Origin of the sequence: Thermococcus camini (genome assembly GCF_904067545.1) — an archaeon.
Lineage (GTDB): Archaea > Methanobacteriota_B > Thermococci > Thermococcales > Thermococcaceae > Thermococcus > Thermococcus camini.
In genome coordinates this window covers 1,857,985-1,912,671 of sequence record NZ_LR881183.1, presented here as the reverse complement: position 1 = coordinate 1,912,671, position 54,687 = coordinate 1,857,985, and the positions used below count along the sequence as shown (strand labels likewise).

Annotated in this window: 57 protein-coding genes and 2 tRNA genes (2 of these 59 cut by a window edge); 32 read left to right on the top strand and 27 right to left on the bottom strand. The window is 52.7% G+C overall.

Annotated features, from left to right (window positions below; translation table 11 throughout):
• The 12 genes in view from TIRI35C_RS10475 to TIRI35C_RS10420 are tightly spaced (at most 13 nt apart) and all read right to left on the bottom strand, a layout consistent with a single transcriptional unit that may run on beyond the window.
• A protein-coding gene (locus TIRI35C_RS10475) for a hydrogenase large subunit (protein ID WP_188202784.1) crosses the window boundary here: on the bottom strand, positions 1-174 show its 5' portion. It extends 1,122 nt beyond the left edge of the window; 174 of the gene's 1,296 nt are visible here — the first part of the coding sequence; the start codon lies at positions 172-174; its stop codon lies beyond the left edge, outside the window.
• Positions 171-695: an NADH-quinone oxidoreductase subunit C gene (locus TIRI35C_RS10470; RefSeq protein WP_188202783.1), complete on the bottom strand. Its 525-nt coding sequence runs from the start codon at positions 693-695 to the stop codon at positions 171-173. The genes TIRI35C_RS10475 and TIRI35C_RS10470 overlap by 4 nt, the downstream gene beginning before the upstream one ends.
• Complete coding sequence (locus tag TIRI35C_RS10465) at positions 692-1,213, bottom strand: NADH-quinone oxidoreductase subunit B family protein (RefSeq protein WP_188202782.1); 522 nt, start codon at positions 1,211-1,213, stop codon at positions 692-694. Before TIRI35C_RS10465 ends, TIRI35C_RS10470 begins: the two co-directional genes overlap by 4 nt.
• 13 nt (positions 1,214-1,226) lie before the next feature.
• Complete coding sequence (locus TIRI35C_RS10460) at positions 1,227-1,574, bottom strand: hydrogenase (protein ID WP_188202781.1); 348 nt, start codon at positions 1,572-1,574, stop codon at positions 1,227-1,229.
• Between the two features lies 1 nt (position 1,575).
• Entirely contained in the window at positions 1,576-3,117 is a 1,542-nt protein-coding gene (locus tag TIRI35C_RS10455; RefSeq protein WP_188202780.1) for a proton-conducting transporter transmembrane domain-containing protein, read from the bottom strand.
• Positions 3,114-3,473 (bottom strand): NADH-quinone oxidoreductase subunit K, encoded by a 360-nt coding sequence (locus tag TIRI35C_RS10450; protein ID WP_167892824.1) that lies wholly within the window; start codon positions 3,471-3,473, stop codon positions 3,114-3,116. The genes TIRI35C_RS10455 and TIRI35C_RS10450 overlap by 4 nt, the downstream gene beginning before the upstream one ends.
• Positions 3,470-3,931 (bottom strand): Na(+)/H(+) antiporter subunit B, encoded by a 462-nt coding sequence (locus tag TIRI35C_RS10445; RefSeq protein ID WP_246454772.1) that lies wholly within the window; start codon positions 3,929-3,931, stop codon positions 3,470-3,472. Before TIRI35C_RS10445 ends, TIRI35C_RS10450 begins: the two co-directional genes overlap by 4 nt.
• A complete protein-coding gene (gene mbhE, locus TIRI35C_RS10440; RefSeq protein WP_188202779.1) occupies positions 3,928-4,224 on the bottom strand; it encodes a hydrogen gas-evolving membrane-bound hydrogenase subunit E in 297 nt (98 codons plus the stop codon). The genes TIRI35C_RS10445 and mbhE overlap by 4 nt, the downstream gene beginning before the upstream one ends.
• Positions 4,221-4,487, bottom strand: a complete 267-nt coding sequence (locus tag TIRI35C_RS10435) for a DUF4040 domain-containing protein (RefSeq protein WP_058938999.1) — start codon at positions 4,485-4,487, stop codon at positions 4,221-4,223. The genes mbhE and TIRI35C_RS10435 overlap by 4 nt, the downstream gene beginning before the upstream one ends.
• Entirely contained in the window at positions 4,484-4,855 is a 372-nt protein-coding gene (gene mnhG / locus TIRI35C_RS10430) for a monovalent cation/H(+) antiporter subunit G (RefSeq protein WP_058938998.1), read from the bottom strand. The genes TIRI35C_RS10435 and mnhG overlap by 4 nt, the downstream gene beginning before the upstream one ends.
• On the bottom strand, positions 4,852-5,115 hold the full coding sequence (locus tag TIRI35C_RS10425) for a cation:proton antiporter (protein ID WP_048056655.1): 264 nt from the start codon (positions 5,113-5,115) through the stop codon (positions 4,852-4,854). Before TIRI35C_RS10425 ends, mnhG begins: the two co-directional genes overlap by 4 nt.
• Positions 5,112-5,612, bottom strand: a complete 501-nt coding sequence (locus TIRI35C_RS10420; RefSeq protein WP_188202778.1) for a monovalent cation/H+ antiporter subunit E — start codon at positions 5,610-5,612, stop codon at positions 5,112-5,114. Before TIRI35C_RS10420 ends, TIRI35C_RS10425 begins: the two co-directional genes overlap by 4 nt.
• A gap of 385 nt (positions 5,613-5,997) precedes the next feature.
• On the opposite strand from TIRI35C_RS10420, the gene TIRI35C_RS10415 reads away from it, so the two are divergent.
• From TIRI35C_RS10415 to TIRI35C_RS10390, 6 genes are all read left to right on the top strand, one after another.
• On the top strand, positions 5,998-6,210 hold the full coding sequence (locus TIRI35C_RS10415; protein WP_014013099.1) for a TRAM domain-containing protein: 213 nt from the start codon (positions 5,998-6,000) through the stop codon (positions 6,208-6,210).
• A 479-nt stretch (positions 6,211-6,689) separates the two neighbouring features.
• Positions 6,690-7,169, top strand: a complete 480-nt coding sequence (locus tag TIRI35C_RS10410; protein WP_188202777.1) for a hypothetical protein — start codon at positions 6,690-6,692, stop codon at positions 7,167-7,169.
• 8 nt (positions 7,170-7,177) lie between these two features.
• On the top strand, positions 7,178-8,200 hold the full coding sequence (locus TIRI35C_RS10405; protein WP_188202776.1) for a hypothetical protein: 1,023 nt from the start codon (positions 7,178-7,180) through the stop codon (positions 8,198-8,200).
• Between the two features lie 51 nt (positions 8,201-8,251).
• On the top strand, positions 8,252-9,529 hold the full coding sequence (locus TIRI35C_RS10400; protein ID WP_188202775.1) for a tRNA (N(6)-L-threonylcarbamoyladenosine(37)-C(2))-methylthiotransferase: 1,278 nt from the start codon (positions 8,252-8,254) through the stop codon (positions 9,527-9,529).
• 173 nt (positions 9,530-9,702) lie between these two features.
• Complete coding sequence (locus TIRI35C_RS10395) at positions 9,703-10,155, top strand: hypothetical protein (protein ID WP_188202774.1); 453 nt, start codon at positions 9,703-9,705, stop codon at positions 10,153-10,155.
• A gap of 14 nt (positions 10,156-10,169) precedes the next feature.
• Positions 10,170-10,739, top strand: a complete 570-nt coding sequence (locus TIRI35C_RS10390; RefSeq protein ID WP_188202773.1) for a signal peptidase I — start codon at positions 10,170-10,172, stop codon at positions 10,737-10,739.
• On the opposite strand, the gene TIRI35C_RS10385 is transcribed toward TIRI35C_RS10390, so the two are convergent.
• On the bottom strand, positions 10,736-11,092 hold the full coding sequence (locus TIRI35C_RS10385) for a cupin domain-containing protein (protein WP_188202772.1): 357 nt from the start codon (positions 11,090-11,092) through the stop codon (positions 10,736-10,738). The two genes, TIRI35C_RS10390 and TIRI35C_RS10385, sit on opposite strands and share 4 nt — an antisense overlap.
• Positions 11,093-11,202: 110 nt before the next feature.
• Here TIRI35C_RS10385 and TIRI35C_RS10380 point away from each other — a divergent pair, with 110 nt between their 5' ends.
• The 9 genes from TIRI35C_RS10380 to TIRI35C_RS10340 all read left to right on the top strand — a co-directional run bounded on the left by TIRI35C_RS10380 (position 11,203) and on the right by TIRI35C_RS10340 (position 21,807).
• Positions 11,203-12,825 (top strand): metallophosphoesterase family protein, encoded by a 1,623-nt coding sequence (locus tag TIRI35C_RS10380; protein WP_188203237.1) that lies wholly within the window; start codon positions 11,203-11,205, stop codon positions 12,823-12,825.
• Positions 12,826-12,984: 159 nt separating this feature from the next.
• Positions 12,985-14,154, top strand: a complete 1,170-nt coding sequence (locus tag TIRI35C_RS10375) for an inorganic phosphate transporter (RefSeq protein WP_394354779.1) — start codon at positions 12,985-12,987, stop codon at positions 14,152-14,154.
• A gap of 4 nt (positions 14,155-14,158) precedes the next feature.
• Complete coding sequence (locus tag TIRI35C_RS10370) at positions 14,159-14,833, top strand: TIGR00153 family protein (protein ID WP_188202770.1); 675 nt, start codon at positions 14,159-14,161, stop codon at positions 14,831-14,833.
• Positions 14,834-14,969: 136 nt separating this feature from the next.
• Complete coding sequence (locus tag TIRI35C_RS10365) at positions 14,970-16,211, top strand: hypothetical protein (protein WP_188202769.1); 1,242 nt, start codon at positions 14,970-14,972, stop codon at positions 16,209-16,211.
• Entirely contained in the window at positions 16,201-17,727 is a 1,527-nt protein-coding gene (locus tag TIRI35C_RS10360) for an ABC transporter permease subunit (RefSeq protein WP_188202768.1), read from the top strand. The genes TIRI35C_RS10365 and TIRI35C_RS10360 overlap by 11 nt, the downstream gene beginning before the upstream one ends.
• A 1-nt stretch (position 17,728) precedes the next feature.
• Entirely contained in the window at positions 17,729-18,649 is a 921-nt protein-coding gene (locus TIRI35C_RS10355) for an ABC transporter permease (RefSeq protein WP_188202767.1), read from the top strand.
• Positions 18,650-18,654: 5 nt separating this feature from the next.
• Positions 18,655-19,572: an ABC transporter ATP-binding protein gene (locus TIRI35C_RS10350; RefSeq protein ID WP_188203236.1), complete on the top strand. Its 918-nt coding sequence runs from the start codon at positions 18,655-18,657 to the stop codon at positions 19,570-19,572.
• A gap of 17 nt (positions 19,573-19,589) precedes the next feature.
• Positions 19,590-20,588, top strand: coding sequence for an ABC transporter permease subunit (locus tag TIRI35C_RS10345; RefSeq protein WP_188202766.1), 999 nt, complete (start codon positions 19,590-19,592; stop codon positions 20,586-20,588).
• Positions 20,578-21,807 carry an ABC transporter permease gene (locus TIRI35C_RS10340; RefSeq protein WP_188202765.1) on the top strand — a complete coding sequence of 410 codons (1,230 nt, stop codon included), beginning with the start codon at positions 20,578-20,580 and terminating at the stop codon, positions 21,805-21,807. Before TIRI35C_RS10345 ends, TIRI35C_RS10340 begins: the two co-directional genes overlap by 11 nt.
• 30 nt (positions 21,808-21,837) lie before the next feature.
• Here the strand turns inward: TIRI35C_RS10340 and TIRI35C_RS10335 are convergent, their stop codons facing one another.
• On the bottom strand, positions 21,838-22,065 hold the full coding sequence (locus TIRI35C_RS10335) for an Lrp/AsnC family transcriptional regulator (RefSeq protein WP_014013114.1): 228 nt from the start codon (positions 22,063-22,065) through the stop codon (positions 21,838-21,840).
• A gap of 52 nt (positions 22,066-22,117) precedes the next feature.
• Between TIRI35C_RS10335 and TIRI35C_RS10330 the strand changes: the two genes are divergently transcribed.
• Positions 22,118-22,765, top strand: a complete 648-nt coding sequence (locus TIRI35C_RS10330; RefSeq protein ID WP_188202764.1) for a serine/threonine protein kinase — start codon at positions 22,118-22,120, stop codon at positions 22,763-22,765.
• Here TIRI35C_RS10330 and TIRI35C_RS10325 read toward each other — a convergent pair.
• Positions 22,733-23,059, bottom strand: a complete 327-nt coding sequence (locus TIRI35C_RS10325; RefSeq protein WP_188203235.1) for a hypothetical protein — start codon at positions 23,057-23,059, stop codon at positions 22,733-22,735. The genes TIRI35C_RS10330 and TIRI35C_RS10325 overlap by 33 nt on opposite strands.
• 68 nt (positions 23,060-23,127) lie before the next feature.
• Here TIRI35C_RS10325 and TIRI35C_RS10320 point away from each other — a divergent pair, with 68 nt between their 5' ends.
• Positions 23,128-24,999, top strand: coding sequence for an alpha/beta hydrolase family protein (locus tag TIRI35C_RS10320; protein ID WP_188202763.1), 1,872 nt, complete (start codon positions 23,128-23,130; stop codon positions 24,997-24,999).
• Here the strand turns inward: TIRI35C_RS10320 and TIRI35C_RS10315 are convergent.
• Positions 24,980-25,684 carry a hypothetical protein gene (locus TIRI35C_RS10315; RefSeq protein ID WP_188202762.1) on the bottom strand — a complete coding sequence of 235 codons (705 nt, stop codon included), beginning with the start codon at positions 25,682-25,684 and terminating at the stop codon, positions 24,980-24,982. The two genes, TIRI35C_RS10320 and TIRI35C_RS10315, sit on opposite strands and share 20 nt — an antisense overlap.
• Positions 25,685-25,839: 155 nt before the next feature.
• Between TIRI35C_RS10315 and TIRI35C_RS10310 the strand changes: the two genes are divergently transcribed.
• From TIRI35C_RS10310 to TIRI35C_RS10295, 4 genes are read left to right on the top strand one after another with little or no spacing between them, the layout of a single operon-like run.
• The gene (locus TIRI35C_RS10310; protein WP_188202761.1) at positions 25,840-28,809 is read left to right on the top strand and encodes an OB-fold nucleic acid binding domain-containing protein; all 2,970 of its coding nucleotides are present in this window, start codon (positions 25,840-25,842) and stop codon (positions 28,807-28,809) included.
• Positions 28,810-28,814: 5 nt separating this feature from the next.
• Positions 28,815-30,137, top strand: a complete 1,323-nt coding sequence (locus TIRI35C_RS10305) for a tripartite tricarboxylate transporter permease (RefSeq protein WP_188203234.1) — start codon at positions 28,815-28,817, stop codon at positions 30,135-30,137.
• Positions 30,138-30,143: 6 nt separating this feature from the next.
• Positions 30,144-31,544 (top strand): metal-dependent hydrolase, encoded by a 1,401-nt coding sequence (locus TIRI35C_RS10300; RefSeq protein ID WP_188202760.1) that lies wholly within the window; start codon positions 30,144-30,146, stop codon positions 31,542-31,544.
• Between the two features lie 54 nt (positions 31,545-31,598).
• Positions 31,599-32,663, top strand: a complete 1,065-nt coding sequence (locus TIRI35C_RS10295; RefSeq protein WP_188202759.1) for an AAA family ATPase — start codon at positions 31,599-31,601, stop codon at positions 32,661-32,663.
• Here the strand turns inward: TIRI35C_RS10295 and TIRI35C_RS10290 are convergent.
• From TIRI35C_RS10290 to TIRI35C_RS10280, 3 genes are all read right to left on the bottom strand, one after another.
• Complete coding sequence (locus tag TIRI35C_RS10290; protein WP_188202758.1) at positions 32,658-33,506, bottom strand: class I SAM-dependent methyltransferase; 849 nt, start codon at positions 33,504-33,506, stop codon at positions 32,658-32,660. The two genes, TIRI35C_RS10295 and TIRI35C_RS10290, sit on opposite strands and share 6 nt — an antisense overlap.
• 176 nt (positions 33,507-33,682) lie before the next feature.
• A complete protein-coding gene (locus tag TIRI35C_RS10285) occupies positions 33,683-34,618 on the bottom strand; it encodes a dipeptidase (protein WP_188202757.1) in 936 nt (311 codons plus the stop codon).
• A gap of 9 nt (positions 34,619-34,627) precedes the next feature.
• Entirely contained in the window at positions 34,628-35,707 is a 1,080-nt protein-coding gene (locus TIRI35C_RS10280) for a hypothetical protein (RefSeq protein ID WP_246454768.1), read from the bottom strand.
• Positions 35,708-35,768: 61 nt separating this feature from the next.
• Between TIRI35C_RS10280 and TIRI35C_RS10275 the strand changes: the two genes are divergently transcribed.
• From TIRI35C_RS10275 to TIRI35C_RS10265, 3 genes are all read left to right on the top strand, one after another.
• Positions 35,769-36,320, top strand: coding sequence for a DUF531 domain-containing protein (locus TIRI35C_RS10275; protein WP_188203232.1), 552 nt, complete (start codon positions 35,769-35,771; stop codon positions 36,318-36,320).
• Positions 36,293-36,769, top strand: coding sequence for a signal peptidase I (locus tag TIRI35C_RS10270; RefSeq protein ID WP_188202756.1), 477 nt, complete (start codon positions 36,293-36,295; stop codon positions 36,767-36,769). The genes TIRI35C_RS10275 and TIRI35C_RS10270 overlap by 28 nt, the downstream gene beginning before the upstream one ends.
• A gap of 947 nt (positions 36,770-37,716) precedes the next feature.
• Entirely contained in the window at positions 37,717-38,466 is a 750-nt protein-coding gene (locus TIRI35C_RS10265; protein ID WP_188202755.1) for a lipoate--protein ligase family protein, read from the top strand.
• Between the two features lie 83 nt (positions 38,467-38,549).
• On the opposite strand, the gene taw3 is transcribed toward TIRI35C_RS10265, so the two are convergent.
• Positions 38,550-39,176, bottom strand: coding sequence for a tRNA(Phe) 7-((3-amino-3-carboxypropyl)-4-demethylwyosine(37)-N(4))-methyltransferase Taw3 (taw3, locus tag TIRI35C_RS10260; RefSeq protein WP_188202754.1), 627 nt, complete (start codon positions 39,174-39,176; stop codon positions 38,550-38,552).
• Between the two features lie 142 nt (positions 39,177-39,318).
• Here taw3 and TIRI35C_RS10255 point away from each other — a divergent pair.
• Positions 39,319-39,395, top strand: a tRNA-His gene (locus TIRI35C_RS10255).
• Between the two features lie 527 nt (positions 39,396-39,922).
• Positions 39,923-40,291 carry a DUF302 domain-containing protein gene (locus TIRI35C_RS10250; protein ID WP_188202753.1) on the top strand — a complete coding sequence of 123 codons (369 nt, stop codon included), beginning with the start codon at positions 39,923-39,925 and terminating at the stop codon, positions 40,289-40,291.
• 90 nt (positions 40,292-40,381) lie between these two features.
• On the opposite strand, the gene TIRI35C_RS10245 is transcribed toward TIRI35C_RS10250, so the two are convergent.
• Complete coding sequence (locus tag TIRI35C_RS10245; RefSeq protein WP_188202752.1) at positions 40,382-40,813, bottom strand: EVE domain-containing protein; 432 nt, start codon at positions 40,811-40,813, stop codon at positions 40,382-40,384.
• Positions 40,814-40,911: 98 nt separating this feature from the next.
• On the opposite strand from TIRI35C_RS10245, the gene TIRI35C_RS10240 reads away from it, so the two are divergent.
• The gene (locus TIRI35C_RS10240) at positions 40,912-41,529 is read left to right on the top strand and encodes a hypothetical protein (RefSeq protein ID WP_188202751.1); all 618 of its coding nucleotides are present in this window, start codon (positions 40,912-40,914) and stop codon (positions 41,527-41,529) included.
• A 15-nt stretch (positions 41,530-41,544) separates the two neighbouring features.
• On the opposite strand, the gene TIRI35C_RS10235 is transcribed toward TIRI35C_RS10240, so the two are convergent.
• Together TIRI35C_RS10235 and TIRI35C_RS10230 are read right to left on the bottom strand one after the other, a co-directional pair.
• Entirely contained in the window at positions 41,545-45,447 is a 3,903-nt protein-coding gene (locus TIRI35C_RS10235) for an Eco57I restriction-modification methylase domain-containing protein (RefSeq protein ID WP_246454795.1), read from the bottom strand.
• Complete coding sequence (locus TIRI35C_RS10230) at positions 45,447-49,124, bottom strand: helicase-related protein (RefSeq protein ID WP_188202749.1); 3,678 nt, start codon at positions 49,122-49,124, stop codon at positions 45,447-45,449. Before TIRI35C_RS10230 ends, TIRI35C_RS10235 begins: the two co-directional genes overlap by 1 nt.
• A 94-nt stretch (positions 49,125-49,218) precedes the next feature.
• Between TIRI35C_RS10230 and TIRI35C_RS10225 the strand changes: the two genes are divergently transcribed.
• The 3 genes from TIRI35C_RS10225 (at position 49,219) to TIRI35C_RS10215 (ending at position 52,200) form a co-directional block, all read left to right on the top strand.
• Positions 49,219-51,201 (top strand): hypothetical protein, encoded by a 1,983-nt coding sequence (locus TIRI35C_RS10225; protein WP_188202748.1) that lies wholly within the window; start codon positions 49,219-49,221, stop codon positions 51,199-51,201.
• A gap of 104 nt (positions 51,202-51,305) precedes the next feature.
• On the top strand, positions 51,306-51,833 hold the full coding sequence (cobO, locus tag TIRI35C_RS10220; RefSeq protein WP_188202747.1) for a cob(I)yrinic acid a,c-diamide adenosyltransferase: 528 nt from the start codon (positions 51,306-51,308) through the stop codon (positions 51,831-51,833).
• A gap of 115 nt (positions 51,834-51,948) precedes the next feature.
• Entirely contained in the window at positions 51,949-52,200 is a 252-nt protein-coding gene (locus TIRI35C_RS10215) for a UPF0147 family protein (protein ID WP_088853373.1), read from the top strand.
• A 53-nt stretch (positions 52,201-52,253) separates the two neighbouring features.
• On the opposite strand, the gene TIRI35C_RS10210 is transcribed toward TIRI35C_RS10215, so the two are convergent.
• From TIRI35C_RS10210 to TIRI35C_RS10200, 3 genes are read right to left on the bottom strand one after another with little or no spacing between them, the layout of a single operon-like run.
• Entirely contained in the window at positions 52,254-52,811 is a 558-nt protein-coding gene (locus TIRI35C_RS10210; RefSeq protein WP_188202746.1) for an aldolase, read from the bottom strand.
• A gap of 46 nt (positions 52,812-52,857) precedes the next feature.
• The gene (locus TIRI35C_RS10205) at positions 52,858-53,082 is read right to left on the bottom strand and encodes a type II toxin-antitoxin system HicB family antitoxin (RefSeq protein ID WP_188203231.1); all 225 of its coding nucleotides are present in this window, start codon (positions 53,080-53,082) and stop codon (positions 52,858-52,860) included.
• 34 nt (positions 53,083-53,116) lie between these two features.
• A complete protein-coding gene (locus TIRI35C_RS10200) occupies positions 53,117-53,695 on the bottom strand; it encodes an FYVE zinc finger domain-containing protein (protein ID WP_188202745.1) in 579 nt (192 codons plus the stop codon).
• 70 nt (positions 53,696-53,765) lie between these two features.
• On the opposite strand from TIRI35C_RS10200, the gene TIRI35C_RS10195 reads away from it, so the two are divergent.
• A tRNA-Tyr gene (locus TIRI35C_RS10195) sits at positions 53,766-53,843 on the top strand.
• A gap of 155 nt (positions 53,844-53,998) precedes the next feature.
• Positions 53,999-54,439: a Tfx family DNA-binding protein gene (locus TIRI35C_RS10190; RefSeq protein ID WP_188203230.1), complete on the top strand. Its 441-nt coding sequence runs from the start codon at positions 53,999-54,001 to the stop codon at positions 54,437-54,439.
• Here TIRI35C_RS10190 and TIRI35C_RS10185 read toward each other — a convergent pair.
• Positions 54,404-54,687: the 3' portion of a CidB/LrgB family autolysis modulator gene (locus TIRI35C_RS10185; RefSeq protein WP_188202744.1), read on the bottom strand. Its footprint extends 391 nt past the window's final position; 284 of the gene's 675 nt are visible here — the last part of the coding sequence; its start codon lies beyond the right edge, outside the window — the gene reads right to left on this strand; its stop codon occupies positions 54,404-54,406. The genes TIRI35C_RS10190 and TIRI35C_RS10185 overlap by 36 nt on opposite strands.

The window sequence follows — 54,687 nt, the reverse complement described above, 5'->3', positions numbered from 1 at the left end:
GTAGTTTCTCCTCATGGCTATCCATTCCAGGCCCCTGAGGTTGTAGCCGAGCTTGACGTCGACGTTGATTATCCTCTCTCCGTCGAGCGTGATGATGAACTTCTCGGGCTCCTCCAGTGCTGGGTGAATGGGTCCGATGGGTACCTTAACCCAGTACTCAAGCTTTCCGTTCATTTCTTTTCACCCCCCATTCTATAGGGGTGTCCTGCGTTCTTCACCATCTCCGGCTTGATGCCAGTCTCGTCGAGCCTCAGCGGGTAGATTCCCTCCGGGAAGTCGTCGGGCAGGAAAAGCCTCCTTGGGTCTGGGATTCCCTCGAAGAACAGCCCGAGGAACTCCTGGTTCTCCCTCTCGTAGGGCAGTGCGCTCGGGAAGATGTCTGTGACCGTCGGCAGTTTGGGGTCGTCCTTGGGGACGCTCGTCCCTATGACGAGCGACAGGCTCCCCCCCTCCTCCCAGAACATCTCCAGGTGGTACTTGGCGAGCAGTCTGTCGCCGGCGTCCATTCCGATTATGATGGAGAACTGGGCCTTCGGGTCGAGCTCCTTGACGAACTTCATGGCGTCGTGGAACTTCTCCCTGTCTATCTCGACCCAGACGCGCCTCTTCGGGTGGGGCTGCTTGTTCTCGCTCACCCTTATCTCGGCCTCGGGGAACCTCTCGCCAAAGGCTTTAACGAACTCGTCAACGTTCATTTCCCTACCCCCTTCCCTTCAATCTTCTCAATCAGCTTCTGCAGGCCGAGCACGACTCCGTAGAGTATCGCTTCCGGTCTAGGCGGGCAGCCGGGTACGAAGACGTCCACCGGTATGTGCCTGTCCAGCGGAGCGTTGGTGAAGGGGCTCTCGAAGAACACGCTTCCGCCGGTGGGGCACGCTCCGACGGCTATGACAACCTTCGGGTCCGGAGTCTGCTCGTAGACCAGCTTGACCCTCTCAAGGCTCTGGTCGGTCACCGGCCCGGTTACGAGCAGTATGTCGGCGTGTCTCGGCGTTCCGACGAGCTTCACACCGAAGCGCTCGGCGTCGTACCTCGGGGTTAGGGCGGCTATTATCTCTATGTCGCAGCCGTTGCAGCTGCCGCTGTTCACGTGGAACACCCAGGGTGAGCGTCCTATATACCTGCAGAGCTTTGATATCTCCCTCTCAAGCCTCTCGCGCTCCGGGAAGTTTGAGCTGACATTGGTCTCTGCCCTTGTAACCTTAATCGCCATTCATCTCACCTCCTCATCCCCACACTATCAGCGCTCCCACAATTATCGCGGTCGTGACGAGCAGGTAGCTGATGTAGTCGCTCAGCAGCCCGGTGTGCTCCCTGCGGAAGATGAGAAACATCCTGTGGATTCCCCTTATGAGGCCCCACATGACGTGCCTCCCTGTGACGTAGCCCTGGAAGTGCTCGAACTGTGGAATAACCTCGTCCTGATCCTCACCGCTGAGGAATATCTTCGTTCCATCGCCGGTTCTCCTCGTTCCCGTGCTTGACCTCTCGGCCCACTTGTAGAGGGCGTACGAGATGAGCAGGCCTATGGCAAAGACGTAAACGAAGTAGAGTGCATCCCAGTAGCCAAACATTTCACGCACCCCCCAGCACCGCCGAAACGTAGGCACCTATGTTCTCCAGAGTCTTTGCCGCCGGAAGCATGACCTTGTCGCTTATGGCCCATGGGAAGAGTCCCATGACGATTATTGCCGCCACCAGTATGAGCATCGGCACAAGCATGGCCTTCCCTGGCTCGCTGGCATTCATGACCCTCTCGCTCGGCCTTCCGAAGAACGTGAAGAGCACCCTGATGTAGGCGGCGGTACAGAAGGCCGTGCCTATGACGGCTACTGCCGCGAGGAACGGGTTGAAGAGCGCCGAGCTCTCGTAGATGAGCCACTTGCTCGCGAAGCCGTTGAGCGGCGGGAGGCCGATTATCGCGGCCGCACCGACCAGGAAGGCGAAGCTCGTGACCGGCATCTTTCTGGCTATTCCGCTCAGCTCGTTGAGGTTCTTGGTTCCGAGCCCGTGTATGACCGCTCCCGCGACGAGGAACAGGAGGGCCTTCATTATCGCGTGATTCACGGTGTGGTATATCGCTCCGGCAAGGGCAACCTGGCCGACGTCGCTTCCGTACGCGGCGAGGCCAATTCCTATGCCGAGAAGGATGTAGCCGATCTGGCCGACGCTGGAGAAGGCGAAGAGCCTCTTCATGTCGGTCTGTATCACCGCCATCGCGTTTCCGACTATGAGGGTCACGCAGGCGAAGAATATGATTATCCAGCCGACCGTTCTGGTGCTGATTCCGGCGCTGAAGACGCTGAAGGCGAGCCTCGCCAGGGCGTAGGTTCCCCCTATCTTGATGACGAGGCCAGAGAGCATCGCACTTATCGAGCTCGGGGCGGCCGGGTGTGCGTCTGCGAGCCACATGTGCACCGGAACGGCGCCGCTCTTGAAGAGCAGTCCGCCCGCGAGGAGACCGAGGGCCACCTTTGCTGTAAATGTCGGGTTCTCGGCTATCATCTTGGCCAGATATGCCATCGTCAGCGTTCCGTACTGGCCGTAGAGGAGCACTATGCCGAGGAGGATGAACGAGCTGGCGAGGGAGCCGACGAACATGTACTTTATGCCCGCCTCGATGCCCTCCCAGGTGTCGTTTCTAAACGCCACCAGCGCGTAGCTCGCTATGCTCATTATCTCCAGGAAGACGTAGAAGTTGAACAGGTCGCCGGTTACCGCTATGCCGAGCATGCCGACCTCGAGGACGAGGACCAGGGCATAGTACTTCTCAAGCCCCGTGTCGTGCTTCATGTATTCGCTGGAGTAGAGCACGGCCACGAAGGTTATGAATGCCACCATCAGGGCGAAGAGCGCGCCCAGCAGGTCGACCTCCCAGACTATCCTTATCGGGAACGGAACGCCGTTTCCAAGGGGGCTCTTCGCTCCAAGGGTGTAGACGAGTATCTCGCCGCTCTCCCAGACTTCTTTGAACAGTCCGGCCGCGACGCCGAGGGTGATGCCGGTTATGAATATCGCCCAGGCCCCCCTGGCCTTCCTTCCCGCGAGGCCCACTATGGGCAGTGCGAACGCTCCAAGGAGCGGGGCTATGATGAGGTATGGGATCAGCCCGTTCATCCTCTCAACCTCCTGAGCTTGTTAACGTCGAGGCTTCCGTAGTGCCTGTAGGCGTTCACCGTGAGGGCCATCGCCAGCGAGAGAACGCAGACTCCGATGACTATGCTGGTGAGCGTAAGCGCCTGCGGAATCGGGGCGACCATGGCGCTCTTTACGGTCTCGTAGCCCGTGTAGATTGGCGCCGTCGGTATCTGGCCAGCCTCTATGCGGTATCCGAAGCTTATGAGGAGCAGGTGGATGCCTGCATCTATGATGTTGAGGGCCAGTATGAGCTTGATGAGGTTCCTCTTGTAGAGGAGGGCGTAGATTCCCATGGCTATTAGCAGGAACGCCGTGATGAACTGGAACGGTATCATTCGTTCCACCTCCTGTACGCTGCTATAGCCACCATCGCGCTGACCAGTCCCGCGAAGACCTTCAGTCCCACGGCGAGGTTCATTACCGGCAGGTATCCGGCAGAGAGCAGCGTTCCCGGCTGGCCGTTGAAGACCGGCCCGTTGTGCCACAGCGTGTTGTAGAAGAACGCAACCCCCAGTCCGAGCATCGCCGCACCGAGGAATACCAGGCCGCCGAGACCCTCGAGGGCCGAGTAGAGGTGGTGGTTGTAGCGCCTCTTCATCTCGCCCAGCCCGAAGGCTATGAGGAACAGTATCCCGGCTCCCGCTATGGTCGCTCCACCCTGGAAGCCGCCTCCTGGCGTGAGATGACCGTGGGAAACTATGTAGGCGCCGAAGATTCCTATGAGCGGGATGGTGGCCCTCGCGGTGGTCTTAACGATCAGTCCCATGTCACTCTGCGCCGAACGGCGGTTCATTCTTCATCCCTCCTCCAGGGCCTTAGCAGAGCCACAGCTCCTGCTATTGCAGTGAAGAGAACGGTAGCCTCTCCAAGGGTATCGTAGCCACGGTAGTCGAACACTATGTCGGTGACTATGTTGGTTCCGCCGACCTCCTCAAGGCCGTGGTCTATGTAGTACTGGTCGGTGTAGCGGTACTTCGTCCACTCGTCCCCGCCGAGGCCGAACTTTATTCCTGTTGAAGGGCTCGCAACGACGAGCAGCACTCCGAGGAGGAACAGCAGTGCGAGAGCTCCGAAAGTCCTCTTCATGGTCCCTCACGCTCCCATCTCTCCGTTTTGGCAATTCCATACACGACTATGGCCGTAACGACGCCGGCTCCGACCGCGGCCTCGGCTATCGCAACATCCGGCGCGTGGAGCATGTAAAACTCCAGGCTGAGAAGCAGGCTCATGGCTGCCGAAGCGATGGCCGCGCTGAGCAGGTCGCGCATGGTTATCGTGATGTAGGCCGCTACCAGCACGCCGAGGAGTATTCCGAACTGTATGACCATGTCCATCGAAAGGGCGTTCATTCGGCACCACCCCTGAGCTTGTCCTCGTACGCGTCAATGACGGCTTTGGCCGGCTTGTAGCCGCTCAGATGGGCCGCCTTGGCTATCGCGTGCGCTCCTGTCGGGTTTGTGAGGAGGAGCGCTATCAGTGCAACGAGGCTGTGAAGCGCCATCTGAAGGTACTTGGGGTCGCCGGTGAGGTGGAGCTGGTAGGCGGCGTGAACCACCACCGCCAGAACCGCGAAGATAGTGCCAAAGGTGGTGCACTTGGTCGCTCCGTGGAGCCTTGTGTAGACGTCCGGGAACCTGTGGAGCGAGAAGCTGCCCAGCAGGTTGAAGACTATGTTTATCGTGAGGAATGCGTAGATGACGTAGGTGACCGCGCTCATTCCAATCCCCCCTGGAGGTATTTGGCTATGGCCAGGGTTCCCACGTAGCTCAGAAGGGCGTAAACGATGGCGATATCGATGTATATCGTTCTGTCGTAGGCAGCTCCGAGGAGAACCATTCCGGCAACGATCAGCGTGTTGAGGGTGTCCACTCCAACGACCCTATCAGGTACGCTCGGTCCGAAGAACACCCTGAGCAGAGCCAGGAATGCTCCAATCATGACTATGACGGCCGCATAGAAGAACTCCGGTGCTATCATCTTCCCAGCCTCCTCGCCCATTTTTCGAATGAACCCGCTATGACCTCAGAATTAGCTGGCTCCTTCTCGGTCACGTTTATCCAGTGGACGTAGAGGGCCTTCTCCTCCGGACGGGCATCTATCGTGAGCGTTCCGGGGGTGAGGGTTATCGAGTTGCTGAGGATCGTGTACTGGGCGTCGTTTTCGAGGTCAACCGGGACGCGGACTATTCCGGGCTTTATCCTGCCGGTTATGACGCGGTAGGCAACGTCGAGGTTTGCCCTGACCATGCTCCAGAAGAGCGGGCCGATGGAGTAAACCACAAAGCCGACCCACTTTGCCGGGTTGAGGAAGCGGGATGCCTTCTCACCTATGACATCCTTCGTCGTGAAAGCGATTATCCCCGAGAACACCACCCCTGCGACGAGCTCTTCTGGACTCCACAGCATACCCTTGCTGCCCGCTGTCAGTACAAGCCAGAGCACGAATGACCAAATGAATACAGGAATGAAACCCATTGTGCGTCCCCCCACTTTTGGTTTACAACCCTATATCGGCTTCATTTTCCCGGATTTCCGCTTAACATAGAAAAAATTCTCTTAAAAGGGTTTTTTGAAGCTTAGAATTGAAAACAAAGGTATCTAACGCTTTGTTGTTAACCAAAGGTTAATTACCTGCCTGTCGACATCGGCGCTGAAGCCCGCCATGGTTGCTGGTTGGAAGCGCGGGATTTCTGGAAAATCCCGCATCAGTGTCCTCCTATGGTCTGAAACGGCATTTTAATGACTTTGGGGTCTTAAAATACACCCAAAGCTTTATATACCCTCGAGATGAGTTCCCAATGGGACTCTTCTCGGAGTTTTCCCTGAAGGGCCCTGAAAGTTGAAAGAGTTGGTGTTGGATATGTATGGAGATGGATTTGGCGGTGGCTACGAAGCCCCTGTTAAGGTTGGAGAAAGGTATAGAGTTAGGATCGAGAGCCTTGGAAAGGGTGGCGATGGTATCGCCAAGATAAAGGGCTTCGTTATCTTCGTCCCGAACACTCAGGTCGGCGACGAGGTCGAGATCGTCATTAACTCGGTCAAGAGGAAGTTCGCCTTCGGCGAAGTCATCTGATTTCCTTTCCCTCTTATTCTTACCCTTGCCCGCAAGACGTTTTTAATACCTTAGCTCAAAGTCTCTTGGTGATCTCATGGACAAGAGTCTGCGATGACGTGGTTATAGTTGGGTTTCTGGTTCTTCTCTCACTTATCATGCTCTACCGGATGGTAGCCTTCTTCGACACTATCTGAGCTGACCGATATCTCCCGGACGTTGCCTTCACGGCCCTATCCTCACTCGCCCCGGCCCTAATTGTCTGTGCTCTTTCTTTCCCGGTTATGAGGCACTACAACCGGCCTTACCATTGGATAAAGAAGACGTTGCTGAGAGTTGGCGTATTCCTCTTCGTGGCGCTCTTCATGCTCTAAGTATGGTGAGCTTTGTTTGATTTTGTCTTGATACGTTGAGATAGGAGTTGGAGTCATTGGGTGATTTTTATACCTTACGAAATCTTTAAATATATTTAATACGTCATTATATCTGGTGGTTCCTAAATGGGCCACCGTGTTAAGTACATAATGTTGGGGATTGTTTTTTTTGTAGTTTTAAGTAGTAGTTTAGTCTTAGCTACTACTGAAAGTATGACAAAGATTCCAGTTCTAGCAAAGGACAAATTTATGACACCCCTTTCCACATCTACAACCGTTATATGGAAAGCCAGTGCCACTATATATATCAAGGGAATTTTCAGAAAGACTGTTTACTTCTCTGCCTATTCTGAATCCCGGACAAAAGACCGTCATCCCTTCAACATTGATCACATTGGTCTCGAGAGTACTGTAAAGGCCTATTATGACTTGGGATGGCACGTTGTCCACAGAGGTAGACATGATGATTGGAACGACTGGTACGTGAGTGATCTCTGGAGTGAAAGGGCCCATTATGAGAGATATCTTGCAACGACCCACCACTGGTTTGAAGACGCAAGATTTCAAAACTGGTATCCCACTTTAACTGTCAGCGTATCGAGGTGAAGTTGTCAATGGGACGTAATCTCCTTATTGTCATTTTTTTGATTGGGACAGTGCTGATTGGTTTTCTCGCTTATAACATGCATCATACGGAAACTGGGGATCTTCAGGAGAAAGGTTCTGAGGCAACTTCTTCTGACATATTTTCACCCCAGTCTTCCTCCTCAAATGAAATTCCTGCTGGAGGGAATTATTCTCTAGAGGAACTTATGAAGTCCAGACCGGACTATTTCGGCTTCGGTCTCTACTCCAAACCAAGCTATCCAGATGGGATTTTCAAAAAAGCAGTTCACCACATCAACGGATCATTCTCAGGGTATATTCTTCTTGCAAATGCAAAAGGGAACGACTACATTGTTTTTATCCTTCTAGACTACCGGGAGGTTCCCTTTTATCTCAACGGAACGCTTAACATTACTCACCATGTAGTTCTTGGGGACATGGAGTATAGGTTCTTTAAGTTTGAGATTCCCAATATCTCAGAAGGATGGCACGACGTTTTCGTCGGGGTTTTTCCAAGCCCGTACTCAACCGAGGAACAGGATCCTCACCTCCTCTATGGTTTCAGGCTTCAGCTCATCTCTGGAAATCCAATACTAGAGCTCCCTTCTTTTGAACATCCGTCAGTATGCACAAGAAACAATACTGGGCTAGATGCGTACCTTCTCCTAACGGAAAAACCCTGTGATAATACGGTTTGGTATAAGGCTTCTTTGAAGGCAGATTTAACCCTCCCTTACTTCGCTGTGGTGGGCAACACGCAAGATAACCTTCAAACCTTTGCTCTTGTTCAACTCTTAGATTACAAGCAGGTCCCCATTGGAAACAGAACCGTTTACTTTGGCTATCTCTACAGGAATGAGATCGTTTCAATCCCCCTGAGCATAAATGTGCCTAAAAACGGTATGCATCGGCTGGTTCTTCTCTACTTTGCTTATCCCTATGAACCTCTTGACTATCCACCAGGGGTTGAGAACGTGAACCTCCGCCTTATCAACGAGCAGAGCAATGTCCTGATTCTTTATGTCGGCTAACTTTTAGTTTCTTTCTAAACGTTTTTAAACCCCTTCCCAGAGCGCCCTCCGATGGTAAGGGTTCACGTTGAGACCTACGGATGCACGAGGAACAGGGCCGATGCTGAGATGATGGAAGCGATTCTGGTTAGCTCTGGTCATGAGTTAGCCGAGACCCCGGAAAGCGCCGACTACGTGGTCGTGAATACCTGTGCGGTGAAAGACCCCACCGAGAAGCACATGCGCGAGAGAATAAAAGAGCTCCTTGATTCCGGGAAAAAAGTCATCGCCACCGGCTGTCTCGTTCACGTCAATCCTGAGGCCATAGACCCCCGCGTCTCCGGGATTCTTGGGGTGAAGAGCATAGACAGGATAGCAGAGGCCATTGAAACCGCCGAGCGCGGCGAGAAGCTGGTGAGCGTCGAGGGCTGGCGCGAGAAGAGCATAGACAAGCTCGAACTCCCTCGCCTCTGGAAAAACGGCGTTGCCTTCGTCGTTCCGATAAGCGAGGGCTGCCTCAACGCCTGCACCTACTGCGCAACGCGCTTTGCAAGGGGTGTTCTCAGGAGCTACAAGCCCGAGCTCGTCGTCAGGTGGGTGAAAGAGGCCCTCGCCAGGGGATACAAGGAGATACAGCTGTCGAGCGAGGACACCGGATGCTACGGCTTCGACATCGGCACGAACCTCGCTAAGCTCCTCGACGAGATAACGGCTATCGAGGGCGATTTCAGGGTCAGGGTCGGCATGATGAACCCCAACCACGTCCTCAAGTTCCTCGACGAGCTCGTTGATGCCTACACCGATGAGAAGATATACCGCTTCCTCCACCTGCCCGTTCAGAGCGGCGACGATGAGGTTCTGAGGAGAATGGGGAGAACGTACACTGCGGAAGAGTTTGAAGATATAGTTCGAACATTTCGTGGGAAAGTTCGTGATTTAAACCTCAATACGGACATAATAGTTGGCTTTCCCGGGGAAACGGATGAGGCCTTCAGGAACACTGTAGAGCTTGTGAAGCGCGTTAGACCCGATAAAATCAACGTTTCACGCTACTCGCCTCGGCCCGGAACGATAGCGGCCAAGTGGAAGCAACTGCCGGGCTGGAAGGTCAAGGAGCGCTCAAGGGAGCTTCACAGGCTTCGCCTCGGGATAGCCTACGAGATTAACCGCGCCTACGTTGGGAGGACCGTTGAGGTACTCGTTCACGGCGAAGGGAAGAAGGGTGGAGTAGAGGGCAGGACGTTCAACTACAAGGATATAATCCTCGATTCCGGCGAACCCGGCGAATTCCTGGAGGTTCGGGTCGATTGGGCCGGTTCGACGTATCTTAAGGGTATATCCCTCCGCTGAGGTATCTCTCTTGAGGAGTATTCAATGATTGTTGGGGGATGTCTAACAGGTTCTAGGTTTTATTGTAGAACTTACAATATCAAAGGGTGAACCAATCCGGTTGGATTTAGAAAACTATTTATACTATCGTTTAATCATACTTTATAGCTCTCTAGCTTAGGGGGTGAATCAGAATGAGAAGGAGTAATAAGAAGAGGTTAATCCCGCTGGCGCTTGCCCTCGTTCTGGCGCTGGTTGGTGCAGCGCTGGCTGTTCCGACTATAAACATGAATATCCAATCCATTGGTGCAGGAAAGTCTAACATACCGAATCCCGTTGTGAGTGCTACTTTCAACTGGCAGGTTGATTCCACGGATCCAGATCAGCTCACACAGTTGGACGTTACGATTGACCTGAGCCAGGCCTCTCTAAACTCGGGAACTCTGTACATTAAGTTCTACAAGGGCGATACATACGTTGGGAAGATATCTTATGACCTCAGCACTACTCCTATCAATGATGGGGACACGCTTAGTATTACTGCTGCTAATCTTCAGTCTGCAGTTGGAGCGTCTGGCACGACTCTCGAGGAGTTATTCGACAAGTTTGACACTGTTGCAGTAGTTTATGTGGGTCCGCAGCAGTGATTAGGAGGCCCTGAATGAATGCTAAGCGCCCCGACCTCCTTTCTCTTTTAACCTACTTTCTTTTCTCCTTCGTAGCCCTAATCGTTATTCTCCACTTCGTCTTCGGCTTCCAGTACGTGGTCATTCTAACTGACTCGATGCAACCGGAGATAAACCCCAACGACCTCGTGGTCACGAGACCTGTTTCTCCCGATGAGCTTCACGTGGGGGACGTTATTCTATATCGCCTTGAGATTGGCAATTCTACATACAAAATCCTTCACAGAATCGTTGAAATGCGGGTGGATAATAATGGCAGTGTTTATTACCTAACTCGTGGAGATAACAGGAGGTATATTGATCCATGGAATGTTTATCCTGACCAAATAGTCGGAGAGCTCTTTCTGGTCATCCCGAAGGTTGGCGTGGTGTGGTACTACACGCCGCTGATCGTGTTCGGCCTTTTCCTTGTCGTCATAGCTTCCCTGGCCTACGACCTTGCCTGGCTCCTGCTCGAGGAAGAGCCTGTACGCCCCAAGTCCAGAAAAGCCGACCTTCTCGTTCTCAGGAGAAAGAAAATAAAGGTTTACCATTACAAGCACTAAGCCCACTCGTCCTCCGGGATTGCCTCCTTCTTGGCCGGGATTATGCATAGAAACTCCAGCGTTTCTCCGGTCGCCTTGTAGCCGTGGGGCTCGTTGGGCGGAACGTAGAGGAAGTTCCCTGCCTTGACGTGGTGCTCCTCGTTTCCGTTGGTTATGATCCCCTCTCCCTTTACGATGAATATCTCGTGCTCCCAGTCGTGGTTGTGGAGCGGTATCTCCGCACCCTTCTTGAGAACGAAGTAGCGCATCGCGTAGTTCTTTGCTCCGAGCTTTGGAGAAACGAGCCACCTGATGGTAACACCCTCAAAACCGGTGTCCTTCTCGGGGACGTCTTTGTAGTGTCCGACGAACATGGTATCACCGATCCGACTTGGATGAACGGATATTTAAACGATGTGGTGGGTGGAAAAACGAATCAAAAGGACTTTAAGCATCCCCCTCGAGGGAGTTACCGGTGAAGATCATGAGAAGGGCTGCTCTTGCCATTTTTCTGGTATTCATCGTGTTTGCCTCGGGCTGCATAAGTTCGAACACCGGCACGCCGAGCGACACGGGCACCACCGGCACCCCCGCCGGCGGAATAGACTTCGGGGCCTACGGAAAGGGTGAGGTTCTCGCGGACTGGTCCGAGCTTGCGGACGTTTCCAGGGTCTACGTCAGTGAGGGCTACGAGGATCTGGCCAAGCACTACTTCCCGGACGCGAAGATACTCCCCGCAAGCCAGTACGAGGGCGGGGTTGCAATACTGTCCCCTGCCGATGCGAGGGAGTTGCTCAGAGGAAAGCCGATACTGATAACGGTCAACGACTATTTTGGCTACATAGTTTACAAGTTCGGCGTCAAGTTCGTTGGAAAGGACAAGGGTATCTTCGCCGCCTTCAACGAGGATGGAAAGGCTCACTTCGTTTTCACGGGCACCAGCAAGGCTGGCGCTGGCGCGGCCCTTGAGTACGCTATGAACCTCAGGAACGGGGCATCCCTTAGAACGGATGACGTCGTGAGGAGCGGCGAGTTCGAGGGAATAGTGGTCAAGGTCATAGGCGACAACAACTGGAACGGAGTTCCGGACGACGGCGAGAGCTGGTACCTTGACTCCTTCAGGACCGAGGAGCCGTTCCTATACTACTGGCGCGTCGTCGATGGCGAGAACGTCACCGTAAAGGGCGGCTTTATTCGGCTCGTCAATGGCTCCACCGTTTATATCCACGCCCTCGGCTTCAACGTGAGCGTGGAGGTCAAGGACGGAACCGGGGCGGAGCTCACCTACGTTATTGAGAACACCAATCCCTCGGTGCTGAACCTGCCAGCTGGAGCAGAGACCGGCGATACGTGGGTCAGATTCACGACCTCGGAGTCTTCCTTCAGCGTGGTTCCGCTGGAGGTTGGCAATTACACCGTTTTAGCCCTCGGTGACCACAGGCCGGACGGGGGGAAGGAGCTTCCACCGGTGTTCCTCAGGATACGGGACGAGATCAACGGGGACGACGGGCTGTTCATTATCGATGGCGGTGACCTCGTTTACTCCGGCAAGGTGGACGAGTGGGGCGAGCTTCTCAAGGAGTGGAAGTGGAACAAGCCGATATTCGTCGCCCCTGGCAACCACGAGTACAGGGGTGAGGGAATAAACGTCTACCACATGGTCTTCGGTCCGGACGACTACTCCTTTGCCCTGGGCGGTTATTACTACATCATCATCAACAACATCGAGCACGACTACGGGCTGAGCGATGGGACCTTCACTTGGCTCGAGAACGAGCTCAGAAAGGCGAAGGAATCCGGCAGAAGGCCGGTTCTGGTTCTCCACGCGCCGCCGATAGACCCGAGGCCGAGCGGTGACCATGCCATGAACCCCGCGGATGGGAAGAGGCTCCTGGGGCTGATGAAGGAGTACAACGCCTTCGGAGTCTTCAGCCACATCCACATGTACTGGTACGGCGAGGAGGACGGCGTTCAGATGCTCATAACGGGCGGCGGTGGCGCTCCCCTCTACGTCTCCGCTGACCAGGGTGGCTTCTACCACTACGTCAGACTCTCGATGGGGGCCGACGGCACGATAACGGTCGAGCCCGTCAGAGTGGAGCCGTGAACTCGCACCCTGGCTCCTATTTATTCTATTTGTCTCTATATAGATACGGGTATGGAACTATATTCTACTGCGGCAAGATATTTATATGCCGCCCTCGAGCCTCTCCCGGTGGTGAGTGTGGACGTATGGCTACTGATAACCGTGATCCTTGGATTCTCCATGGCCTGGGCGATAGGTGCCAACGACGCCGCAAACTCCATGAGCACTGCCGTCGGCGCCAAGGCGATAACCCCAAAGCAGGCGGTTATAATAGCTGGCTTCCTTGAGTTCACAGGCGCGTACTTCTTCGGAAAGAGCGTCACCGAGACGATAAGGAAGGGCATTCTCGACCCGACGATGATAACCGACCCGATGGTTCTCGTGTATGGCTCCGTCGCGGCCCTGCTCGCGGCGACGATATGGCTCATCATAGCAACCAAGTTCGGCCTGCCGGTCTCGACCACCCATTCAATCATAGGCGGAATAGCCGGCTACGGCATCGTTTACGCCGGAACGGCGATAGTCAACTGGGGCAAGATGGGCCAGGTGGTTCTCAGCTGGATTCTCTCCCCTATAATCGGCGCCATAATGGCATACTTCATCTTCAAGGCCTTCACCAAGAGCATCTTCGAGAGAAAGGACCCCGTCAGGAGCGCCAGGATATGGTCCCCGTTCTGGATTGGACTTGCTTTTGTCGTCATCGGAACGATGTTCTACATCAAGGTCCTCCACGGAAAGGACCTCAAGACGGGCGTTTTCATGTACGGTATTCCCCTCGGCATAATCGTGTTCGTGATAACGTACCTTCTCATAAAGCTCCGCTTTCCGAGCAGCGACCCCTTCATCGGCGTTGAGGCGATATTCAAGAAGGCGCAGGTGGTCACTTCCGGCTACGTTGCTCTTGCCCACGGCGCCAACGACGTTGCCAACGCCATCGGCCCGGTCGCCGCTGTCTATGCGGTGGCAACGATGGGACTGAGCGGCATGCAGGTTCCCGTTCCCAGGTGGATACTCGCTATGGGCGGTCTTGGAATCGCGGTCGGTGTTGCCACATACGGTTACAAGGTTATGGAAACGGTCGGCAAGAAGATAACCGAGCTCACCAATACGAGAGGCTTCACCATCGACTTTTCAGCGGCAACCGTCGTCCTCGCCGCCAGCTGGCTTGGACTGCCCATTTCGACCACTCACACCGTCGTCGGTGCGGTCATAGGAATAGGCCTTGCAAGGGGAGTAAAGGCAATAAACAAGGACATCGTTAGGGATATAATAATCTCCTGGTTCGTTACCGTTCCGGTCGCTGGAATAATAAGCGCGGCCATATTCAAGGTTTTGATGATCGTGGGGTGATAACATGCAGGTCTGGACCAAGCTCTTCGCGAAGAGCCCCTTCAAGCCCCTGATAAAGCACGCGGATGTCGTGCTCAACACAGTTGAAACGCTCGAGAAGGCGCTTCAGGCGTGGTACGCGTGCGACTATGAGGGTATGAGGGAGTTTGCCATCGAGGTGGACAGGCTAGAGGACGTCGCTGACAGGATAAAGGAGGAGATAAGGGATTCACTCAGCTCGAAGCTCATGATGGCCGTCGCGAGGGAGGACGTGCTCATATACCTCCACATGCAAGACAAGGTGGCAGATGCCGCCGAAGACACTGCGAAGTGGTTGCTCGTCAAGAAACCCGACTGCGTCCCGACGGAGGCCAAGGATATAATTCTGGAGATGGGCATGGAGAGCATCAGGGCGGCAAAGCTAGTCCACGAGGCCATAGTCCAGATGGACCGCGTTATAGAGAGTGGTTTCACCGAGGGCGAGATAAGGCGGGAGTACGAGATAATCAGGCAGATAGAGAGCGTCGAGAAGGAGATAGACGGCCTCGACACGAAGCTCATGCAGCTCGTCTTCGAGAACGCCGACTCGATGAGCTGGGGCGACGGCTTCTACATCCTCAACATCGCCAGAACCCTCAGCAACATCTCTGACAAGGCCAAGGACGCCGCCGAGAGGATAAGGCTCATGATGAACAAGTGAGCGCTACTTTTTTAAACCTCCCTTCTAACCTTTTCTGGTGGGAATAAAGGACGGCCTTAGAATAGTCCGCGAGTTCTTCAATGTTCAGAGGGAGGTCTTCTTAGTTACTGAGGGAGAGACCGTCGGAGGGTGAGTTATGTATCCCGCGCTCAAACTCGAAGTTCAGGGGCTTAAATGGAAGCCCTTGGCCTTCTATGCCATAGGTTTGACGGCAACCCCATTCCTCGGAGAGGTTTCGCCCCTTGTCCCATATTTCTTCACAGGTTTCCTGTTCTCGGCAGTTTTCTCGGGTGGCCTCTATAAAACCTGTAGTTTTCTGCTCCCAAAACCCTACAAAAGGGCTAACCTTTTTGCCGAGGTTTTCATCTCGCACCTTTTCGTGGCCTTCCTCTTTGCGATACCATTTGCCCTCCTTGATACCATATCTTTCTTTTTCGCGCTCTTTGCCCTCCCGTTCCTTCCCCTGGGCTATTTGGTTTCCTTAACCTTCAGGAATCCCAGAAAAACTTTAATCGCCGGTGTTTTGCTCTTCCTCCTGCTCACCTTCGTTCCGCCGGGAATAGTCCAGATGAAGGCCCAGGAAAAAGCCCAGAATGACCTCGGAATAAAGAGCCTGGAGGACTACGAGGCTAAAAAAGGGGACTACCATCGTCTCGTCCTGGAGCTTGAGAAACGCTACACCACCTACGCCTTCTTCTCCCCCGGGGCACAGCTTGAGCTCTTTGCCAGGGACGTCGAAGTGAAGGATACTCGGGACGCTTACCTCAGGATTGCCCTGACGCTGGCCACCTTCCTCGCTTTCACAGTACTTAGTTTCCTTCTCTTCCTCCGCTTTGAGCCAGGAGCCTTCATCAGGCCCTCCCCTCCGGCCCTCTATATCACTTCCCTTCCGTGGTGGATTAGGGTGGAAATAGCAAACCTCTGGGCTTCCAGGGCCTTCGTGGCCTTTCTCCTCCTGATGCTCCTCCCGTTTGGTTCAGTCCTGAAGGCCTTCGGCATGCTCTTCCTCCTGCCTCTTGCTACCCTTGAGATTCTCTCCGCGAGTCCCGTCTTGATTCTCAGCAAGCCGGTTGGAAGGGGATACCTTTTGAGGCGGTTCATGGTAATCTCCGCCCTCTTTGCCGTTTCCCTGCCTATCGTTGGAGCCTCATTTGGAGTGGCTTTCTTTCTGGCCTCCTTCGTCTTTCTCTTGGGCCTCTTCACGAGGAGAGGTGCCCTTCTTGCCCTCCCTTTCTTAGCCCTCCTTTTTGCCCCTGCCATCGATTCCGGTTTGGCTTCCCTCCTCCTGATGCTCCTCTCCACGGTTCCCCTCGGAATATCCGCCTTCAGGATCTCCCGCATGGACATCAGCGCGTGGGGTGGTATGGGTGAGGACTAGGTCTCTGCTCTTCATCATCTCACTCTTCCCGGCCGTAGCGGTCGAGATAGATGTTCGCAGATTTACCGCCCACTATCAGGATATTTCAGCCCGAGAGCTTGGTCACCTGATAACCGCCGACCTGCTCACAAAGTGGCTTCCAAATTTAATCAAGCTTCTCCTGGTTCCCCTAATCCTAATCCTGCTCCTCTCGCGCTTTGGCTCGGACTTCGAGCGGGGCAACACCATCTTGATGCTATCAAAGCCCCTCACGCGGAGGCGCTACTTCCTCGGCTGGGTTCTTGAGGGGTTGAAGCTTGCCCTGGTTTCCGCACTTGGGATTGCACTCTCGGGAGCGCTCGCGATGCTGGCTCACGGTTTCGCGGTGAGGGACTACCTCATCGGTTCCTTAGCTCTTTCGCTCTCACTAATCGGTGTCCTTGGAATCGCCCTGTTCCTCCTTCCCTTCGCAACCTCCCGCGATTCCGGAGTCTTCCTCGGACTGGGAGCATTTATTGCGCTCCTTCTCCCCGGAAAATCTGACTACTCTTTCGTTCCAACGGTCTATCTTGAGAGGGCCGTTTCCATTGGTGAGAGCGTTTCCGTCTTACATGGGGCCGTTGGGCAACTTTTGGCCCTCTTCATTGTCCTATCGCTCGCTGGAATGGAGGTCTTCCGGAGGAGGGAGCTGAAAAGTCCCGGGCCATTCTCAGTTCTAGAGTTTTCATTCTCTTTCAGGGGGCTCTACGGCGTTTTCCTCGGGCTGAGCCTTGGGAGCAGGCGTTTCATAGCTTTCGTCGCCTTCACCGCCCTGATGGCGTTCCTGGGCAAGGGAACTCTCGACAAGTATTACGCTAACTACGGCGTTCCCGGCCTTCTAAATGCAGTAATCCAGACCCTGAACGGCTCTCTCCTCCCCCTCGTGGTGCTTCCGTTGGGGGCGCTTTCTATAGGCTCGGCCATCGAGAACGGCACGGTGAGGGTTCTGCTGAGCAAGCCCCTGAGAAAGAGGGACTTCTTCCTTGGAACGCTCCTGAGCGACCTCCTGGCTGTGTTGATTGGCACTGTCCTCTACGTTGCTTTCATCGTTGCCTACGCCCTGCACCTTGGCTCTCCTTCGGGCAGAACCCTCGAACTCGGCCTTGCCTTTGGTTCCTTCCTTTTCCTCTCGCTCCTCCAGTACTTGGCCCTTGGCTACCTGCTTTCGGCCTTCATAAAGGGCAGAAAGGCGCTTTTCGTCTCGTTGATTCTCGCTTTCCTCCTGGGTTTCACCGTTCCAATCGCCATCATCGCAGCTTCAAATTCGGCAGGGGGTTCCTTCGTTGATGCTCTGGCCAAAAACTCCCTTTCCGTGCCGAGTCCTTTCTTGCACTACGTAGTACTTGCGACGGCTGTCTCTCCGAAGAGGGGCCTTCCGCCGAAGTCCCTATCGGAGGTTCTAAGCTATCCTGGCAACCTGGCGATGCTCGTTGTCCCCATGCTGGTTTACCTCGCCCTCGCGTGGCTCAGGTTCAAAAAAGCCGATCTGAGGGGATAGGATGTGGGGGTTCGAGCTTGAGCTGAAGAAAAGTCTGAGGACGAAGAAGTTCTGGCTGATACTCGTTCTGATTCTGCTAATCTACGCCATGGCTTTTAGGGAGGTCAAGGATAACCTCGAAGGGGCCACGAACCCGCAGGAACTTCTCGTCACGAGCGTCGTTGGTTACATAGCCGTCAGCGCGTTCCTCTTCATCGGCCTCTACGCCCTCATGGCGGGTGCAACCTCCGTAAATTCTGACCTCGAAAACGGAACGGTTAGAATAGCCCTCAGCAAGCCGCTGGGAAGGGTTTCATACCTGCTCGGCAAGTTCCTCGGCCAGGCGCTCAGCATAGTCGTGGCGATGCTCTTCGCAACGCTGCTCTCCTTCGTGATAACGAAGTACTACGGCCTTTCCCTCACGGCTTCCCTCGTTGGGGATTTAGTCCTCTCCAATGTCCTTATTTTGGTTGCGATGCTCCAGCTTTTGGCCCTGGGCCTGCTGATTTCAACGTTTATTCGCTCCTCCAACACCGCCTTGGGTTTAGCTCTGGTTCTGTTCTTCGTTACCGGTCTCGTAATGCCCCAGATCGTGGACGGCTTTGCGGAGGACAAAGCAAAGGAGGAGTTCGGAATTAAGGGCTGGAAGGACTTCGACAAGCTTTCAAAGGACGAGCTGAGTGCCTACCGCGAGCGCCTGAACGAGCTCTACCGGGAGTACCACCTCAAATACCTCTTCTACGCCCCCCAGGTGCTCATGCTCGACGTCTTCACGGACATAGACAGAACCACCTTCAACGACGACGGCACGTACACCGTTGAGTACATCGGGGTTAAGCGGGCCATGGCTGACAATTCCGCCCAGACGGCGCTGATAGCTGGCCTTACCCCGGTTTATCTTGGATTGGCTCTCTTCAGATTCAGGAGAATGGATCTGAGGTGATGGTGATGTTGAGGGTTGAGAACCTTGTTAAGGTTTATGGGGACGTTAGGGCTTTGGACGGCCTTAACCTTGAGGTTAAGCCGGGTCAGGTTTACGGCTTCCTTGGGCCGAACGGCGCCGGCAAGAGCACGACGATTCTAAGTTTACTCGGCCTCATCTTCCCTCAGGAGGGGAGGATTGACCTTTTCGGCGAGGAAGTCTTCAGGGACGGGAAGTTTGACGAGGACAGGCTCGTCAGGGCTAAAGCCAGAATCGGCTACATGCCGGAGCACGCTACCCTCTGGGACTTTCTAACTCCAGTTCAGACGCTGGATATCATTGCTGACGCGTTTAAAATCCCCCAAGCGGAGAAGGAGAAGCGCATAGGTGAACTCCTCGACCTGGTTGGTTTGAAGGAAGCCAGGAACAGGAAGGTTGGGAAGTTCTCGAAGGGCATGCGTCAGAGGCTTCTTTTAGCGCAGGCGTTAATCAACGACCCGGAACTACTAATCCTCGACGAGCCGATGAGCGGCCTTGATCCGAAGGGTATCGCCGAGTTCAAGGACATCATCAGGGAGCAGAGGAAGGCTGGGAAGACTGTCTTCTTCTCCAGCCACATTCTGGCTCATGTTGAAGAGGTTTGCGACACAGTTGGGGTGATTGTTAAGGGTAAACTCCGGTTGGAGGACAGCATAGACGACATCAAGCGCGAGTTCCTGAGGAAGGCCGGCTACACCATCATCATCGAAACCAACAGCCCCGTGGACTTCTCTGGGGTGGAGTGGAGGGTAACTCCGCTCGGTGGGAATAAGTACCGTGTTGTTTCTCAGGAGGACGTTAGAGAGGAGTTGCACGACTTTGTAGCGAATCAGGGGGCGAAGATACTCACCATGCAGGTGAAGGAGCCAAGCCTGGAGGAGATATTCCTAAAACTCGTCGGGTAGCCTGGCGGGGTGATCTCATGGGCCGGGCTATCTCCCGCGCACTCCTCAACTACCTCCTCCTTATTCTCTTGGTGGCTCTTATCTCCGGCATCGGGATAAAGGATTACCAGTTCTACCGGGCGGACATGGAGTTCAGCCTGTTGTCCCCTGCGGAGAGGGCCGTGATAGAGGCCAACGCGAGTTCCGTCGGAATGGATCCCTACGACTACTACATGCGTTTCGTGGCCCCGAGGGACTACCCCACCCTCGTGATGAACCCCCTCCATGCGGGGCTTTACGTGCTCTACCACTCCCTCTTCGAGCCGGACTACGACTACCCAATACCCAGAAAGCTCATGGTGGCCAGAACGCTGGTGCTAATCCTCCTGGCTGAGATCACGATAATCCTCATCGGCTTCCCACTGGCGAAGCTCGCCCTCAGGAAAAGGCGCCTCCGCTCCACCGTCCGCTTTCTCGCCAGGGTCTTCAACGGCCTCCCCGTCTGGGCCGTGGCGGCGCTCTTCTCGCTCCTCGTCATAATGAGCGCGCTCCCCAACTACCTGATAAACGGCCTCGGCGCATCGACCTCCCTCACCAGGAACCTCGCATACATGGCCTTCCCGCTGATTTCCATAGTCCTCGTCGCCCTCTGGGAGTTCGTCGAGGCTTTGGTGATACTCCTCCGGGACGAGTTCGGGAAGGAGTACGTGCGCGCCAAGAGGGCGATGGGACTGCCGGAGCGCAGGGTTGAGAGGCACGTTCTCCGCGCGGTCATGCCGTCTTTCCTCGGCTTCCTCTTCCAGCACTTCGTCGAGGTCTCGACGCTCGCCCTCGTGGTCGATGCCTTCTTCGGCCTCTTCGGCCTCGGCAAGATGCTCCAGTGGGGCTTCCACATATCGGGCGACCTCTACACCCTCGACCCGGACATCTTCTTCTACCCCATAGCGGTTTTCATGGTCGTGAACTTCTTCGTCCTCCTGGCGGTGACCCTCCTGTCGGAACTCCTGACCCCCGGAGGTGGCGGCGTTGAGGCTTGACCGGAATGAAAAAGCTGGAATTACACTGATACTGCTGGTGATGCTCCTCGCGGTCGTTCCAGTGCGTTTCCTCGTGCCCCCTGAAAAGGCCGCCAACTGGAACTACCTGCCCTACTGGAACGACTATCCCAAGAACGCCAGGCCCATCTGGCTTCCCTCGGGCTTCAGAACCCTTGAATCGACTGGAACGAACTTTTCAATGACCTTCACGGTTGATGGGATCGTTCCGGGAAACGTGATGATCGAGGGCAATTCGACGGTCAGGCTTGTAATTCACCGCCCCGACGGCCTTTCCGTGGTTCTCGGTCCGGTGGAGGTGGACGGAAGGACGAGCATCAACTCCAACCCCACCCTCGCCGCGGGGGCTTACGAGTTTGCCGAGTCCCTCGGCTACGGCCTGGAGAGCAGGCCCCTCTTCACGCCCACCCAGTTCCTCTTCATGGGGTACGGCGGCGAGGTTCTGGAGGGAAGGTACACCCTTGAGTTCGAATCCTCTTCCCCCGTTGCTGTCACGGTCTTTGGCGATTCCTACGGTCTCCTCGGTACAGATTCCTACGGCCGCGACCTCTGGGTGGGCTTTGTTCTGGCCGGCAGAAGCACGCTACTCGTGTCGCTTGAGGTCTCCCTCCTTGTGATGACCATCGGCCTGCTCCTCGGTCTCTTCGCCGGCTACTACCGGAGCCGGCCCGCGATTCTTCTTGAGGGCCTGCTGAACTCTCTCGGAGCGCTCCCCGTCCTTCCCCTCGCGATGCTCATGATATTCTCATTCTCAACAACGGGCATAGCGATGACCAGGGAAATAAAAACGGAAATCCTGTCGCTGATACTCGCCCTCCTGCTCGCGGGCAAGTTCGGGAGCGCCGTGAGGGGTTTCGTCGTTCAGGAGAAGGTCAGGGAGCACGTTGCCGCTGCCAGGGCGCTCGGAGCGGGCGACCTCTACATCCTAAGGAGGCATATCCTGAAGCCTGTAATCCCCTACGCCCTGAGCCACTTCAGTTTATTGTTCCCCAAGGTGGTCGCGCTGGTGGCGATACTCGGGTTCTTCAACATGATTCCGAGCGACAACTGGGGTTCGTTCATACTGGAGGGTCTCAACCAGAATGCCCTCTACGCGGGCAGATGGTGGTGGTTTTTAGCTCCCCTCGTCACGATGGTGCTTCTGAGCGTGGGTTTTGCCCTGCTCTGGGAGGATGAGACTTCAGAGGGGGTGCTGGCATAATGGAGAACGGAAGAACGAAGAACGAGAGAATCAGATGGCTATCATCGTCGAGGTCATCTGGATCTCGGTCATCTTCCTTATCTTCTCGGTTATGAACTGGTCAAGGTCCTTGAGCGTGTCGGTTTCGACCTTTACGACGAGGTCGTATTCGCCATAGACCACGTAAGCCTCTTTGACCTCCGGCATGGCCAGAAGCTTCTCCATAACTTCCCTTTCCTTTCCAGCGGCCGTCACCATCAAAATAAAAGCCGTCACCATGGCTATCACCAAAAGTATTTTATCGGCGGAGTATTTAAGCTTATCGAGGAGTATGTTCGACCACTTGATAAGCAAAGCTCAATTGGGGCGGTTTTACTCTTACCTGAGGGGGCTTGGATTGGACGAAATATGGCCCTACGCCAAGGGCACGACTAGCTTAATCTTCAGGGCCAGATTAGATGAAAAAAACGTCATAATAAAGCTTCAACGACCGGACTCCCCGAGGCAGAACTTTGAGAGGGAGGCGAGGATAATCGAGGCGCTGGAGCCATTCAGGGTAACGCCCCCGCTCGTGGCTTACGGCGTCTTTGAGGGCCTTGAGTATCTCGTTCGGGAGTTCGCGGAGGGGGAGATAATCTTTCACGCGGACCTCGAAAAGCGACACATCTTTGAGATAGTTGAGAAAACAGCTTTACTCGACAGGCTCGGTCTCGACCACGGCCAGATTCAGGGGGGAAAGCACGTAATAGTCGGCGATCGGGTTTACCTAATCGACTTCGAAAAGTCCGGCTGGAGGAAGCCGAAGAACCTCACCTCCGCGATGGCCATGGTGTTTCTGAACGACAACCACATCTCGCGCCGGGTTCGGGAGAAATTCGGGGTGGACCGGGCATTCCTGGGGAAAATGAGGGAGGAGGTGCGGAACTACAAGAGAACCGGGAAGCTCTCAGGCCTCCTGAGCCTTCTTTCTCGCCTTTAGCCTGTCGGCGTAGAGGGCCAGGAGAGGTATCGCCACCGCCATCGCTATCAGGCCCATCCTCGGATCCCAGAAGTAGTTAAAGACCAGTATCACGGCCACGGCTATCGCCATCATTAGGAAGAGGTCCCTGTCGAAGAGCCTGGACTTTGCCAGGATGTTCTGCTGCCGGGCGACGTACGCGAGGTAGAGGGGTATCCCGACGGCGGCTATTGTCACCCCGGCGTAGGTTCTGAACGCCACGGAGATGAATATTCCCAGACCGAGTATGATTCCAACCCCGTGCTCCTCCTTCATCATCTCACCTGGCCGGGTAGTTACGCTTATATACTTTTAAGGCTCTCTACCAAATAGGTGATAGCGTTATGAGCGGTATCGAATGGAACCACGAGACCTTTTCTAAGTTTGCCTACCTGAACGACCCGAGGATAAGGGGGAATCTGGTTGCCTACACCCTCACCAAGGCCAATATGAAGGAGAACAAGTATGAGAGCACGGTGGTCGTTGAGGACCTGGGAACCGGGGTTAGGCGCTTCATCGAAAACGCCTCCATGCCAAGGCTCTCGCCAGATGGCAGAAAGCTCGCCTTCACCCGCTTTAACGAGGAAAAGAAGGAGAACGAGATATGGGTGGCCGACGTCCATACCATGAGTGCCAAGAAGGTCCTCTCAACTAAAAACGTTCGCTCGATCGAGTGGAACGACGATTCGAGGAGACTCCTTGTGATCGGCTTCAAGCGCCGCGATGATGAGGACTTCATCTTCGACGACGACGTTCCCGCCTGGTTCGACGGCATGGGTTTCTTCGACGGCGAGAAAACGACCTTCTGGGTCCTCGACACGGAGAGTGAGGAGGTAATAGATTGGTTTGAGAAGCCGAGGTTTTCGAGCGGGATATGGCACGGCGATTCCATAGTCGTCAACGTCCCGCACCGCGAGGGAAGCAAGCCAGCGCTCTTCAAGTTCTGGGACATCTACCTGTGGCGGGACGGCGAGGAGGAGAAGATCTTTGAGAGGGTCTCCTTCGAGGCCATCGACTCCGACGGAAAGGCCCTCCTCCTGAGGGGCAAGAGGGAAAAGAGGTTCATCAGCGAGCACGACTGGCTCTATCTCTGGGACGGCGAGCTTAAGCCGGTTTACGAGGGCCCGCTCGACGTCTGGAGCGCAAAGCTGACCGACGGGAAGGTTTACTTCCTGACGCCAGACGCTGGAAGCGTGAACCTGTGGCTCTGGGACGGAAAGGTGGAGAGGGTTGTGGTGGGGAACCACTGGATTTACGGCTTGGATGTCAGCGACGGAAAGGCCCTGCTCCTCGTAATGACGGCAACGAGGATAGGCGAGCTCTACCTCTACGACGGCGAGCTGAAGCAGATAACCGACTACAACGGGCCGATATTCGCCAAGCTGAAAACCTTCGAGCCCAGGCATTTCCGCTTTAAGAGCAAGGATTTGGAGATAGACGGCTGGTATCTGAAGCCTGAGCTGAAGGAGGACGAAAAAGCTCCAGTGATAGTCTTCGTCCACGGCGGGCCGAAGGGCATGTACGGTTACAGGTTCGTTTACGAGATGCAGCTGATGGTGAGCAAAGGTTACTACGTGGTTTTTGTCAACCCGCGCGGCAGCGACGGCTACAGCGAAGACTTCGCTCTAAGGGTTCTTGAGAGAACCGGTTTAGAGGACTTCGAGGACATAATGGCCGGAATCGAGGAGTTCTTCAAGCTCGAACCCCAGGCCGACAGGGAGAGGGTTGGCATAACCGGCATAAGCTACGGCGGCTTCATGACCAACTGGGCCTTAACGCAGAGCGAGCTATTCAAAGCTGGCATCAGTGAGAACGGGATAAGCTACTGGCTGACGAGCTATGCTTTCTCAGACATAGGCCTCTGGTACGACGTCGAGGTCATCGGAGCAAACCCACTCAAAAACGAGAACTTCAGGAAGCTCAGCCCGCTCTTCTACGCCGAAAACGTGAAGGCTCCAATACTGCTCATTCACTCGCTGGAGGACTACCGCTGTCCCCTCGACCAGAGCCTGATGTTCTACAACGTGCTCAGGGACATGGGCAAGGAGGCATACATAGCGGTGTTCAAGAAAGGTCCTCACGGTCACAGCATACGTGGAAGCCCGAAGCACAGGGCAAAGCGCTACAAACTCTTCATCGAGTTCTTCGAGAGGAAGCTCAAGAAGTACGAGGAGGGGTTCGAGGTCGAGAAGATACTCAAAGGGGAGGGGAGCTAATTCCCAACTCCTTCAGCTTTTCTTTCAGCATTTTCTTGCTCCCCCTGAAGTAGAAGACGCACCATCCGTTCCTGCAGGCGATTTTGAACTTTCCCTTAACGTTGTCGAGGTCTTCATCAAGGGGAATTACCCCAACGAAACAGCCACTGTCCCTCCAGATTTCTGGCTTTTCGGGCCTTAAAAGTCCGCTGTAAAGAGCCTGTCTCATTGTCCAGAACTCAAGTGCACAGCCGACGATTCCGAAGCGGTGGTTGTGCTCAAAAAGCCTGAGGAGAAAGGCTATGTAATCTTCATCGTTCAGGTCGTAGATGGGATCGGGCAATCTTTTCACGATTTTCTTTGGAACGGGCTTTCCCGCCAGGAAGAGCGTTCCTGCCAGGTAGAAGGGAACGTAGGGGTCGCCGACTTCAATGATGCGGATCCTGCCCCTCTTTGCCTCCTCTATCAGCTCCTTTGCCCCCTTGAATCCGGCAACGACACCTAGAAGAACGTACTTCCCAAGGAGCTCAAGGAGAGACTCTCCCCTGTATTCCATCAGCCCTTCCATGAAATAATTTCTCTCGAATTCCCTGAGGATGGCCTCGAATTCCCATCTGTTCCCATCAGCGAGGGCCCTGCTCGCCTTGGCGATTAGCACGGGATGGAGAAGATGTTTCTTTATCTCCTTGACCATGATAACGCGCATGATGCCATTGTGTCCCGGGAGTTTAAATTATTTTCTGAATGCGTAAGGCCCGCTCCTACTCAATAGTGCCCAGCTCTGCCGTTTCTTGTCACGAAAGCGTTAAAAGACGCATCCATCAACTAGGTTGCTACGTCAAATAAACCGGAGGTCTGCTCATGTCAGGGAAGGAGGGTGAGAAAAAACTCTACTATCATGGCCTGAAGGAGCAGAAGAAGCTCAACGTATCGAGGATCAAATACCTGTCGGTTCTACTCTCGGTCATCGGCGTTGCCCTTCTGCTCGTCGCAGCCCAGAGCGCTCAGGCACCGCTCGTCAGGGTGAGCGACGTCTACGGCAACTACCTGATGAACTACGCCGTGGTGAGGATAAACGGAACCGTCATCACGGTTCCCTACGTCTCCCAGACCGGCGGAAAGCTCGGCCTCACCTTCACTGTGGACGACGGAACTGGGCAGATAGACGTCAGGGTCTACTCCCCCCTTGCCGATGAGATGATAAGAAAGGGCCTCGTTCCCTTCCCCGGCGACGGGGTGACGGCCGAGGTTCAGCTCCGCGTGAGGGAGACCTACACCTACTCGATGCTCCAGTACCTCGGTGGCCTTCACTTCCGCTCGAAGCTCCACTCCGAAAACCCGCCCCTCTTCAAGTCGCTCAACGCCAACATGAGCAACACTTACGTGGCCGTCGAGGGGATAGTAACTAAGTTCTCCAACGTCAGCTCCGGCTATCTTTTGACGGTTGATACTGGTGATTCTCAGGTTTCGGTGCTCGTTCCGAGGGTTCTGCTCGTCTTCAGCAACCTCTCCGTCAAGGTCGGAGATACTGTTTACGCCCCGGGAATCGTCTACCTCTACAAGGGCACCTCGCCGGAGATAGTCGTCAGGAATCTTAGCCAGCTCTCCGTGACTCCGATCGAGGAAGCACCCGTAGTCCCGATAGGCGAGGCACCCAACTATCCGGGAATGGTCATGGCCGTCGAGGGCTCCATAGCTGGAATATCCTACGAGAACGGCCGCTACGTGCTGACCCTCACCGATGGAGAAGACTACCTCGACGCCCTCGTCCCGAGGGACGTTCTCGCAAGCTTAAACCCGTTCAACGCATCGAGCGAGAGTACAGTTAAAGTCGCGGGAAGAATGGGTTCAGATGGCAGGCTCGTTGCGGCCTACCTTGAGGTCGTCAAGGCGGTTAAGACGGAGTTCAGGCCGATCGGCGTCCTAACCCCAGACATGCGCGGCTCGATAGTCGCGGTAAAGGGCAACATCGAGGAGGTCGATAGAGTAGGCTCGAACCTCAAGCTCGTCATCGACGACGGAACGGGAAGGCTGGACGTCTTCGTTCCGTCAGCTACCCTCGCGGAGCTCTCCAACGAGACAAAGGCAGGGCTTAAGGTCGGCCTCGGAGTCGAGGTCGCCGGCTACCTCGAGGAGTACCGCGGAAAGCTTGAGGTGGTCGTTTACACTGGAGAGGGAATAAGGGCCCTCGGAGAGCCTCTCCCGCCGGAGGAGATAGAGCTCCCGAAGGTCACGGCTGAAGAACTGGCCGATTACGAGGGCCAGCTCGTCGATTTCGCCGGCTCCCTTGAGGGGATGACCTACACCAACGGCACCTACTACCTCACCGTGGACGGAGTTAAGGCCTCGCTCCCGAGAGAAGCTTTATTGAACCTCAACCCGCTCGAGGCTGGAACCGGAAGTCAGGTCGTGGTCAGGGGCCTGGTGGCCGGGGATAACCTTGTGAAGGGAGAGAACCTCACGGTTGAGGTGCCGATAGCTCCAATTCCGCTCAAGCCCGAAGAGGTCACCGCGGAGATGGAGGGCGGGCTGGTCGCGGTAATCGGTAAGGTCACGGACGTGGCCAACCTCAGCGGCAACCTCAAGATAGTCGTTGGCAGCCTTCCGGTTTTCGTGCCCCGCTCTACGGCCAGTGAGCTAACCTACGTCCCGGCCAAGGGCGACCTGGTGCAGGTTGGAGGATACGTTGAAATCTACCGTGACAAGCCGGAGGTGGTGCTCTTCAACCCGGCCGCGATTGAGAAGCTCCAGCAGGCCGGGCCGGTTGAGGGCACCGTCTCAGACCTAAATACAGCAATGGAACCCCTACTCCTGACGGTCACCTGGGACTCGTTTGCCTACCAGAAGCCCGACTACGCCCTGACCTTCCACGACTCCACCGGAAGCGCAACCCTGCTTGCCGAGCGTTCGCTGTTGCCCAACCCGCTTAAAGCAGGGACTGGTAGCACGCTCAGGCTTATAGCAGACCCGCTCTCCGGCAGGATAACCGCGCTGAACATCACCAGGGCTAAGCCCTCGCCTATCCTCAAGACCGGCTCAATCGGGCTTTCGATGAAGGGCAGGACCGTTGCCCTCAACGGCACCGTAACGGAAGTGAGGGTCATCGGCAAGAACCTCAAGCTGACCCTGGATGACGGAAGCGGTGGAATAGCGGTCTTCATACCTGGGGGAGCAAACCTGAGCGTCGAGAAGGGCCAGAGGGTCATCATAGCTGGCTACGTGGACGAGTACAACGGAAAACCCGAAATCATCGCCTACGACCTCGATGCGATTAAACTTGAGAAGCCCTCCGGAGGAGCCGCGGGGATCGGGGAGGTGAAGGTCTCGGAGCTCTCTAAAGCTACTGGAAGGGTGAACCTCACCGTCACCTGGGATGGGCTGAGCTACGACAATGGCTACGTCATGAAGGTCCACGACGACACCGGAAGCGCCGAGCTCTCGGTTTCGAGGGAGCTCCTTCCGGATCCAAGAGAGGCCGGAACCGGAAGCACGCTGAGGATAACCTACGACGCTGACTCTGGAGAGGTGGTTTCCATAACCGTCGTCAAGGCGATTCCGGCGGAGGAATTAAGGACGGGCGACGTTACCCTCGACCTCCTCGGAACGACTGTGGTCGTTGAGGGAACCATCAAAGATGTCTACACCGGAAAGAGCTTCACCAAGCTGACGATAGATGATGGAAGCGGGGAGCTTGTGGTATTCATTCCAAAGAGCGTGGCCCAGCTCACCTTCAGCGAGGGTCAGACGGTCAGGATTGCAGGCTACGTCGCCGAGTACAAGGGAACCGTTGAGGTCATTCCTTACAGGAGCGACTGCATCGAGGTGAGGTGATGGCCATGCTTCCCCTTTCAGACCTTTTAATCTGGTCCCTCGCGGGTGTGCTCTTTGGCTCCCTCATATCCTGGATTCCGGGCTTCCACATATTCAACATAATGGCCCTACTCGTTGCAGTCTTCGGCGTCGGCGAGCTGATGCCGGTCAGGGCCTTCCCATTCTTCGCGATAGGTGCGATAGTTGCCTACGCCTACGTGAGTGCCATTTCCAGTGTCTACTTCAGCGTTGCCGACGAGAGCGCCGTCTTCCTCCTATTCCCCACACAGCGCTACCTTCTCCTTGGTAGAGGCCACGAAGCTGTGCTCCTCTACCTCATCGGAGCGGTAGCGGGAACGCTCTTCCTCGTGCTCGGCCTGCTCTTCATCTTTCCGAAGGTTCTCCCGCCAATCTACCAGGCAACCAGCCCCTACATCACCTACTTCCTCGTCGCCATAGTGGTCTTCATGTTCATGAGCGAGTGGCCCAAGGAAGGTGATAGAGGAAGAACTCCGGGGGAGAGGCTCTGGCTGGCCTGGAGGCAGATACTCGGCGGGATATTCGTCTTCTTCCTCTCGGGAATACTGGGCTTCATAGTCATGAACACCAACCTGCTTCCCACAACCAGCGCATACACCCGCTTAACTCCGATGTTCATAGGCTTCTTCGGAATGTCCTGGGTGATACTCAACATCCTCTCCAACCCGCCCATGCTGGAGCAAAAGCCAGATGACAGGGTCGAGAGCAGCCTCTACAACACCCTCAAGGCCAGCTTTGGAGGTGCCCTCGGTGGAACCATAGCGGCGGTCTATCCAATAATCACCGGCGGAATGGGCGCGCTCGTTGCGGGTCACATGACGAGCCAGCGCGGGGACGATGCGTTCATCATAAGCCAGGGTGTGAACAGGGTCATCTACTACGTGGGAGCTTTTACACTGCTCTTCCTGCCCAACCTGAGGCTCACGAGGGGAGCGGCTGCCTGGCTCGTCAGCTCAATCTACACCCCCAAGAGCTACTCCGAGTACCTCGCCGCCATAGGGGTTATTCTGCTCAGCGCGGGGATAAGCTTCCTCTTCACCTACTACCTCTCCAGGTTCATAGCCAGGAGCTTCAACGTCGTCCACATCAAGAAGCTCTCCTACGTGGTGGCGGTGACGCTGGTGGTGATAAGCTACCTCCTCACCGGACTGATGGGACTGGCGGTGCTCTTCGTCTCAACTGCCATAGGAATGATGGCGGCTGCCTTCAACACCAGGAGGAGCTACTGCCTCGGCGGACTTATCCTGCCCGTGCTCATCAGCATGACGGGCCACACGGGCTACTTCATGTCCCTGCTCGGACTGGGGTGATGGAAGATGAGGGGATTCACCCACTACATCTCCGGTTTGGCCGCGGCGACCTTCTTTGGAGCGCTCGTCGGTGATCTAAGGCTGGGCATACTCATTCCGGTCATAGCGGCCGCTGCCGCTTACTTCCCCGACTTCGTGGACTTCAAGTTCGGAAAGTTCCTGGCTAGAAGGGACTACGAGATTGATCCAGCTCCCTGGGACGAGAAGAAGCACTACGCGCCGAAGCTCGTCAAAATCAGCGAGCTGAGCACGGAAAACCGCTACCAGTTCTTTGCCGTTGAGGGAACGGTGGAGGAGATACTGGCGAGAGGCTCCGGGAAGGTCTCCTACAAAGTTCTCCGCGAGGACGGGAGCGAGGAGACGGTAACGGAGAGCTACAACAGCATAGTCTTCACACTCGACGACGGAACCGGAAAGATAACCGTTGAGGCCTTCGGCGACGACTACGAGTTCTTCGAGGAGGAGTTCGGAAAAATCGAAGAAGGAAAGGAGATGCTCGTCTTCGGTTACATCGACCTCGAGGAGGACGGCTCGCTCAAGCTCGTCGTCAGCGACGCTCCCCACCCTCAGGGCATAGCGGACACCATAGCGAAGGCCATCGAAGAAGCATACAGCGAGGGCGAGAGGATAGTCAAGATACACAACATCCGCCTTCCCGGCGACGTTTACAGGCGCTTCATGGTTCACCTAGACCCGCCCAAGCGGGAGGTCAGGGTGGAAATGGGCCCGATAGTAACGCCAGGAGGGGTCGCGATAGGCGGCGACGTCCCCGAGTACAGGAAGTACGGGATAGCGAAAGTGAGTGTGCCCTTCATCAAGACCTACCCCAAGCCCACTAGGATAGACTCCTTCTCCGGCCCGGAGATAGCCTTCAGAAAAGCGGAGTTCAGGGGAAAAACCGTCGTCAAGGATCGCTTTTTGCCCTGGCACCACGGCTTCAGCCACTCCCTCACGATGGGCATGATAATAGGCCTGGCCGTTTTCGCTTTCTTCAAGCTGATTGGCTACAGCCATGCCACCGAGCTGGCTTTGGCTTCGATGCTCGGCCAGTGGCTCCACGTCTTCGAGGACCAGCTCGGCTTCATGGGAAGCAACCTGCTCCCGCCCCTCACGAAGGACGTCGTTCCTGGCTTCAAGCTCGGAGAAAGCGGCAGTGGGCTTACCAACTTCTCGACGGCCTGGCTGATGATAGCCTTCATGATATGGAACTTCAACCGCTTCACTGAGCCAAGGGCTATACCGATAAGCGACGCCAAGCTGCTGCTCCTCCTGGCCTGGCCGTCGATAATAGGCTTTGGAATAGCGATAGCCAAGAGCTTCAGGCTTAGAAAGGAAATCTCTGAGCTCATGGACTACTACACGAACCTGGAAGCCTTTGAGGAGATGGAAGAAGTTGGAGGGATTTAACCACCACCTTTATATACACCTTTGGACATCCCCCTTTTCGGGGTGTGTCCTTAAATGTTGTTTGATGTCCGTCCAAAGACATCAATCCGCGAGCTCTTTGGAAGAAAGGCTGAGTACCTCGTCTTTAGGGATGCCCTGAAGAGGGGGAGGAATTTCATTCTCATCACCGGCCCGAGGAGGATCGGCAAGACGAGCTTTCTCTACGCTTCTCTCAACGAGCTGGTCGGGGATGGGGTTCCCCATATCGTCATAGACACGCGGGCGGCGACTTCACTGAACTCAAGATATCCCCATAGGGTAATCGCAGAGGGAGTTTACAAGGCCCTGCTCGGAAGGAGCGTGGTCGGTAGTGTGCTCTCGAAGGTTAAGGGACTGAAGCTCGGCCCACTTGAGCTCGACCTCGGTGATAAACCTGACCTCGTTGAAGTATTTTCCCTCCTAAACCGGGCGGGAAGTCCGGTTGTGGTTGCCTTCGATGAGGCCCAGTACCTAAGATTTTCAAACGAAGACCTCACGAGGTTCTTTGCATGGGTTCTCGACGCCCTTCAGAACGTTGTTCTCGTTTTCACGGGCTCTCAGGTGGGGATTCTTGAGAGCTTCCTGAGGCTCTACGACGGGTCTTCCCCGCTGTTCGGCAGGTATGAAGTGAGGATTCGTCTCCCCCGGTTCAACCCCTCGGAGAGTCTTGAGTTTCTTGAGAGGGGATTTGAGGAAGCCGGCAGAAACCCCAACGACGAAGAACTGTTATCAACAATAAGAACCCTCGACGGTATTCCTGGCTGGCTTGTCCACTACGGCGCCTCAAGGATTGACGGCTTAACTCATGAGGAGGCAATCGAGAGGGTTCTGGAAAAGGCCATGGCCTACGTTATGTCCGAGTTCAGGGAGCTTTCCAGGCTCTCCCCCAGGTACGAGCTCGTGATGAAAGCGGTTGCAGGGCTAAGCGAGGGGATTGGCAGTGCAAGGCTTGAGGATATTAGGGAAACCGTGAGCGTGGATGACAGGTCCCTGAGGAACTACATCAACAGGCTGATTGACTACGGCTTCCTTGAACCGGCAGGTCATGGGAAGTACAGGATTCCTGACCCTGTCATGTACCGCGTTTTCAAGAGGTTATGATTTCTCCACTTTCCTCGCGACAACTCCCAGCGCTTCCTCCACCCTTCTAACCCCGACGAAGCCCGCTTTTCTTAACCTCTCCATGACACCTTTCTGGAGGTCTTTCCTCCGGTATTTCTTTCCAGGGTTTCCAACGTAGTGGAAGAGCCTTCCTCCGGGTTTAAGGACCCTGAACAGCTCGCGGTAGAACACCTCCGAGTAGAGCTGTCCAGCTAAAGAAAAGCGCGGCGGGTCGTGGATAACCACATCGAAGCTCTCATCGTTGAACTTCTTCACGACCTCGAAGGCGTCTCCCTGAATCACCTGAATTTTACCGCCGGTGAAGAGCTCCCTGCTCCAGGGATTTATCCTGGCAAGCTCAATCACGTTCGGGTCTTTCTCGATGGTTATGACGTATGCCCCTCTCTTTGAGGCTTCTATCGCCGTGTAGCCGAGTCCCATGCAGGTATCTAAGACCGTTTCGCCCTCCCTCGGCTTCACCGCGTTCACCTTGTTCCTCGTGTCCTGGAGGGGGTTCACTTCCTTCGTCCTGTGCATTCTGATGCCGTTTATCTCAATCGTCGGCGGAATCGTCGGCACGAGCTTGTAGAAGCCCTCCCCGGCGATGGCGGCTTTGTAAACCCCACCCCCTCCCACGAAGTAAACGCTTCCCTCGTCCCTTGCGATTCTCTCTATGACGTCCCTCCCAACCCGCGTTCCGTCGGGAAAGATGAACTCGTCTCCTTCCAGCTTTACCTCCAACGTCCTGTTGGTTTTTCTAAGGTCGAGGTTGAGCTTCGCCCCTCCCTTCGCGAAGAGCAGTCTTCTCGCGTCTCTCGCTGTCAGAAAGTAGAGTTCCTCCATAGTACCCGCTCCCTACCCTCTCTCAGAACTGAATCTATTGTTTCCTCTGCGTTTATGTTTTTAAAAAGCTCAATTAACTCTGATAATGACCGGGTTCTATATAGTGGTTCAGATTTTGACGATGAATTCTTACTCATTGTAGATCGTTTTTGCCTTTTAGGGTTCCCATTAAAAACCTAACCCACGACCCTCTCAAAAACGCGCTCGAAGTTCTTGAAGGTTATTGCCTCGACTTCCCTCTCGCTGAAGGTTTCAGACAGCCTCTCCACCAAGTGGGGTATCTTCGACTCGTCCTCGAAGCCTTCAACGCTCCTTCCGCTCCAGCCTGGGAGGTAGTAGACGAAGTCGAAGCCGAGGCCGACGTGCCGGTAGCCGGCTAAATCTGCCATGTACGCTATGTGCTCCACGTACCGCTCCAACGTCGGCTTTTCTCTGTGGACGAAGCTTGGAATGGCAACCGCTCCAATGACGCCATCGCGCTCCGCTATAGCCTTTATCTGCTCGTCCGTGAGGTTTCTGGGGTGGTCGCAAAGGGCTCTCGCGTTGGAGTGGGACGCTATAACCGGGAACGAAGTCACATCAAGGGCGTCCCAGAAACCGGTCTCGTTTATGTGGCTCAGGTCTATCACAATTCCCAGCTCCTCGGCCTTTCCAACGACTTCAACGCCGAAATTCGTCAATCCGCCGCCGGTTCTCTCAAAGACCCCGTCAGCTATGGCGTTTCTCAGGCTCCAGGTGAGCGTCAAAACTCTGAGGCCGAGGCGGTGGAAGACCTCGAGGAGGTCGAGGCTCTCCCCTATCGGCTCCCCGCCCTCAAGGCTGAGCCACAGGGCGACCTTTCCGTTTCCGATGGCATTTTTCATCTCATCGACGGTTGTGACCAGCTCAAAGCGCTCGCTCTCCCCGATGTCCTTCAGCAGGGAGTTCAGGACCTCAAAACCGTAGGCCGTTGCGTCTCTCCTTCTCTCCGGCCGCGTCCAGATGGCCATGACCCTGGCCCTAACCCAGGGACCGAAGAACCTCTCGGAGTTCCTCTCCAGCACGAGGCTCCTTCCGTTCAGTCTCTCGTCGTGTATGAGCGTTGGCAGGTCTGAGTGGGCGTCGAATATCATGGCGACACCTCAGGTGCTCTCTTCCATCGTCACTATCTCGGTGAGCGCCTCCGCCCTCACCCCGGGATCGGGGATGCTCTCGACCAGCCTCCTTGCATCTTCAAACTCCTGCCTCTTGGCCAGTTCCACGGCGATGGCCTTAAGCGCCTCACTCTTCTTGTGGATATCCTTTATCTTCCTCGCGAACTCAAGGGCCCTCTTCAGGCTTCCGAGTTCGGTCAGGAGCCTCGCTATCCTCTGAACGTTAGCCTCGGTGAATATGGGGTTTTCACACCTCTTGAAGGCGCCGTCCACGATATCCATGTACTCAAGGTTGTTCATGCGCTTCATCCAGAGCGCGACCTCGAGTTCACCGATGAGCCTTGCAACCCCGCTGTATTTTTTCTCTATGAGCGCGAGTGCGTAGTGGTACCTTCCTTCCAGCAGGGACTCCCTGACCTCCGGAAGCCCCACCTCGTGGACCGTGTTCACCAGCTCTATCTTCTTCTCAACGACCGCCGCCCGCTGGTTGACGTGGAGCTTGTCGAATATATCGAACGCCATCCTGTAGAACTCCAGGGCCTTGCTGGATGGGAGCGCGTCCCCAGCCCTCTCCATCAGCTCACCTATGCGTATGATGCCGTCCACCTTGTGGGTGTAGTTCATCTCGGCTCCAATTATTGTATCAAAGGCGACGTTGAAAACGTCCAGAGCGCTCTCGGGGTATCCCCCGATGGCCAGATGATACGCGAGGGTTGAGAGGACGGTGCCCTTCTCTACTGGATTCTTTATGCTGTCGGTCGCGTCCAGCGCCCTGCCGAAGAAATCTACCGCGTCCTCCTCGTAGCCGATTATCCCGAGGGCGGAAGCGATGATGGAGTATGCCACGGCCTTCTGGGCCGGATCCTTCAGTTTCCTGGCAATGTACATGGCGTCCTCTATGGTTCCGGGTATCCATTCCTCCGGCCCACCGTGGCGGTGGATGGCTATGGCCAGGTCCGTGAGAAGTTCTACCTTGTCTATGGGATCGATTAACTCCCCGATCTTCGAGAGGGCCTCATCGTAGTACCCCCTCTGGATGAGCATTTCTATTTCTTCTCGCGTCGCCATACTAACTTTTTAATTCGTTCTAAATCCTTATAAAGGTTTGTTGGTTACATTGCCCATGGCAATGCTGACGATAGCCCTGTACAACACCTACGACCCCAAGAGGCTCCATGAGGCCCACCTGCGCGCCATAGCCCGAGCGGGGCCTATAGCTTATGCCTACGGCTTCCACCTGGCCCTGGTGGGCTTTCCCTTCGAGGGCAGACCGATCGATGTGGCGGAGGAGATAAGCGGCCACACAACGATAGGCGAGGGCGGCAGGTACCTCATGGAACTGGCGGAGGGGAACCGCTTCCACCTTCTGAACTTTCCCAGGCGGGGTTTTCCGCCGCAGTTCGGAACACCCGTTGCCACCACTCGAAAGCCAAGCGATGAGAAAGAACTAACGCCCATTGAGCTAGCCGAACGTGCCCTCCGTGGTGAGAGCTTTCTCCTCCTGGTGGGCCTCGGGCGGCACGGCCTTCCAAAGGAAATCTTTAAGACCGCCCGCTATCACATGGACATAACTGGAAAAAGGGTGAGCCTCGAAACGTGCACCGCCATCGGTGCCATTCCCGCGAGGATAAGCACCCTCATGGAGGCTCTGAGATGGAGGACGGGTGGAAAAAGGATATAGCATGGGTGCTGATAGCGGTTATAGCTGTCTTCATCTTCCAGTTCGGCCTTAAGGTTGCGCTTCACACCGACTCTCCCCTCGTCATAGTCGTCAGCGGCTCGATGGAGCCAGTCTTCTACCGCGGGGACGTCGTCCTGCTGGAGGGCATAAGCGAGGAGAACATCGACGATGTTCACATCAATGATGTCATCGTCTACAAGCGTCCCGGCTACGAGTATCCCATCATCCACCGCGTCAGGGGGATAAGCGAGGTGAACCTCGGCGGCAAGACCGAGAAGTGCTTCCTTACCTGGGGCGACAACAACTGGGCCCCCGACCCCGAATACCCGACCCCCTACGGGATGGTGCCGTGCGTCCCGGCCTACGCCGTCGAGGACAAAGCTTTGCTGGTGCTCCCGAAGATAGGCCTCATCCCCCTTGAAATCAGGGAAAGCCTGGGCCTGGGATGATGTGAGGGTAGGTGGCCGAGGGCTCCGATGATGAACTAATCGGCCCCTGACCAACAGCCCTTTGCTTCGCAAAGCGCTGGCGGAAAAATGGCGTGCAATTTAGCTTTCTCTTCTTTTTTGGGATTACTTTCAACTGGCGCTCTTACAGTGTTTCACCCCTCATAGGGCGTCTTCCAGACGCCAGAATATGGGTGAAACTAGTTCAATAGGCCAGTTTTTACGTCAATCCCCAATCCGTTGCTGAATTTTAGGATGCACGCTCTGATTCCTGCCAATTTGTAGATAAGGAAATCTTTTGGTGAAGCTTTTTCCAAAAGCTTCCTGTACTCTCAAACCCCCGAGGTGGGGTTCCACCCCACAGCCCCACTTTTCTCTAAAAATCTGGGAAACTACGTTTCCCCACCTTCCTTGTTTTTTAATCCCCTGGGGGGCTAACGCCCCCACATCCCCAAGAACCCTGTCTAACAGATTCTTAATGAAAATCTGCTACAAAGAGCTACGAACTCTTTGGTCAAGCTTTCTCAAAGCTTGCTCCGTACCCTCAAACCTTTGAAATTTCTCTGCTTCTTTGTGGGACTCGTGATTCTTATTGAGTTCGTCTGGTTAATTTTGGGGTTTTACTTGACTTGGAGCTTTTTTGGTAACTACTCTCTAATTGGCTCGTTGGGGGGTTTTCTATTCCCAGCGCCCGGAGGGCGCTTGTCCAAAAAGCAAGCCCCTATCAAAAACGAGCGTTGGTAGAGGTTCCACAAATTAAACAAACAGAAAAAAGAAACCCTTCTCAAGAGATCTTTATGAAGGAATCACGAACTTTGATGAAACTTTGCGAAGGCAAAGTTTCTATCCGCTCAGTGGTGACCGCTCTCCTCATCGTTGCCTCGGAAGGGCTTGGGCCTCATCATCGCTGGACTTAAAAACGCTCACGACCTTTTAACCTTGGTGATGTTATGAGGTTCATCCCGCTCATCGTTGCAAGGCCCGAGGTTCAGATGGCCATAGACGAGGCGATAATGCGCGCCAGAATTGAGGGGAAAGTCCCAGACACGGTGAGGCTCTACGCCTTCTCGCCGAGCTCGGTAACCATCGGAAGATTCCAGAGCGTCGTCCACGACGTCAACCTAGACGAGGCACGGAAGCTCGGAATCCCCGTCGTCCGCAGGATTACCGGCGGTGGTTCGGTGTTCCACGACGAGTTCGGCGAGATAACCTATTCCGTCGTTGCCAGCGAGGACTTACATCCCATGCTTAAAAACGTCGAGACGAGCTACCGCTATCTGGCCGGCCCGCTCGTCGATGCCTTGAAAGAGCTCGGCCTTGATGCCGGCTTCTCCGGCCTCAACGACATAGTTGCCAACGGGAAAAAAATCAGCGGCTCCGCACAGACGAGGAGGAAGGGGGTCATCCTGCAGCACGGCACCTTCATGTATTCCACGCGCGTTGGGGTGCTCGGAAGGGTTCTCCGCGCTTCGAAGGCAAAGCTGGCCGACAAGGGCGTTTCGAGCATCTGGGAGAGGGTAACAACGCTGGAGCGCGAGGGGATAAAGCTGAGCCGCTGGGAGGCCTACGAGCTGTTGAAGGACAAGTTCTTTACCGCGTTCGGGCTGGAAGAAGGGGAGCTAACGGACTACGAGCTCGAGCTCGCCGAGAGGCTGGTGGAAGAGAGGTACGGGAACCCGGAGTGGAACGAGATGAGGTAACTTTTTTCTTTTGCAGGCCTCGCCCTTTTAGGGCGGGGAAGAGGTCAGTGCGGGATGCCCTTCCATGAAGAGCTACATGAGTCTCACCTGGCTTTGATTTCGAACTTCTCCGCCAGCTCGTAGAACAGCCCGTCTTCGCCGAGCTCCTCCCTCAGCTTCCTGAAGTTTCTCTCCAGGCGCGGCAGTCTTCCCTTGCTTCTCCTCAGCATGGAATTGCCGACTTCCAGAGCAAATCTCAGGTACTCATCGTCGATTAAAACCCTCCCGTCCCTGCCGAGGGGGGCGGTTAGGTACTCGGTGGCGTTTATCTCGACCAGGTATCGCTTCGAGATGACCTTGAATGTGGTGTACTTAAATCCCGATGCCAAACCGAGCTCGTGGAGCTTTTTTGCCTTCTCCAGGTCCTCCGCAACGATGTGGAATATCGGTGGCTGGCTCTTGAGGAATATGAGGCCCCTTTCGGCGTTTCTTAGGGCCTCCCTTGCCTCCTCGAACTCCATCGGCCTGTGGACCTTGATCAACCACCTCGCGAGGGGCTTGGCCCCGAGGTCCGGTTCTTCCATTATACCTATCCTGCCGGAGCAGGAGGAGGTCGTGTAGATGCCATCGATGGAGTTTATGAACAGGAGGAGGTCGATTATATCTTCGTCAACCTTTCCTTCCCTCATAGCCGTGAAGAGGCTCACAAGGGCTTCGCGTTTGGCTTTCATGTCGAAACCTCCGGACGATTCTTAATTCCAGCGAAAGCGCCGTTACATGGGGGTTGGATTAAGTAAAAGGTCTCAGCTCCCTCTTTCAGCCCCTTCCGTCGAAAACTTTATAAAGCTAACCCAAAAGGTTTAGCTGGAAATGGCCAGGGTGGTGTAGCCTGGTTAGCACAGGGGACTGTGGATCCCCTAGCCCGGGTTCAAATCCCGGCCCTGGCCCCATAAGAAACTTTGCCTTCGCAAAGTTTCATCAAAGTTTGTGATTCCTTCTTGAAGCTCGCTTCTAAAGTGTGATTGTCGTTAAATTTAACCTTTAGAGTGTTGGAATCCGCTAGAGCACGCCCTTTCGTGGGGGGTTCACTTTTAAACCGACGCCCGAAGGGCGTCAACAAGGATGAACTCTTTTTAAATTGCAAAGCTAGAGGAATTCCAAGTTGAAAACGCCCCGACTAGAGTAATCACACCCAAATAAGCTGCTTTCCAGGAGCCACTAACTTTTGGTGAAGCTTTCTTGGAGAATACCAAACTTAGTCGAGTGCTTCTTGTTCTGATCAGGAACCTCACTGGCGGTTAGTGCGGTGTGGTTATGTTAATTTATGTCATAGTAATAGATTTTCATAACAGCACTACGATATCATTACACGAAAAATTTATAAATTTGAGAATCTCCATCCTTTTCTGCCCGTCCGCTTAATACAGCTGGCAAAATACAATAAATGGATTGAATGGGATGGTTGGGGGTGTGTTAAATGATTGAGGCCAGGTTAGTGTTTAATGGGACTTTCGATGAGGCTGAGGCGAAAGTCAAGGAGGTTCTTCCGCAGGCTGGTTTTGCCGTCGTCTGGGAGCAGGACTTCACGGCTGTTGTGAAGAACAAGCTCGGCATTGACATGCCGAAGTACAAGACTCTTGGCCTGTGCAATGCTAAGATCTTTTACGAGCTGTGGAAGAGGAATGAGGAGATCGGCATGGTTGCGCCGTGCCACCTGCTCCTTTATGAGGAAGACGGTAAGGTTCACGCGAAGATGGCTGTGCCGGACGAGTTCTGGGACGAGGAGGTTCTTGCTGAGCCCTTCAACAGGGTCGTCGAACTCCTCAAAGAGATCGGGTTCAATTGAGTTTTTCTTTAACTTTTGAGCTCGGCTCGGTTAGCTCTCCGAAGGAGTGAACAACGACAAAAATCCGAACTGTTTACATGGGGGATGAGGTCAAAGCAGGCTTTCAATCAGCCTGTAGTCTCCCTCCTGGATTTCTCTCATCGCCTTACCCATCAGGTGCCCGCTCCAGCGCTTCTTGTTGGTGATGAAGTTGAGCTTTGGGATGAGGGGCTTGAAGTCAACCTCGCCGAGCTTTACGGGCTTGACCTTGATCCTGAGAGGATAGGTCTCGTTGAGATGCGGCGGGCTCTTGAATATCTTGCTTGAGTCAGTATAAGGCTCGCTCACGACCTCATAAATTCCGACGATCTTTGGCTCAAGGATTTCCTTGTTCTTTCGCTCCTGCTTGACGTAGAAGACGAGCTTATCACCGGGCTTGACTTTAGCGATTGTGTTCCTGTGTCTCTTAGCAACGCCCCAGACGTTCTTTTCTTTTATAACTTCCCAATTATCTCTATTGGTTATACAGAGCCAGTAAGCCATTTTCCATCCCCCATGTGAGTTCTGTTTTTCTAGGATATTAGCCTTTTGTTGTGACCATATTTTTAATATCCAAAACCCAATAATGTGACGGTGGTGTTATGGAAGATTTTGGGGAATGGTTGGGAGGCTCCTCCATGCCGCCGGAGGTTGTTCTCCTCTTAGGGGATGGTAGGGAGATGAAACTTCGACCCGATGAGGTCTCCGTATACGAATACATCACGTTCATAACATATGAGGGTACAATACTGGAGCTTCAGCACTCCGAGAACGTCAATCCACAGGAGCTTATTAATGCTATAACCTCCTCGGGGGTGGAGCGGATTATACTGAAGGTCAGAGGTGGGGGGAGGCGGTTCGTTCTACGCGCACTGCTCGTTGAACGTAGGGAAGTGCGCCCCGTGAATTTTCCCCCGGTGAATGACCGTGGGGCAACACTCCTTCTACCAACTCCCCTGGGGCTACTTGAGGTTTATGGGGACTCCTGCGATGATATTGAGGTGTATCTTGATGGCAGGTTTTTAAAAGCAGAGGAAGCGGGGCGGATATTAAATACACTGCGGGAAGAGTATGGACTCGATGTCTGCCGGATTTTGGGGGTGGTATTAAGGGGGATTTGTCTTTTTTGGTTTGGAATGAGAATAGCCTCAGGAAAAAGGATAGATAGTGAAAAGGATATTAAAAAATTGAGAGCTAATACACTAAATCGTCGACAATAAATAATCAAAGAGATACTAAATCAGTGGTCTCTGAAATCTTTTCTCAATGGGGATTATCGGTTCATACTGTAATGCCGTGAAAATGCGTTCTCTGTCGAGTTTCTTCATAATTGATGAGCCTATCTTCTCAACCCTGGTAAATATCTCCTTGGATAGCTCATCGAACTTTTCTCTTTCTCCAGTCAGTCCCCTAATGTGGTATTCCGCGAACCACTCGTCGAATTGTATATCCTCAAGCAACCCCTCGATCTCATCGACGGGAACACCCTTTTCCCCAAAGTATAGCGAGCAAACTATCACCTCCCTCAAATCATCGAAGAACTTGAACAGCTCCCTACATCTAAGGGCGTCTCTTTTATCTCTAGCTTCCCTTTCCATAACCTTCAAGAATGTTAAATATTCCACGAGCCTTCCGAGGACGCTCTGTGTTTTTTTATCGGCGATTACTATGGGCAACCTCCTGACCTCGGGCATCGTAACATTATTTGATGAGGAGAACTTCTGGAAAAACCAGTCGAGAAGACGGGAGTTGAGGAGGGCAAGGAGGTATTTTGGGGACACCCCGCCTTCGTTCACCACCATAAAGTCGACCGCGTGGGTGAGCACGACGTTTTTCGGTATCAGCGAAAACTTCAACCTGGGCACCTGTGCCTTGTTGACAACTGCCCTCCATCCGATTCTTTCCTTCTTTATGTTCTCACTGACGGAGGGATACTTTTCGAGCAACCTGTTAAAGTCCTTTACCCACCTCGGCTTTGGGCCATCCGGTCGGAGGTCGACGTAGTAGCGATCCAGGTGGATGCCCTTTATGAGGAGCACCTTGGGATCGCCGGGTTCGTCGCCGAGGAACTCCTTATCTTTTGTTTCATTGATATCGCCCTGTTTCATTTCAATCCCAAAAGTGTTGAGTTTTGGTAGCTCCGAAAGACGGGAGAGTTTGTCCCACTCTTCCTGGTTCTTTATGAGGGGCACTGTATAAGTCCCATCCGTTAGTCCCTTAAGGGAGGTTTTGTTGACTTTCACCGGAGTCAGCCCATCGAGGTCTCCGAGTTCCGGTGGTGCTATTCCAGCCACGAGCCCAAAATCATAGTCTCCAGTTTCCCCGTTCCCATCTTTTTCATAAACTTTTTGAAGAAGCATCACCGTCACAGCCTGTGTCACACCCTTGAATACCCTCGTCTTCTCCGGGAACTCAAGTATCCTTTCCACAACCCCTTTTTCAAAGAAGGTTTTCCTGAGCCCTATGGAGGTGGAGTCGTTGAGGAACGGCGCGGGGAATATCATCCCAAAGTAACCGTGTGTTGTTAAGAGATCATAGGAGCGTTCAAGGAAGACTTTGTATATGTTGACTTTTCTCCCTTCACCCTGCAACCTATATCCGGATACTTTTTTACTTTTGAACATCAAACTCAACAGCTTTGCGAGGTCTTCATCCGGGACAATCCTGTTTATCTCCCCATATGGCGGGTTCCCTATAACCACGTCAAACCCGGGGTTTTCCCTCATAAACACCTCGGGGAACTCCCAGGGCCAGTGGAAGGAGCCGATCTTTGAGAGGTCATCCAGGAGCTCCTTAAGCTGGTCGCTTGTTATCCTACCCTTCTTCCCCTCCTTCTCTCTTATGCGTTCTGCCAGAATCTCCGCAAACTCGCGGTTGAGGTTACCGTTTACGGCACCCGTCATCTCCTCCAGCAGTCTGATTATCTCGCGTGCGTGCCTGGTGTCCAGTGATACGAGCAGTATTTCCGCCAGCCTGCTCTTCAACCTTAAAAAGCGCATCATGAGCTCTCTGGTGAGCTGTGAATCTAAATTCGCTTTCAATATCCTTAATTCGTCGACTACTCCTTTGCTTGTGGTCGAATTGAGCTTCTTCTCGATGGATTCTATGTATTCTTTTGTATCCGTGCTCAGTGATAAGTTGGCCCTGGAAGAGCTCCCTCTGGGGGGACGTTTGGTAAGGGTGAGCCATCTGTCAAGCCTGTTTTTCTCCTCCTTCATCAGGAGATTCTGAAGTTCCTCGATTGTTGTGAATCCTATCAAACTGTTCCCTGGACGTATATTGAAGTGGACGTTGGGGAACCGGATATAGATGCCGCTTGGATCGAAGCTCTCCGTCAGCGTCAGGAAAAGCCTCGCCCTCGCCAGGCTGACGGCCCTTGGGTCAATATCAACTCCGTAGATGTTGCGGGAGATTATGACATAAAACATGATCTTCAACTTGAATTCATCGCCCGCCCTGAGTTTTGTTATGGGGATGTTAACGAGTTCTCCTTTTTTATCGGCTGTGGTTATGGTGAACTTTAACTCGTCAAAGCCATATTCGAGAACTGCATTTCGTATCTGCCTGTAGATATCGACCAGAACTTCAATGGCACTCTCAAGGAAATGGCCGCTGCCAACTGCAGGATCAAGTACCTTTAAATTCCTCAGTTCATTGAACAGGAACTCATACTGCCTTTCTTTTAAAGTCCTATCTGCTTTTTCATCATTAAAGAATTCATCCAGTGTCTGGTACTTCGTCCCGAATTTCTGGTTTAACTTATCAATGAGGTAGGGTTTTATGGTGTTCTCAGCGATGTACTTGGTTATTTCTTCGGGCGTGTAATACGCCCCCCTGCCCTTTCTGGCTTCGGGGTCAAGGAGCTTTTCGAATATTGCCCCGATAACATACCTATCTATCTCTCCATCGACGCCCTCTACAGTCCAGTCCCTGCTCTCGAAAATGGCTAAAACTGGAACACCCCCTTCATTCAGCTCATCCTGAAGCATGCTCTCAAGGAGATTTTTGTTTCCCCTGCTTCTCAGGGGGTTGACCGTTATCAGATAATGCAGTCCCCTTTTTATACCGTCTTCTGTGGAGAAGTAGAAGACCCTGTTTGGGATCCTTACCTGTTCAATTTTTTCGAGGGATGTTAAGAAGGGTGCGGGGCCGGTTATGAAAACTCTTCCGAGGTCAGGACACTCTGCAAATGCCCCGTCCTCTCCCAACTCGCAGCCTTCAACGTTACCCATCATAACGTTAAACAGCTTCTTGAGGAATTCGAAGTAGGAGTACTCCCCCTTATCCTTCACTTCGAGGAACTTTTCAATTAGGTACGGTTTTTCATTCCCTTCTGGGAGGAAGCCCTTTGACTGGAGGTACCACACGATCAGAAGCTGGAGCATGAACTCATCCACGAATTGACGTTTTTCCATGTCGTCGGTTATTCCCTGAAGTTCCCTGTACATGTAATCCCTGGCGAGCTTAAAGAGCTGGAAGAACTCCTCTATAATATCCCTCCTGTCAAATATCTCCTGCCACACCTTGGGGAGGTAATACTTTGCCACGGACTTATCGGTTAGCTTATCTATCGAGACGACGACGTACTTCTCCGGCTTGCTGAATGAACGTGCCAAACTTTTGAGTTTTTCCTGAAATGCAGTTGAGATTTTGCCTGGAGATTTTATAATGGTGTCAATGCTCTGGGTGGCGGATGGGCCTATGAATGTTAGTCCTCTTTTTGAAAAAACGATGGCGTATTGGGGGCGTCCCGGCAAACTGGTTCTTCTTAACTCCTCCTTTGAGAGCAATTTCATGTTCTCTACAACATCACCGTAATCCTCAGCAGGATCAACAAGCCCTATTGTCTCACGGTTTAAGATGGCTCTGAGATAGCTTACACAGTCTCTGTGTTTACCTCCACAGTTCTTTATGATAAGTATCCTGTCCCTGTCTTCAACCGGATCCATATCCAGTGGCCTCAATCGGAACCACACTTCATCCCCGGGAGGCACTTCCTTCTCACTGTATCCCTTATACCACGTCTGCCAGACTGTTTTAACGTTGTCGAGTTCTGGATATCCCATGCTCTTGAGTTTCTCCTTAAGGGTCTCGTAGTCGAGAAAGTCCTTCCATACAATTCCGTGCCCTCTTCTCATCACATCCACCACCCAATCAGCCTGTATGAAACATTCTTGTCAGTAATATTCGAGTGAAAACGATCAAAATACTCTATAATCCCATTCACAAGTCTGGGAAAATCTGCCGGAACAAGTTTTTTACCCTTTGTTTTCAGTCCCCCGGTTCTTAGTAGGTGTTCTTTTAGCTCTTTTATCTCCGATGTGGTCAGCTCAGCCATTGAAAGGTATGTCTTGGCTAGTTTAATCCTTTCAGGAGTCACGTCTCTTGTCAATATTGCTTGAACCGTATGTTGTTCCATGATTCTATAGAGCTCCGCAATGAATCCCCTTAATGGAGCTCCCTTTGAGTGCTTGGCTAATAATGTGTTTTTGGAGTATCTGTGAAGTGCGTTCAATCTTTTTTCAAGGGTTGGCAAGTTGGGGGATTTGGGAGTGCCGGCTTCAGTCCATAGGTACTTTAGTGTGGTACATCCCGTTTCAGACACTCCCGTCTCGTCTACCACTAAGACTTTTTTTCCTGTCACTCGCTTCCCCTGACGTATCTCAACCATTCCAAACAGTCTTCCCATGTTAGTGAATGTATATAGCGGCCGGTTGAAGTGGAGTAGATCCTTTATATCTTCGAAGTCTTTCTTAGTAAGCCCCAACTCGTTCTGAATGTAGTCTAGGAGCTCAAATTCCTCAACCACATCTTGGGGCATGCCCCCTTTTATCAGCTTGAATTCCTCTGACTGGGAGGTTTCTTCCAGCTGACTCAAGCTTAGTTCGGCAAGACTCTTTAGTTTCTCTCCAAAAGTTTCGAGGCTTACGTCTTCATCCGAGCTTAATATCTGGAACTCCTTGCCTACGAGTATTGTTATGTCCTTTATTTTTTCCTTGAGTTTGGAAAGGACACCAAGGGTTATCTCTATCTCCTCCGCGGGGAAGAAGTTCTTTACAATAACTTCCTTTTCATTACCAATGCGACTGACCCTTCCCACCCTCTGGACGATTATCATCGGGTTCCATGGAAGGTCATAGTTGATAACCGCATCGGCGTCCTGTAGGTTCACACCTTCACTGAGGGAGTCTGTGGAGATTAGAATCTCAATCTCTCCATATCTTTCGGCTACATCTCTGCTGTTGTTTGCGATTGGAGCGAAACGTTTTATTATGTGCTCCTTCTGTTCGACATCCAGTTCTCCTGTGACCAAGCCAATTTTTAACTGGTTATCTCCTCGTACCAAATACTGTAAAGCCGCTTGGTTGGGTGCCCAATAACTTAAGTAAGCGTAAAGATACTTTGCTGTATCTTTGTACTGGGTGAAGATGATACATTTTTTTCGTAGAAATTCAGTCTTAATTATTTCTTTGAGGCGTTCAAGTTTTGGATCGTAATAATTGTATATGGGGATTTTCTCTGATTCTTCTGTTAGATATCCTATCACTTCAGGTTCATTTGAGCCATTCTTTCTTACTTTTACTTCTTCAAGCTTTGAGAGAATGGCTTTCATTACAGTTATGTCTGATTTTATTTTGAAAGAGACCGAGGTCATGCCTCTGATAAGGGCGTGCTCTAGATGCTTCCTATGAACATGGTGTAGGAGTTCCTCTGTCGTTTTGAACTCCGGAAGCTGAATCTGAGCACCTTTTTCAACGAATTTTGACAGTATAACGAGTTTCGTATTGTATGTCTCGGGTTCTTCTCCGAGCTCCGTTAGTAATTTTGACTCAACATCTTCCTTCTGAAGTACACGAAGGAGGTCTTCACCAAGGTTCATGACATATTTATCGAACTTAGCACGATCAGTTTTGGCGACCTTCAATTTGGGAATGTAGCTTTTGAGGATAGTATAAATACTGTGGTTCTTGCCATACATTTTGTTTAGGGTTCTCTCAAAAGCGAAAATACTGCTCTCTATTCTTTTTGCCAGCAAGAGCTTTAGTATTGATGAAAGGGATACTTTGACGAATTCCTCCTCCGCTTGTGCGGGGGTTGTTTCCTCTGGGCTGCTGCCGAGGATTATATATCCGCTGGTATACAGATTAACATATTCGAATTCTAGTTTCTCAAAGTATTCCGGGAGTGTCTTAATGAATTCCCAATATCTCTGATATTGCCCACCAGTTATCTCTTTGTACGTCACTCTATCTGGTTTGGGATCCTGGAAAATTAGCTCTCTCTCACCAATTTTTATCTTTCCATCTTTTCCAAACGTCTGCAGAATGTATTTCCTTGTCCTGAGAATCATTGTGTTGTCAAGGACCTCTTCTTTTATCTTTTGGGCGATTCTCTGTAATTGGGCCTCATATTTAAGGGGGTCTTCTTTCCATTTTTTCTTGGCTTCGCGGAATTCCATGAATAACTGTGTAATATCAATTCCCTTTGATTTAAATGCTGAGAAGAAATCGTCAGAAAATACTTTTATTAGGTTATAGATATCCCAGATAGTATTGTTTAATGGTGTGGCTGTTAGCAGTATAAACTTGTTTTGATATGAAATGGATTTGTCCTTGAATCTTAGCACCCGGGCATTCTTCCAGCGTTTGGTGGCGCGGTTTCTCAACCGGTGGGCTTCATCTATCAAGATAAGGTCGTAGTCGTAATTGAGCCCCATATTTATAATATCCTCTTGGGAATATGCGCTGAATTTGTCCATTGATAGAAAGGCTATTTCCCCCACTTTTCCCCTTGTCTTATGGAATATAGTGTACTTTCGAAATCTGGCCGAACCGGAGGATATGGGCTTTAGATAAAATCCTTCACTCCTGGAGAAAAAGTATTCGCCACTAGTTAAGAGATACTCCCATTGTGGTATCAGGGAGGGGGGTAATATCAACAAAGCTTTTCGTTCTTTTTTAATTCCAAAGCGATTTGGGTCCCAGTTAGGAAGTTTACCCCTGAGGTATTCCTCAATGATAGTTGCCCCAATAAAGCTTTTTCCCAGACCGACGGAATCGGCTATTATGACTCCATTAAATTCAGAGATAATTCTGATGGCGTTTATTACACCTATCAACTGGAATTCGGCTAAGACTCCTTTTTTTTGCACTGGCTCTACCATGCCGTCAAACCATTTCCACACAAGGATTTTGAATAATTGTTTAGGTGTCACAAACTTTCCAAAGTTTATACCAATATTTTTTCCTGCTTCTATCAGTTCTAGGATTTCTTCTTGGATATCCTCGCTTTCTTCCCAGAGTTCTTCAAACCATTTGTCGAGTTCTTTTATTGTGTCCACATTTTGGAGTATTATGTTTAGTTCTTTGTTCTTAAACAGCCCGGCGCTTGTTAGGTTGGACGAACCAACTATAGCAACCTGTCTATTGTCCCCAGTGAAGAGATATAATTTGGAATGGAGTCTTCCCTGAGTGTAAGCTCGAATCTTTACTATTTCATTTCTTATCAAATTGCATAAGTTCTCAACAGTATCTGAATTTGAGTGTTTGGAAATCTCTTCTAAGAATCTTAACTTAAATTCATCCTTTGAGATGCCGGCATCTATATCAGGTGAATTGCCAATTACCAACTTCAAAAAATCTTTTGGGGCTGCTGAGGGGACTCCATCATTAATAAGATTCCATCCACTAAGGTAGAAGTAACCAACCGCGAATTTAGCATTTCTGCTTTTCAGCAGTTCTTTCTTGATGTACTCGGATAATGGTTTTTTTGTGTTGTCTATAACCTTTATTTCGCCAGTAATTTTCATCACCATTAAGTATACTTTACTGCCACTAAATATTTATATCCTTTTAGTTGGTTAGTTGGTTGAATGTATTGTTAGGCCATGATCATTGGAGGGTGTTGTAATGATCGAAATCACGGATAAAAAGGTTACGCAATTGTTGCGGGGGGATTTTGAAGATATATCAGAAGTCAGGGTAGAAAATGGAGAACTTAAAATCTCTGGAGAACTTGAAGATTCATTTAAACTTACATTGTCTGATTCACACCCTGGGATCCAGGGAATATCAATTAAAGCTACTGTTGAGGAAGACAGAGATTCAGTTGTCAGCCTGTCACGTATTCCCCTGAAGGAATTTTTTGTAAGTAAACTGCATTATTGTTCTACAGAAAGGGCTAAATTCCAAATTGGCATAGCCAATATTAACACTCTGGATAGCGTGATTCTGTATGATATAAACATCCCCTTGGTTCTTAATACTGAATACACGAGTATTGAGAAATTTCATTTGGAAAACGTGGAAGTGGATTACATCAGGATGGACAACTTTAATGTGCACGCCTTTACCTTGGAACGCGTAACCGGAAGTGGAACTGAACGAAGGATTGAACTACTGGGTATAGAGAATATACTCGATAATAGGGCCAGGTCAACGGAAATACGGCTCAAAGAAATTAAAGACATCACGGCTATTGTCTTGAAAGCCGAGGGAACGTCTAAACAAAGCACCGTTCCAGTGCTTGGAAGCCTGACCATTGAGGAGGTAGATGCAAAGAGTGTTATTATTAGTGGGGTTCATATCAGAAAGTTCTACTTAGAAAGTAACGATCTCGTGATAGACAAATTAATTCTATCTAATGTGGAAGTGGATGAATTGTACATATCTAAAAACGGGATAAGAACACTTGTTATAGAGAACGGCAGGATTGGGCGGTTCAATGTTAAGTCAAAAACCATTGAGAAGATCTATCTTAAGGATGTTACTGGCGTGAATCTGAGAGAAAACCAACTCGAAAGTAGTAGTATAATTTTGGATTTAACCAGTGCGTACATTGAGTTGAAAGTCCGCAATGGACAAATAAAAATTACCGAACTCGAGATGGGTTCAAAACTAGAGATCAATTCTCTTCAATGTGCGGGGGATTTAGTATTTCAGCCTAAAAAGGATATCGATGCAGTAATCCTAACTGACCTTCATGTGTACAACGTGCACCTCTTCGGTTTGGAAAATACAGAGAGTGTCCCACATATAGGGCAACTTAAAATACAAGGGGATTTATATTCAGGGAATACCACCAAGGTTCAAGTGGACATAAATATAAAGGACATAGATATTGGGAAACTTGTCATGTTCAACGTTGATGTGGGTAATAACCTGCAGTTAATGGGTTCTGTTAATAATTACAGCTCAATTTTTGAAGGATTTCGGGTAGAAAGGGTAAATATCGGGAATGACTTTAAGATTGTAAACTACAATATTTGTCCAAAAGAGGACTGTCTTAATAGGGAGGTTAAGGTATCAAAAATTTACGTTGGGAAGGATATATTATTTGGGACAGTAGATAATGCTGGAAACGAAAGGATTGGCTTACCTCACAATACACCTGCGTGGATACGTGCAAGCATGTATAGATTGGCTAGACGTAATTATGATTCAAATGGCAATCCTGAGAAAGCTGATGAATATTTTGTTCTTGAAATGAGATCTAGGCGGGAGGACAATAGGGCTAAGTCTAGGACTTCGGGGTCTATGTGGAAAAAAATAATGGGTGAATTGGCATATCTGGGGGAAAAAATCTTTATAGATATATTTTCTGAGTATGGGACGAATTGGAAACGCACTTTTGGCGTTTGGCTTGGCATATGGCTGATAGGAGCCATTTTATATGGAATATATGATCTTTTTGGACTTCTCTCGAGTGAATCAGTACATAGTATTGTAGGGTACATGTATATTAGCCTTTCAGCGTTAGTGACTTCCGATCCATATGTCGTATTTTCAACTAGATTCGCCATTTGGACGTATGCCATCGAGATGGGCCTTGGAATATACATATGGACCCAGTTGCTTGCGTTGTTCTCTCGTCAGTTTATGCGGGGTGCTTAAGTTGAGTCTTTTGTTTTTTGTTCGGGTTCTCTAACGATATTACTAAAATCTCGTCCAACACCCTTTAAAACCCCTGGCAATTATATCCATCCGGTGAAGTCAAGATGGCATGGAAAGACAAGCTCGGCTTAGTTCACATCTACACCGGGAACGGGAAGGGGAAGACGACGGCGGCCTTCGGCCTGGCCGTCAGGATGCTCGGCTCAGGGGGAAAGGTCATCATCCTTCAGTTCATGAAGGCCCCGGATGTGTACGGCGAGCAGAAGAAGATAGCCGAATGTGGCGCGGTCATAGAGTCCTTCGGCCTGCCCAAGTTTGTCCACGGAAAACCCGAACCGGACGACATAGAGGCCGCCAAGAAAGCCCTTCAGCGGGCCAGGGAGGTAGTCTCAAGCGGGGAATGGGATCTGGTGATCCTCGATGAAGTCTGCGTCGCCCTCGGTTTCAAAATGCTCGACGTTGAGGAAGTCAGAGAGCTCATCGGGAGCAAAGCCCAGCACACGGAGCTTGTCCTGACCGGCCGCTACTGCCCTGAGGAGCTGTTCGAATTAGCGGACTACGTAACGGAGATGAGGGAGGTAAAGCACCCCTATCAGAGGGGAATTCTCGCTAGGAAGGGCGTGGAATTCTGAATCTGCCCTTCTCATCTTCCAATTTCGACGTTGACCGAAAAGCTTTTTAGTTAGAAAAGCTTAAGATAATCCGGGAAGATTTTAGTAACAATTCTTTAGAAAAGGGGGTGATAGAATGAGCGAGCTCATCGGCCAGATCGTGCAGGTTCTCAAGGAGCAGGTCGTTCAGGACACCGTTGTTCCCAGGAACATTAGAAGGGCTGCCGAGCAGGCCATAGAGGTCCTCCTCGACGAGAGCAAGGAGCCCGCCGTCAGGGCGGCCGATGCCATAGCAATCCTTGAGGAGATAAGCGAGGACCCGAACATGCCGATGCACACGAGGACGATCATCTGGGAGGTCCTCGGTGCCCTTGAGCAGGTCAAGTGAGCGTTTTCTTTTTACGCTCATTTCCCTGCGTTTCTAATGAGTAAAAAGGAGAACTATTTTCTGCCCAGGTACCACAGCTTCGCGCTCTCCTCCACTAGTTCGGCCTTGTAGAAGGCCTCCCGCAGGGTTCTTCCGACGGTAACTATGCCGTGCCGCTCCATTATGACGGCGTCCGACTGGAGTATGGCGTCTGCCACGACGTCGGCCAGCTCCTGGGTCCCCGCAGGCCTGAACGGGGCTATTGGAATTCTCCTCAGGTATATCTCCGCCTCGGGGGTCATTATCGGCAGTTCACCCACCGCCAGCGTCGAGGAGACTATGGAATACGGCGGGTGGAGGTGGGCTATGGCCCTAACGTCCGGCCGGCTCCTGTAAATGGCCAGGTGGAGCCGGTACTCCGAGGACGGCCTGACGCCTGAAACTTGCCTTCCGCTCATGTCGATAACTGCCACCTGCTCGGCAGTCATATCGTTCATCACCGCTCCCGTGGCCTTGATGAAGACGAGGCTTCCCTTCCTGATGCTGAGGTTTCCGCCAAATGCGGCTGTAAGTCCCCTCTCGTGGGCAAGGCGGGAGTACTTCACCAGTTGGGCTTTGATTGCCCTGCTCATGGTTCCACCTCAAAGTTTTTTGAGGAGTTTTATCAACTTCTCGCCGCTAACCACTGGCAGTTTGCTCAACTCTGGACACCTCGAACTCCGAGAGCGTCATGACAATTATTTTCTCCCCGCTCTCGATATCCTCCTCGAAATGAAGCTCTACAGCCTCCTGGAGGTTTTCCATCAACTCATCTAGGGTTTTCCCCTGAGTGAAAATGTCCTCGTTAATTCCTCTGGCACACCAGTACTCCCCATCGAAATACACGTCAAACTTTACTATCATCACACTCCCTGGGAATGGTTCTTTATCTTGGTACTTAACCTTTTACCCTCACGCCGTAGCCGCAGTCCCGGCAGTAGGCTTTCTCCCCCTTCCAGGCGAGCTCCCCTCCGCAGACGGGGCAGGTGTGAACGTCTCCCTCACTCTTCCAGCGCTCGTAGGTCTCGCGGTCTATGACGAGGAAGAGGCCCTCCTCGTCCTCCTCGAAGTGGCCGAGAACGGGGTTGCTCTCGGGCTTGAGGGTCTTTTCGTCTATGATTATCGGTTCTATCCCGATGTTGCCCTCGTACTCGAGGTCGTTGGCGGGCAGTATCTCCACGACGAAGGCACCCAGCTCCCTGTCCCTGTACGCTATTATCTCCAGTGCATCGCTCAGCTCTCCGCTGGAGGATATAACATCGATGACGACGTTCTCTCCACGCGGGAACGCGAGGACAACCAGGAACTTTGTCCTGTATATCGCCATTCCCCTGTCGAGACAGCTTTCCTCGAGGCCGAACTCCCTCATGAATTCCCTGATTTCGTCCCCCTCCGGAAGGCGGCCTTTCTCAAGTATAAGCCCGCCTATCCTCTTCGCGAGGGGCATCGCGAGCGTGACCGGTTCGTACAGCTTCATGTTCCCACCCCCACTAGATCAGGAGAAAAATTTATAAACCTACCCGGGGCACTATGGAACGGGCAGAGGTCCCGCGGTAGCCTAGCCTGGGAGCGGCGGCGGACTGTAGATCCGCAGGTCCCCGGTTCAAATCCGGGCCGCGGGACCACCAGAAACATTCTCCCCTTCTGGAAGTCCTGAACTGCGGCGTTCTTCCCACGTACTCGATTTTGGGCGGTTTTGGGTATCTTTTCAGGCTATCCAGTTAGGGGTGTCGAGAAAAACTTTTAACCATCGGCGCCTTGTTAAACTTTGGTGTTTAAAATGGGGAAGGGGAGCTTTCTAACCGAGCAGCAGATTAAAATTCTCAGGCTCCGCGCCAGGGGCCTTAAACAGAGCGAGATAGCCGAGATACTCGGAACGAGCCGGGCCAACATAAGCATCCTTGAGAGACGCGCCCTTGACAAGATCGAGAAAGCCAGAAACACTATCCTCATATGGGAGCAGATAAACTCCAAGATAAGTGTCGATGTGAGAAAGGGTGAGGACATATTCACCGTGCCGGAGAAACTTTTCAGAAAGGCCGACGAGCTGGGGATAAAGGCCCCCTACAGCACGGCGGAGATAATAGCCTTTCTCGTGGAGCACGCCCCGATAAGCGACAGGATAGCGAAGCGCGACTTTACACTTTTCCTTGACGCCAAGGACAGGCTCAGGATAAGCGAGTGCCTACTTGAGGACTTCGATAAGGTAGGGAAGCAGTAACGATGTGAAGACGCCGTTCAGGGCCATCGCAAGGCCGCTCACCGCTCCCGCGAGCTCATCGTCCAGTATTATCCTCGCCGTTCCAAGGCCGTGGGAGCTGACGCCAGTCGCCAAACCTCTGGCTATTCTGTCCCTAACCCTGATAAGGTCGAGCAGCTCCGGGGCGAAGGCGTTGCCGAGGAGTCCGGTGAGTATCACGAGTACCGCGGTTAAAGCCGGAATGCCGCCTATCTTCTCGCTTATACCGA

Coding starts and splice junctions, on each gene's coding strand:
- TIRI35C_RS10470 (WP_188202783.1), bottom strand. CDS start 695: ATGAACGTTGACGAGTTCGTTAAAGCCTTTGGCGAGAGGTTCCCCGAG.
- TIRI35C_RS10465 (WP_188202782.1), bottom strand. CDS start 1,213: ATGGCGATTAAGGTTACAAGGGCAGAGACCAATGTCAGCTCAAACTTC.
- TIRI35C_RS10460 (WP_188202781.1), bottom strand. CDS start 1,574: ATGTTTGGCTACTGGGATGCACTCTACTTCGTTTACGTCTTTGCCATA.
- TIRI35C_RS10455 (WP_188202780.1), bottom strand. CDS start 3,117: ATGAACGGGCTGATCCCATACCTCATCATAGCCCCGCTCCTTGGAGCG.
- TIRI35C_RS10450 (WP_167892824.1), bottom strand. CDS start 3,473: ATGATACCGTTCCAGTTCATCACGGCGTTCCTGCTAATAGCCATGGGA.
- TIRI35C_RS10445 (WP_246454772.1), bottom strand. CDS start 3,931: ATGAACCGCCGTTCGGCGCAGAGTGACATGGGACTGATCGTTAAGACC.
- mbhE (WP_188202779.1), bottom strand. CDS start 4,224: ATGAAGAGGACTTTCGGAGCTCTCGCACTGCTGTTCCTCCTCGGAGTG.
- TIRI35C_RS10435 (WP_058938999.1), bottom strand. CDS start 4,487: ATGAACGCCCTTTCGATGGACATGGTCATACAGTTCGGAATACTCCTC.
- mnhG (WP_058938998.1), bottom strand. CDS start 4,855: ATGAGCGCGGTCACCTACGTCATCTACGCATTCCTCACGATAAACATA.
- TIRI35C_RS10425 (WP_048056655.1), bottom strand. CDS start 5,115: ATGATAGCACCGGAGTTCTTCTATGCGGCCGTCATAGTCATGATTGGA.
- TIRI35C_RS10420 (WP_188202778.1), bottom strand. CDS start 5,612: ATGGGTTTCATTCCTGTATTCATTTGGTCATTCGTGCTCTGGCTTGTA.
- TIRI35C_RS10415 (WP_014013099.1), top strand. CDS start 5,998: ATGTATGGAGATGGATTTGGCGGTGGCTACGAAGCCCCTGTTAAGGTT.
- TIRI35C_RS10410 (WP_188202777.1), top strand. CDS start 6,690: ATGGGCCACCGTGTTAAGTACATAATGTTGGGGATTGTTTTTTTTGTA.
- TIRI35C_RS10405 (WP_188202776.1), top strand. CDS start 7,178: ATGGGACGTAATCTCCTTATTGTCATTTTTTTGATTGGGACAGTGCTG.
- TIRI35C_RS10400 (WP_188202775.1), top strand. CDS start 8,252: ATGGTAAGGGTTCACGTTGAGACCTACGGATGCACGAGGAACAGGGCC.
- TIRI35C_RS10395 (WP_188202774.1), top strand. CDS start 9,703: ATGAGAAGGAGTAATAAGAAGAGGTTAATCCCGCTGGCGCTTGCCCTC.
- TIRI35C_RS10390 (WP_188202773.1), top strand. CDS start 10,170: ATGAATGCTAAGCGCCCCGACCTCCTTTCTCTTTTAACCTACTTTCTT.
- TIRI35C_RS10385 (WP_188202772.1), bottom strand. CDS start 11,092: ATGTTCGTCGGACACTACAAAGACGTCCCCGAGAAGGACACCGGTTTT.
- TIRI35C_RS10380 (WP_188203237.1), top strand. CDS start 11,203: ATGAGAAGGGCTGCTCTTGCCATTTTTCTGGTATTCATCGTGTTTGCC.
- TIRI35C_RS10375 (WP_394354779.1), top strand. CDS start 12,985: ATGGCCTGGGCGATAGGTGCCAACGACGCCGCAAACTCCATGAGCACT.
- TIRI35C_RS10370 (WP_188202770.1), top strand. CDS start 14,159: ATGCAGGTCTGGACCAAGCTCTTCGCGAAGAGCCCCTTCAAGCCCCTG.
- TIRI35C_RS10365 (WP_188202769.1), top strand. CDS start 14,970: ATGTATCCCGCGCTCAAACTCGAAGTTCAGGGGCTTAAATGGAAGCCC.
- TIRI35C_RS10355 (WP_188202767.1), top strand. CDS start 17,729: ATGTGGGGGTTCGAGCTTGAGCTGAAGAAAAGTCTGAGGACGAAGAAG.
- TIRI35C_RS10350 (WP_188203236.1), top strand. CDS start 18,655: ATGTTGAGGGTTGAGAACCTTGTTAAGGTTTATGGGGACGTTAGGGCT.
- TIRI35C_RS10345 (WP_188202766.1), top strand. CDS start 19,590: ATGGGCCGGGCTATCTCCCGCGCACTCCTCAACTACCTCCTCCTTATT.
- TIRI35C_RS10335 (WP_014013114.1), bottom strand. CDS start 22,065: ATGGTGACGGCTTTTATTTTGATGGTGACGGCCGCTGGAAAGGAAAGG.
- TIRI35C_RS10330 (WP_188202764.1), top strand. CDS start 22,118: ATGTTCGACCACTTGATAAGCAAAGCTCAATTGGGGCGGTTTTACTCT.
- TIRI35C_RS10325 (WP_188203235.1), bottom strand. CDS start 23,059: ATGAAGGAGGAGCACGGGGTTGGAATCATACTCGGTCTGGGAATATTC.
- TIRI35C_RS10320 (WP_188202763.1), top strand. CDS start 23,128: ATGAGCGGTATCGAATGGAACCACGAGACCTTTTCTAAGTTTGCCTAC.
- TIRI35C_RS10315 (WP_188202762.1), bottom strand. CDS start 25,684: ATGCGCGTTATCATGGTCAAGGAGATAAAGAAACATCTTCTCCATCCC.
- TIRI35C_RS10310 (WP_188202761.1), top strand. CDS start 25,840: ATGTCAGGGAAGGAGGGTGAGAAAAAACTCTACTATCATGGCCTGAAG.
- TIRI35C_RS10305 (WP_188203234.1), top strand. CDS start 28,815: ATGCTTCCCCTTTCAGACCTTTTAATCTGGTCCCTCGCGGGTGTGCTC.
- TIRI35C_RS10300 (WP_188202760.1), top strand. CDS start 30,144: ATGAGGGGATTCACCCACTACATCTCCGGTTTGGCCGCGGCGACCTTC.
- TIRI35C_RS10295 (WP_188202759.1), top strand. CDS start 31,599: ATGTTGTTTGATGTCCGTCCAAAGACATCAATCCGCGAGCTCTTTGGA.
- TIRI35C_RS10290 (WP_188202758.1), bottom strand. CDS start 33,506: ATGGAGGAACTCTACTTTCTGACAGCGAGAGACGCGAGAAGACTGCTC.
- TIRI35C_RS10285 (WP_188202757.1), bottom strand. CDS start 34,618: ATGATATTCGACGCCCACTCAGACCTGCCAACGCTCATACACGACGAG.
- TIRI35C_RS10280 (WP_246454768.1), bottom strand. CDS start 35,707: ATGGCGACGCGAGAAGAAATAGAAATGCTCATCCAGAGGGGGTACTAC.
- TIRI35C_RS10275 (WP_188203232.1), top strand. CDS start 35,769: ATGCTGACGATAGCCCTGTACAACACCTACGACCCCAAGAGGCTCCAT.
- TIRI35C_RS10270 (WP_188202756.1), top strand. CDS start 36,293: ATGGAGGACGGGTGGAAAAAGGATATAGCATGGGTGCTGATAGCGGTT.
- TIRI35C_RS10265 (WP_188202755.1), top strand. CDS start 37,717: ATGAGGTTCATCCCGCTCATCGTTGCAAGGCCCGAGGTTCAGATGGCC.
- taw3 (WP_188202754.1), bottom strand. CDS start 39,176: ATGAAAGCCAAACGCGAAGCCCTTGTGAGCCTCTTCACGGCTATGAGG.
- TIRI35C_RS10250 (WP_188202753.1), top strand. CDS start 39,923: ATGATTGAGGCCAGGTTAGTGTTTAATGGGACTTTCGATGAGGCTGAG.
- TIRI35C_RS10245 (WP_188202752.1), bottom strand. CDS start 40,813: ATGGCTTACTGGCTCTGTATAACCAATAGAGATAATTGGGAAGTTATA.
- TIRI35C_RS10240 (WP_188202751.1), top strand. CDS start 40,912: ATGGAAGATTTTGGGGAATGGTTGGGAGGCTCCTCCATGCCGCCGGAG.
- TIRI35C_RS10235 (WP_246454795.1), bottom strand. CDS start 45,447: ATGAGAAGAGGGCACGGAATTGTATGGAAGGACTTTCTCGACTACGAG.
- TIRI35C_RS10230 (WP_188202749.1), bottom strand. CDS start 49,124: ATGGTGATGAAAATTACTGGCGAAATAAAGGTTATAGACAACACAAAA.
- TIRI35C_RS10225 (WP_188202748.1), top strand. CDS start 49,219: ATGATCGAAATCACGGATAAAAAGGTTACGCAATTGTTGCGGGGGGAT.
- cobO (WP_188202747.1), top strand. CDS start 51,306: ATGGCATGGAAAGACAAGCTCGGCTTAGTTCACATCTACACCGGGAAC.
- TIRI35C_RS10215 (WP_088853373.1), top strand. CDS start 51,949: ATGAGCGAGCTCATCGGCCAGATCGTGCAGGTTCTCAAGGAGCAGGTC.
- TIRI35C_RS10210 (WP_188202746.1), bottom strand. CDS start 52,811: ATGAGCAGGGCAATCAAAGCCCAACTGGTGAAGTACTCCCGCCTTGCC.
- TIRI35C_RS10205 (WP_188203231.1), bottom strand. CDS start 53,082: ATGATAGTAAAGTTTGACGTGTATTTCGATGGGGAGTACTGGTGTGCC.
- TIRI35C_RS10200 (WP_188202745.1), bottom strand. CDS start 53,695: ATGAAGCTGTACGAACCGGTCACGCTCGCGATGCCCCTCGCGAAGAGG.
- TIRI35C_RS10190 (WP_188203230.1), top strand. CDS start 53,999: ATGGGGAAGGGGAGCTTTCTAACCGAGCAGCAGATTAAAATTCTCAGG.